Genomic DNA, 54,727 nt, shown 5'->3' on the forward strand with positions numbered 1-54,727 from the left:
TTCATGGTGCTGTATTTCGTTGCCGGCCTGCTGGCCGCGCCGTTCTGGAGCTGGCTGGCGGTCAAACTGGGCAAGGATCGGGCGCTGCAGATCGCCTCAATCGCCTTCGCCGTGCTGTACGGACTCGTGGGCTTCCTGCCGGCCAACAACTTCCTGATCACCGCCATCGGTCTGTTCATCGCCGGCCTGCCCTATGCGGCGGGCTTGTTGCTGACGCGGGCGATGATGGCCGATGTCGCGGACGAGGTCAGGCTGGAGACCGGCGACGACCGTATGGGCCTGCTGTTCTCCTTCCTCAGCCTGACCACCAAGCTGGGCTATGCGATCAGCGTCGGGGTGCTGATTATCCTCGGCTGGGTCGGCTTCGATCAGACGCCGGGCGCCGCCAATACCTCCGTCGCCCTGACGACCCTGACGGCATTGTTCCTCGCTGTGCCGACGGTGCTGCTGTTCGCCTCAGCCTGGGCGTTGAACAAATATCCGCTGGGCGGCGAACGCCATGCCGAGGTGCGCGCGCGTCTGGCCGAACGGGACGCGGCCGCCGCGGCCGCCGCTTCGGAGCCGGCATGAGGCCCATCGACCGCCTGATCGGCATCATGGCGAAGCTGCGCGACCCGGTCGGCGGCTGTCCGTGGGACGTGGAGCAGACCTTCGCCACCATCGCCCCCTACACTCTGGAGGAGGCCTATGAGGTCGCCGACGCCATCGAGCGCGGCGACATGGACGAGCTCAAGTCCGAGCTGGGCGACCTGCTGTTCCAGACCGTCTTCCACGCCCGCATGGCCGAGGAACAGGGACTGTTCGCCTTTGACGACGTGGCGAACGCGATCGCCGACAAGCTGGAGCGGCGGCATCCGCATGTGTTCGGGGACGAGGCGGCGAAGCCGGACGGCGCGGCCCAGAAGGCGCGCTGGGAGGACATCAAGGCCGGAGAGCGCAAGGCGAAGGCCCAGCATGGCGCGCTGGACGACGTTCCGGTCGGCCTTCCGGCGCTGGCGCGCGCGGCGAAATTGACGAAGCGGGCGGCCCGCGTGGGCTTCGACTGGCCCTCGACCGACGAGGTCTTCGACAAGCTGGACGAGGAGGTCGCCGAACTGCGCGTGGAGATCGCCGCCGGCGACCTCGACAAGGCCCGCGACGAGGTCGGCGACCTGCTGTTCGTGGTCGCCAACCTGGCGCGCAAACTGGGGGTGGAGCCGGAGGACGCGTTGCGCGGGGCGAACGCGAAATTCGTGCGGCGGTTCGGGTTCATCGAGGCGGAGCTGGCGAAGGACGGGCGGAGGCCGGAGCAGTCCGATCTGGCCGAGATGGACGGGCTGTGGGACGCAGCGAAGGCGGCGGAGCGCGCCTGACGTCCGCTACTGCGCCACCCGGTCCTTGTTCATCCGCAAGCGGACCACCAGGCCCTGCAGTGTCCAGTCCCGCTCGATCGCGCCGTCCAGCTGGCGGGCCATGGCGCGGGCCACCATCTGGCTGCCGTAGCCGGCCGGCCCCTCCGGGGGCTTTACGGGCGGTCCGCCCTGTTCCGTCCAGGCGATGACCAGTTCGGTGTCATGCGCCGAGCAGGAGACGTCCAAGGTGCCCGCTTCGGCCGACAACGCGCCGTATTTGAGCGAATTGGTCGCCAGCTCATGCACTACGAGGGCCAGGGTGGTGGCCGCCTGTTCACCCACCCCCATGCGCGGCACCGACACCCGGATGCGGCCGCTGAAGGCGCCGAGGTCGTCATAGGGGGCGAGCAGGACGGACAGGAGGTCGCCCAGCAGCGCCGCCTTGCCTTCCTCGCCGGGCAAGGGACGAACCAGATCGTGAGCCCGACCGAGGGCGGTCAGGCGCTGGGTCAGCTCCCGGGCCATGTCGCCGGTCGAATCCACCGACCGGGAGGTGATGGCCGTCAGGCCCGAGGCGATGGCCAGCAGGTTCTTGACCCTGTGGCTCATCTCGCCGGCCAGCAGTTCGTGGCCCTCCTCGGCTTGTTTGCGGCCGGTCACATCGATGAAGATGCCGAACATCCTGCGGCTGACCATGCCCAGGTCGTCGCCCTGTCCCCGCGCGGAGACCCAGCGGACGTCCCCCTCCACGAGGATGCGGAAATCGATCTCATAGGGGCCGACCACCGCCCGGGTGGCGGCAAACGCGGCGCGAACCCGGTCCCGGTCGGCCGGGTGGATGTGGGACGAGAGGTCCTCGAAGGTGACGCTCGGACGGACCGGCATGCCCCAGAGTCCGAACGCCGCCTCGTCCATGGCGAAGGTGTCGTCGTCGACGTTCCATGACCATAGGGCGACCCCCGCGGCCTCGAGTCCCCGTCGCAGATTGGCGGCGTCCCACACGGGCGGCCCGTCCTTCGTCTTCGACATTCAACGGTCCAGGTTCAACCGCGTCCCGCGAAGCCGCGCGACCATCCGTGAACATGCGATCCTAGCACAGGGCGTGGGCGCCGCATGCGCCGTCTAGCCCGCCGTCTGAAACTGCCGCTCAAACCGCCCCAGCGCCGCCGGATGCAACCGCACCACCACATGTGTCCGACCCTCGTCATCCGTCTCGCGGCCGGTGACGCGGCCGTTCTCGTACAGCCAGGCCAGCGCCTCACCCTGTGAGGGGTCCAGAACCAGCTCCGTCTCCGGATCGTCGTCGATCAGGCCGGCGATGGTCTCGCGCAGGGGTTCGATCCCCTCCCCGGTCCAGGCCGAGACCGCCACCGCCTTGCCGTCGCGGGACAGGCGTTCGGCCTGGCCCAGCACGGCGTCGCGCGCCTCGTCGTCCAGCAGGTCGATCTTGTTCCAGACCTCCAGCACCCGACGGGTCTTGCCCTCGGGCGTCGGGATCTGTTTCAGCACCGCCTCGACGTCCTTCGACTGGGCCTCGCTGTCGGGGCTGGCGATGTCGCGGACGTGCAGGATCAGGTCGGCCTCGCCCACCTCCTCCAGCGTGGCGCGGAAGCTCTCGACCAGTTCGTGCGGCAGGTCGGAAATGAAGCCGACGGTGTCGGCCACGATGGCCGGCCGGCCCTGCGGCAGGCGGATGGTGCGCTGGGTGGTGTCGAGGGTGGCGAACAGCAGGTCTTTCGCCACCACGTCCGAGCCGGTCAGCCGGTTGAACAGGGTCGACTTGCCGGCGTTGGTGTAGCCGACGAGGGCGATGGTCGGGAACGGCGCCTTCTGGCGCTGTTTGCGGTGCAGGCCGCGGGTGCGACGCACCTCGTCCAGCTCGACCTTCAGCTTGACGATGCGGTCGGCGATCAGGCGGCGGTCGAGCTCGATCTGGGTTTCGCCGGGGCCGCCGGTCGAGCCGGTGCCGCCGCGCTGGCGCTCCAGGTGGGTCCAGGTCCGGACCAGCCGCGAGCGCTCGTAGTCCAGCCTGGCCAGCTCGACCTGCAGCCGCCCCTCCTTTGTGCGGGCCCGGCGGCCGAAGATCTCGAGGATCAGGCCCGTGCGGTCGATGACCTTGCAGTCCCAGGCCTTCTCCAGATTGCGCTGCTGCACCGGCGACAGGGCGTCGTCGACGACCACCGCCTCGGCCTCGGCCGCGCGGACCAGGGCGGCCAGCTCCTCGACCTTGCCCGAGCCGAACAGGGTGGCGGGCGTGACCTTGCGGATGCGCACGATCTCCTCGCCGCGCACGTCGAGGTCCAGCGCGCGGGCCAGGCCGACGGCTTCCTCCAGACGTTCGACGGACTGGCGCGAGCTTTCGCTCGCGCCGGAGTCCGAACGCTCAGGGTGGATGACGACCGCCCGGATCAGGGGGACGGCGTGGTCGATCAGATGGGAAGCCAAAGGTGTCGGCGTGCTTTCTCTAGGTCGTCATCCTCGGGCTTGACCCGAGGATCAGATGGTCTGGTGCTGACCGACAGATAGGCGCCCGCCGGCCTGAGGGCCATCCCGGACGCACCGTTCGCATCAACGCCTGATCCCCGGGTCAAGCCCGAGGATGACGGCCAGGGGGGCCGTCAGTCCTCGTCCGCCTCCGGCTCATACAGCTGCACGGGCGCGGACGGCATGATGGTCGAGATGGCGTGCTTGTAGACCAGCTGCGACTGGCCGTCGCGGCGCAGCAGCACACAGAAGTTGTCGAACCAGGTCACGATGCCCTGCAGCTTGACCCCGTTGACCAGGAAGATGGTCAGCGGCGTCTTGGTCTTGCGGACGCTGTTGAGGAAGGTGTCCTGAAGGTTCTTGGACTTGTCTTGCGACATGGCAGGTTCAGCCTGTTCTTGCTTGTTCTCCGGCCGAGGGAGCGGCGCGGGGCGGGATCGAATGTCCGGCCCCTCACCTTAGACGCGGCCCGCGCGGGGCCGCAACGCCTAGATGGCGTCCCGCCTCGCCTGATCGAGGTACAGGGTGCGCAGCCGCCTGGTGATCGGACCAGGCTTCCCGTCCCCGATCTTCACCCCGTCGATCGACACCGCCGGCATTACGAAGGCCCCGGCGGCGGTGAAGAAGGCCTCTTTCGCGCGCTTGGCCTCGTCGACGCTGAAGGGGCGTTCGTCCAGTTCGACGCCCTCTTCCTCGATCAGGACCATCAGGGCCGTGCGGGTGATGCCCTTGAGGATGTTGGCCTGGGTGTCCCGCGTGCGCAGCTTGCCGTTCTCGTCGACGATCCAGGCGTTGGTGGACGAGCCTTCGGTGACCAGACCCATCTCGTCGACCATCCAGGCCTCATAGGCGCCGCGTTCGCGCGCCTGCTGCTTGGCCAGGACATTGGCCAGCAGGCCGACCGTCTTGATGTCGCACCGGCCCCAGCGGATGTCGGGCACGGTGACGACGGCGACGCCCTTTTTCGCGGTGGCTTCGCTCCGGTCGGCGCTGATCGACCGGGCCGTGACGACGACGCTGGGCGGGGTGCCCCCGGCGGGAAACGGATGATCGCGCCGCGCCGTGCCGCGCGTGACCTGCAGATAGACGATGCCGTTGCGCACGCGGTTGCGGCGGATGGTTTCCCTGAGCACCTGCGTCAGCGATTCGCGGGTCATCGGGATATCGATGCGCAGCTCGTTCAGGCTGCGGTGCAGGCGCGTCATATGGCCGTCGAAATCGGCCATGCGGCCGTCGAACACCGACCAGACCTCATAAACGCCGTCGGCGAACTGGAAGCCGCGATCCTCGACATGGATCACGGCCTGGCCGTGCGGCTGGTACTGGCCGTTGACGTAGGCGACGCGGCTCATTCCTCGATGACCTCTTCGATGTCTTCCTCGCCGCCCCGCGACGGCGACACGCCCAGCGACTTCAGTTTTCTGTGCAGGGCCGACCGCTCCATGCCGATGAAGGCGGCGGTGCGCGAGATGTTTCCGCCGAAGCGCATGATCTGGGCGGCCAGATACTCGCGCTCGAACACCTCGCGCGCCTCGCGCAGCGGCAGGGCGATGATCCGCTCACCGCCCAGGGTGCCGGTCGAGTTGGCGTTGGTCGCCTCCTGCGGCAGCATGTCGGCGCTGATCGGCTCGTCGGGATCGCCGGTGGCGAGGATCAGCAGCCGCTCGACGTTGTTGCGCAGCTGGCGGACATTGCCCGGCCAGGGGTGGACCTGCAGCACGGCGATGGCGTCGTCGCCCAGCCGCCGCCTGGTGAGGCCCTGCGACGCCGACAGGGTGTCGATGAAATAGTCGATCAGTTCCTGGATGTCCTCGCGCCGCTCCGACAGGGCCGGGACCCGGATCGGCACCACGTTCAGACGATGGAACAGGTCCTCGCGGAACCGGCCCTCGGCGATCTCCTGTTTCAGGTCGCGCGAGGTCGAGGTGACCACCCGGATGTCGACCTGCACGTCCTGCTCGCCGCCGACCCGGCGGAAGCGCTGCTCGACCAGGACGCGCAGGACCCGGCTCTGGCTCTCGCGCGGCATGTCGCCGACGTCGTCGAGATACAGGGTGCCGTTGTGGGCCCGTTCGAACACGCCGATCTTGCGGGGACGGCCGTCGTGGCCTTCCTCGCCGAACAGCTCGATGTCCAGCCGTTCGGGCGTCATGCCGGCGGCGGCGATGGCCACGAATTCGCCCTTCGACCGCGCGCTGGCCTCGTGGATCTGGCGGGCGACCAGTTCCTTGCCCGAGCCGGGCGGGCCCGAGATCAGGACCCGGCTGTTGGCCGGCGCCACCTTGGCGATGGTGCTGCGCAGGGCCTGGGCCGCGGCGGACCGGCCGATGAAGCCCGTCGGAGCCGCCACCTGGGCCCTCAGGCGGCGATTCTCGCGCTTCAACGAGGTCGCCTCCAGGGCGCGCTGGACGACCACCACCAGCCGGTCGGACTTGAACGGCTTTTCGATGAAGTCATAGGCGCCGCGCTGCAGGGCCGTGACTGCCGTCTCGATATTGCCGTGGCCCGAGATCATCACCACCGGCAGGTCGGGATCGAGTTCCTTGATGACGTCCAGCAGTTCCAGTCCATCCAGCCCGCCGCCCTGCATCCAGATGTCGAGCAGCGCCAGCGAGGGCTTGCGCGCCCTGATGGCGGCCAGGGCCTCGTCGGAGTTGGAGGCGACCCGCACGGCGTGGCCTTCGTCCTCCAGCAGGCCGGAAACCAGCTCGCGGATGTCGGCCTCGTCGTCGACGACCAGAATATCGGCTCCCGTGGATCGCATGACGCCTCGCTATTCGGCGGCCGGAACCGCGCGGACGCGGGACGCTTTCGCATCCCCTGGCCCGGCGGCTTCGGTCGATTGGGGTTGGGATTTCAGGGGGAAGACCAGACACACGCGGGCGCCGGTCAGGGTCTCGGCGTCGGCCAGCTTGAGCTCGCCGCCGTGCTCCTCGCAGATGCGCTTGACGATGGCCAGGCCCAGGCCCGTGCCCTTCTCGCGCGTGGTGACATAGGGCTCGGTCAGCCGGTCGCGATCCTTGGCCGGCAGGCCTAGGCCGTCGTCCTCGATCACGAAGGTCAGGGTGTCGCCCTCGACCGTCAGCCGCGCCGAAATGCCCGGCCGTTCGCCGTCGCCCTCGCGCGGCGCGATCGCGCGGCGCGCGCTCACGGCCTCGCCGGCGTTCTTGAGGATGTTGGTCAGGGCCTGGCCGATCATCGGGCGGTCAGCGTGCAGGACGACCGCCGGCAGGGGCTCGATGAGTTCGACCCCTATGTCGGCCGCGGCCACCCGCTGGGCGAACACCGCTTCGCGCAGCAATTCGGCCGGATCGACCGCGGTGAAGCGCGGCGCCGGCATGCGGGCGAAGGACGAGAATTCATCGACCATCCGGCCGATGTCGCCCACCTGGCGGATGATGGTCTCGGTGCAGCGGTCGAACACCTCGACGTCATCGCCCACCTGTTTGCGGTAGCGCCGCCGCAACCGCTCGGCCGACAGCTGGATCGGCGTCAGGGGGTTCTTGATCTCGTGGGCGATGCGGCGGGCCACGTCGCGCCATGCGGCGTTGCGCTGGGCCGTGACCAGCCGGGTGATGTCGTCGAAGGTCAGAACCATTTCGCCGCCGACCCCGCCCTCGATGCGCACGCGCAGGCGCCGGGTTTCGCCTTCCAGGCTGACGTCGATCTCTTCCTCGATGTGGGCTTCGGCCCGGCCGGCCAACTCGCTGAGTTCCGGCGAGACCTCGCCCAGCGGACGGCCGATGATGGCAGGGTCGCGGATGGCCAGAAGCTCGACCGCGCTGTCGTTGATGACCGAGACCCGGCGGCGCCGATCGAGCCCGATGACGCCGGCCGACACGCCCGACAGCACCGTCTCGATGAAGCGGCTGCGCCCGGTGGCCTCCTCGCTCGCGGCCCTCAGGGCGGTCTGCTGGGCCTCCAGATCGCCGGTCATGCGGTTGAACGCGGCCGACAGGGTCTTGATCTCGCCGGGGCCGTCCTCGCCGTCGACCCGCGCCGTCAGGTCGCCGGAGGCCACGCGATCGGCCGCCTCGACCAGACGGCCGATCGGCGCCGAGATGGCGCTGGCCGCCCCCATCCCCAGCCAGATGGCGCCCACCAACACCAGAAGGGCCGTCTCGACATAGCTGAGGGCGAAGGCGGCCTGGATGCGCTCGCGGCTCTGCTGGGCCTCGCGATAGGCGACGATCGACTCCTCGCCGTTGCGCATCTGGGCGATGAGGCCCGGCTTCAGGGGCCGCACCAGATACAGATAGGCCTCGCCATAGGCCGGCAGGGCCGTCAACGAGCGCACGGCGTCCGGGTTTTCAGTGACCTGCTGCGGCGGCGGGCCGCCTTCAGCCGCGGCCTCAAGCGCAGCCAGCGGCGGCGCGACATAGGGCGGAGCGCCGGGCGTCTCGCCGCTGGCCAGCACCTCGCCGTCCGGCCCGAGGATGTAGACGGCGGGATAGCCGAACAGTTCGGCGATCTGGGCCAGGGCGTCGGAAAACTGGATGCGGTTTTCGAACAGGGGGCGGGCGCCGCCCAGCTGCTCGGCGATCACGGCCAGATCGGCGTCCATCTCGTCGGACACGTCTTCCAGATAGGCCTGCCCGATGCTGGCGCCGTTCTCCACCGCCGACTGCACATTGCCGCTGAACCACTGGTCCACGCCCCGGTTGACCAGAACGCCGAAGACCAGGGCGATCATCACGGCCGGGACCAGGGCCACCATGGAGAACAGGGTCACGAACCTCAGATGCAGCCGGGCGCCGGCGTCCGTCCGGCGTCGGAACAGCGACAGGGCTCGGCGGCCCACCACGGCGGCCAGTCCGGCGATCAGCAGCAGATTGACCCCGAGAATGGCCAGCACGGCCTGGCTCGCGCTGGCCCGCGCGCCCTCGCCGGCGCTACCCGGAGCCACAGCCACCAGCCAGATCGCCGCGGCCGTGATCACGAAGGCGATGGCGTAGGCGATGAGAAAGGCGTTGCGCCGCCGCTCCTCCGACCAGCCGGCGAACCAGCGCGTCGCGCCGCGACGGTCGGCAGGTACGGGATCGGTATCGGCGGCGGATGTTTCCGTCATGCCACGACAGCTTCGGCCAGCTGTGGCGGAATATCAACACCCGAGTTGCCGGAATGCGTCACTTTGCGCCAGAGCACCGCGAGACCCGCCTCGACCTCGGCCGGCGACTCCAGCCGGCACAACCGCGACTTGGCCGCGCGCCTCTCCAGCGGATCGTCGGGCCAGGGCGCCTGTTCGACATACCAGCCCAGGTGTTTGCGGAACATCTTCAGCCCCAGCGGCAGGCCGTAGAAGGCGACGGAGGCGCGCAGGTGTTCGACCACAATACCCAGTCGTTCCTCGCGATCCGGCTCCTCCATCGCCGCGCCGCCGGCGAGGGCCCGCTCCATGTGGGCCGCCAGCCATGGCCGCCCGTAGACGCCGCGCCCCAGCATCAGGGCGTCCGCGCCCGACTGCCGCAGCGCCTCGCACGCGTCGTCGGCGGTCAGGATGTCGCCGTTGACGATGACGGGCACGCCCACCGCCGCCTTGACCTCGCCGACTGCGGTCCAGTCGGCGACGCCGGTGTAGAACTGCTGCCGCGTCCGCCCGTGCACCGTCACCGCCCGGACGCCGATCTCCTCGGCCCGCTTCGCCAGCAGGGGCGCATTGCGATGGGCGTCGTCCCAGCCCAGCCGCATCTTGACCGTCACCGGCCGGCTGGTCGCCTCGACCGCCGCCTGCATCAGCCGGCAGGCGAGGTCGGGGGTGCGCATCAGGGCCGAACCGCAGGCCGAGCCTGTGACCTCCTTGGCCGGGCAGCCGAAATTCAGGTCGATGATGTCCGCGCCGGCCGCCTCGGCCATGCGCGCGCCCTCGGCCATGGCGGCGGGGTCACGCCCGACCAGCTGGATCACCGTCAGCGGCAGCCCCTCGCCCACCGCCGCACGCCGGACGACATCCGGTCGCGCGCGGGCCAGCTCGGCGGCGGCGACCATCTCGGTCGCCACATAGGCCGCGCCCAGCCGTGAGGCGAGCCGCCGGAACGGCAGGTCGGTGATGCCGGTCATGGGCGCGGTCAGCACCCGGCCGGGCACCCACACGTCGCCGATCTGTATCCCTGCGCTCATCGGTTCCCTAGCGCCGCATGACGGGCCCCTCGTCAAGCGCAACCGCGGCGATTAGAAGGCCGGGGATGACCACGCCCGCATCCGCCTTCGCCGCCATCGTGGTCGCCGCCGGCTCCGGCTCCCGCGCCGGAGGGGCCAAGCAATGGCGGATGCTGGGCGGCAAGCCGGTGGTCCGCTGGTCGGTCGAGGCCCTGCTGGCGGCCGGCGCCGAAGACCTTGTCGTCGTCGTTTCGCCCGCCTCGGAGGCGGAGGCGGAGGCCGCCCTCGCGGGCCTGTCCGGCTGGCGGCTGGCCTCCGGGGGCGCTACCCGCGCCGAGTCGGTCCGCAACGGCCTTGCGGCCCTCGGCGGGCCCGGCGACCGGCCGGTGCTGATCCATGACGCCGCTCGCCCCCTGTTGAGCGCCGCCGTCATCCGCCGGGTGCTTGAGGCCTTGCCTGGCGTCGATGGCGTCATGCCGGCCTTGCCCGTGGCAGACAGCCTGCGCAAGGAGGCGGACGGCGTTGTTTCAGGCGCGGTCGAGCGTGACTTGCTCTGGCATGCCCAGACACCCCAGGCCTTCAGCTACCGGACTATCGTCGATGCCTACGGCGCCTGGCCCGCCGATGTGACGGCGACGGATGAGGCCTCTGTGGTCGTGCGCGCCGGCGGCGGCGTCGTTTTCGTCAAGGGTGATCCGCGCCTGATGAAACTGACCTTCCCGGAGGATTTCGCCATGGCCGAAGCGCTCATTCCCCGCCAGACGCGCGTCGGCCAGGGCTTCGACGCCCACCGCTGGGGCCCGGGGACCTCGGTCTGGCTGTGCGGGGTCGAGATTCCGCACGACCAGACACTGATCGGCCATTCCGACGCCGACGCCGGGCTGCACGCCCTGACCGACGCCATCCTCGGCGCCATGGGCGACGGCGACATCGGCGATCATTTCCCGCCCACCGATCCGCAGTGGAAAGGCGCCTCGTCCGACCGTTTCCTGGTTCACGCCGTGGAGCGGCTGGCCGCGCGCGGCGGCCGGCTGGTCAATGTCGACGTCACCCTGATCTGCGAGCGTCCGAAGGTGAAGCCGCACCGTCAGGCGATGCGCGAACGCCTCGCCGGACTGCTCTCGCTCCCGCTGGACGCGGTCAGCGTCAAGGCGACGACCACCGAGGCCATGGGCTTCACCGGGCGGGGCGAGGGCCTGGCCGCCCAGGCGCTGGCGACGATCGAGCTTACTGGCTCCTGAGCGCCCTCAGCTCTTCCGTATCCTGCATGCTGCGCTGCAGGGAGCCGAACAGATTGACGTAGTCGTCGGTCCACGGCCTCACGGCGGTGCGGGCCGGCGTGTTCCAGCGCTCGTCCATCCGGAAATCGGCCAGACCGGCGTCGGTGGGCGACAGGATCAGCGCCTCGGTCGAGGCCTCGGCCATCTCCGGCGTCTCGTCCCGCTCGTAGTATAGCTGGTGCAGGCTCGGCCGTCCCAGCGCCTGGGCCGCGGCGATGGCCGGCAGGGTGATGTCAAGGTTGCGGTTCGACAGGTGCAGCAGCACCACCCCGTCCGGCTTCAGCAGTTTCAGATAGCCGCCGATGGCCTCGGCGGTCAGCAGGTGGGTCGGCACCGCGTCGGACGAGAAGGCGTCGATGATCAGCAGGTCGTAGGACCCCGGCGTCTCCTTCGCCAGCGTCAGGCGGGCGTCGCCCAGGACCGTATTGATCGGGCCGGAGGCGCAGTGCGAGATGTAGGAGAACCAGCGCGGGTCGCGCGACAGCGCGTTCACCATCGGGTCGATCTCGAAGAAGGTCATGGCGTCTTCGGTGCGTTTGTAGGTCGCCATGGCGCCCGAGCCCTGGCCGACCACGCCGATCTTCGCCGGACCGCGCTGGCCGATCATTGTCGCCGCCTGGCCGATCGGGGTGGACGCCGCATAGTAGAGGGTCGGAACGCAGTCGAAGCGGCCGTCGCGCGCCTGGGCGCCGTGCAGGGTGGTGCCGTGCATCAGCACATGGACGTCGCCGCCCAGCCGGGGATCGGGCGAGTTGGCCACCCGCATCACGCCGAAGAAGCTGCGCTCCGAATAGCTCCAGTCGTAGCCTCGGGCGATCCACTGGGCCGGAAGGGTGATCATCAGCAGGACGGCGGTGAAGACCAGCGCCCGGTCCCGGATCAGGAAGGCGCAGATGGCGGCGGGCATCAGCATGACCATGGCCAGCTGGTCCATGCCCAGCGGGAAGTTGGCGTAAAACCAGCCGCGCGCGCCGTCGTTGGCGTTGAGCCAGAGCGACAGCAGCACCGGAGAGGCGGCGACCGCGCCCGCGGCGGCCAGGGTTCCGATCCGGGTTCCGGTCAGCCGCCCCCGGCCCCACGGACGGGCGAGGCCGACCAGCACCAGCACCAGCGGATACTCCCACACCATGTTGAAGATGACCGGGGCCAGCAGGGCGGTGAAGGCGCCGCCGACGACGCCGCCCAGCGACATCAGCAGGTAGAATTCCGTCAGCCGGTCCGGCGGCGGACGTCGCGACGCCAGCAGCTGATGGCACATCAGGGCGGCGAAGAAGAAGGCGATCAGGTGCAGACCGAAGGCCAGCGACCAGTTGGCCGAGCGGAAGGCGACGATCAGGACGACGATGGCCCCCGTCGCGCCCTGGATGACCAGGGTGACGTTGAGCGGAATCCACGGCCGGGCCTGGAAGGCGATGACGAAGGTCAGCAGATACAGCGCCAGGGGGATCACCCACAGGAACGGCGCCGAGGCCACGTCGGTCGACAGGTGGGCGGTGACCCCCAGCATCAGGCTGGACGGCGCCGCCGCCAGCAGCACCAGAATTCCCTTCTCGCGCCAGGCGATGGGCGCGCTGGCCTCCAGCCGCGCCGGCTCGGTCGTGCGGTCGAGGCGGCGGCGCCAGACCACCAGGGCCAGGGCGACGACCATCAGCGTGAAGAGGACGTAGCCGCCGCTCCAGCCCCACCGCTGTCCCGACAGGGTCGCCAGCGGCTCGATCAGGACGGGATAGGACAGCAGGGCCAGGAAGCTGCCCAGATTGGAGGCGGCGTACAGCACATAGGGATTCCGGCCGTCGGCGTGGCCGGCGCGGACCCGCGCGTACCAGGCCTGCAGCAGGGGCGCCGTCGCCGACAGGACGGCGAAGGGCGCGCCCACCGACAGGGTCAGGGTGGCCAGCAGCCACAGGATCGGCGCCGCCGGGTCGGGATCGCCCAGCCAGCCGTTGACGCCCAGCGGCAGGAACAGGGCGGCGACGAGCAACAGGCCCAGATGGATGGCCACCTGGAGCCTGATCGACCCGACCTTCTGCACCAGATGGGCGTAGCCGTAGCCGGCCAGCAGGGCGGTCTGGAAGAAGACCATGGCGGTGTTCCACACCGCCGGCGACCCGCCCAGCATCGGCAGGACCAGCTTGGTCACCATCGGCTGGACCACGAACACGAGCGACGCCGAGGTGAAGATGGCGACCGCGAACAGGAAGGGGGTCAGGCGATCGGCCGGCCGGTCGGGCGCGCCGGAGCCGGCGCCGGAGCCGATGCCGGAGTCCCCTGTGGTGTCGCTCATGCCCGCCCCGTATGCTGGCGCCGTCTCCGGGCGCATACGCCCACCCTGGACCGACTCGCCGCCCTTTCGGAAGGCCTCGAACGCATGTTCCCCGACGACATCCACGCCCTGGCCCGGCAGGTGATCGAAACGGCCGCCGCGCGGGGCCTGACCCTCGCCACGGCGGAGAGCTGCACCGGCGGTCTGGTGGCCGGCGCCCTGACCGCGATCGCCGGGTCCTCGGCGGTCTTCGAGCGCGGCTTCGTCACCTACAGCAACGCCGCCAAGACCGAACTGCTGGGCGTGCCGGCCGGAATGATCGAGACCCACGGCGCGGTGTCCGAACCCGTCGCACGGGCCATGGCGGACGGCGCCGTCGCCCGGTCGCGGGCCCTGGTCTCCGTGGCCGTCACGGGCGTCGCGGGACCCGGGGGCGGTTCGCCGGACAAGCCCGTCGGCCTGGTGCATTTCGGCGCGGTCGGCCCGGCGGGCGCGATCCACGCCGAACACCGCTTCGGCGACGCCGGACGCGAGGCGATCCGGCTGGAAGGCGTCCGCGTGGCGCTGGGGCTGCTGCTCGACCGGATCGGGGCATGATCGTCGACGCCCGCGGTCATCGCTGCCCGACGCCCAGCCTGAAGCTTCAGAAGGCGATGCGCGACGCCGCGCCGGGCGCGCGGCTGACCCTGCTGGCCACGGATCCGATGGCGCGGATCGACGTGCCGCATCTGATGGCGGGACTCGGCGGAGAGGTGATCTCGATCGACGAGGCCGGCGGCGTCCTGACTATCGTGATCGCGACGCCCGGCGCGCCGACAGGCTGACCACGGTGTCCGGCAGGGGTTCGTCGGGTTCGATCTCGGGCGCGCCCATCGACCGGGCGGCGATCTCCATCTCGGTGGCGAAGGCCCCGCCGTAGAAGATGGCGTTGACGTTCCACGACAGCCAGATCAGCAGCACCACCACCGCGCCGACCGAACCGTAGGTCGCGCCCAGCGGGGCGATCTGCTCGACATAGATGGCGCACAGCCACGACGAGACGGTCGACATCACCGTGGCCACCACCCCGCCCACGAGCGACGGCGCCCAGGCCACCGGCGCGCGGTGGGACATGGCGTAGCGGTAGAGCATGGTCAGGCCGATCGCGAGCCCGAGGGCGGGCCACAGACCGTCCAGCGGCAGACCCCCGCCGCCCGTCTCCGCCCCGCCCGGACCGGCGTGTTCCAGCAGGCGCGACGTCACCACCGCCCCGGACACCACGGTGAACAGCAGGAAGGCGAACAGGGCGACGAAGAAGGCCAGCAGATTGAATTTGAAGAAGCCGTGCGACTCGTCCTCGTCATGGATCAGGTTCAGCCCGGCCAGCAGGGCCTTGAAGCCCCGGTGCGCCGCATAGCCGCCGATGACCACGGCGAAGAAGCTCTGGGCCGAAACGGTGCGGGCGGAGGCGTTGGCCAGTCGCTCGATCTCGGCGGTGAAGATGGCCCGCGCGGCGTAGGGCATGACGTCGGCCAGGGCCGCGGCCTGCTCGCTGACCTGGCTGATCGACAGCACGGCCTTGTAGAAGCCGATCAGGATGGCGATGGCCGGGAAAACCGCCAGCAGGGCGAAGAACGAGACCCCGCCGGTGTAGAGCATCACGTCGCGGCCCCAGCTGCGCGTGAAGGCCTTGACCGCAAGGCGGCCCCACAGCCGGGGGGTCGCCCAGCGCGCGGCCGCGTCGATGTCCGATTTCGCGTTCAATCCGGTCCCCACAACCGCCCAGATCGGCCCTTCTACCCTAATTCGGAGCGCGGGAAACCCGGACTGGGGATAGGGATGTCCAGGCCGTTGCTAACGGCCGTGCGCCCGCTATGGTCCGCCGCCATGAAACCGCTTCCGGGGCTGGAGGCGGCGGAGACATCGCCCTTGAGTTCCGACCCGCGCATTCTGGTCGTCGCCCCCGACGACAGCCTGGTCGGCCCCCTGTGCCAGGGGCTGGACGCCCTCGGCTGGCGCACCGTCACGGCGCGTTCGCTGGCCGGCGCCATCCAGGTGCTGATCGACTGGCCGCTCGAGACGGTGATCCTCGACGCCCGCCTGCCCGATGGGCCCGGCGGAATCGCCGCCCTGCGCCAGACGGTGTCGCCCCGGCGCCTCCCGATTCTGGCCATCGGGACCGAGGCCGCGGCCTGGGAGCCGGGCCTGGCGGATATCGTCATGTCGATCCCGCCGCACGCGGCCCAGGCCGCGCTGCGGCTGGAGAACATGATCCGCTCCGCCATCGCCGAGGAGGAGGTGTCGCTGCGCGAGGCGACCTTCGCGGCCCGGGGCGAACCCCTGCCCCCGGCGGATCCCGACGCCTCGCCGCTGCGGGTGCTGGCCGCCGGCAAGCCCGACCGCCACTTCCTGGCCCTGTCCAACGCCCTGACCGCCCGCGGCTGCGAGGTGGTGGCGGCGCCCACGCCCTACACCGCCTTCGACTATCTGCACGAACGCCCGTTCGACGCCGCGGTGCTGTGGGGCGCCGAGGACCACGCTCCGGCCCTGTCCATCGCCTCGGGCATGAAGCGGAACACCCGCCTGTATCACATCCCCGCGGTGCTCTATCTGCGCGGCGCGGGCGAGATCAACCTGGCCGAACTGTACAATCGCGGCTTCGCCGACGTCGCCGCCGCCGACACGCCCGAGGACGAAACCGCCGAACGCATCGTCGCGCTCGCCGGGGCCCATCGCCGGCACGTCGCCATTCGCAAGGCGCTGGAGAGCGCGCGCGGATCGGGCCTGACCGATCCGGCCACCGGCCTGTTCACTCCCGAACTGTTCGCCAGCCACCTGGCCCGGGTGGCCGAGGGCGCCCGCCTGCGCCGCCGCCCCCTGTCGGTGGCCGTGCTGCGGGTGTCCGAGAGCGAGGCCGTGGCCGAGGCCCGCAAGGGCGGCTGGCTGGACCGCGCCCTGCCCCAGATCGGGGCCATGGTCTCGCGCCTGATCCGCACCGAGGACACCGCCGCCCGCCTGTCGCCGGACGTCTTCGCCCTGGCCCTGCCCGCGACCCATGGCCCGGCCGGCCGCATCGCCGCCGACCGCATCGCCGCCGTCATCGGCTGCACCGCCTTCGACGCGGGTCCGGACCGCTCGCCCTTCGTGGTGGAGTTCGAGGTCGGCGTGGCCGAGGTCGGGCCCGGCGAGTCGCCTGCCGCCGTGCTGGAACGCGCCTCCGGAGACATTCGCGGCCCGGCCTGATCGCCATTTGACAACTTGATTTGTCTAATGCAGGTTCGCGCCATGACAGCGCGTCCCTCGGCCCTGCTTGACGACCTGGACACGGCCCGGCTGGCGCTGGCGCCGATCCGTCGGCGCATCCTCGCCGCCCTGACCGAGCCGGCTTCCGCGGCGGGCCTGTCGGAGACGCTCGGCCTCCCCCGCCAGAACATCGGCCACCACCTGCGCGCGCTCGAGGCCGCCGGCCTGATCCAGCTGGCCGGGGAACGGCGGCGGCGCGGCTTCACCGAACGCCTGTTCGTCGCCGCCCGGAGCTATGTCTTCGATCCGGCGATGATGCAGGCTCCGCCCGACCCCGACGCGGTCGAGGCCCAGGATCGCCACGCCGCCGACCACCTGATCTCGACCGCCTCGACCATCGTCCGCGATGTCGCCCGCATGCGCCAGGCCGCCGCCGCCGAGGGCGCGCGCCTGCTGACCCTGACGGTCGAGGCTGACGTGACCTTCGCCGCGCCCGCCGATTTCGACGCCTTCACCGAAGAGGTCAGCGCCGCCGTCGCCGCCCTGGCCCGCAAATACTCGGCCCCATCCGGCCGCCGCTACCGCCTCACCGCCGCCGCCCATCCTGCAACGCCCAAACCCGCTCCAGCCAGGAACTGACCGCCATGACCGACGCCGCCCAGCCCATGGAGGACCACGTCCTCGTCGAGGTCACCGTGCCCGCCCCCGCCGACGCGGTCTGGGCCGCCCTGCGCGATCCGGCGCAGATCAAAAACTGGTTCGGCTGGGACGCGGACAGCCTGAAGGACGAGATCGACTTCATCTTCGTCACCCACGCCCAGGCCGACGAGGAACGCCGCACCGTCACCTTCGTCGGCGTCAACGACCGCTACGAGGTCGAGGCGCGCGGCGAAACCAGCCTCGTCCGGGTGGTCCGCTCGGCTCCCGCCGGCGAGTGGACCGACGTTTTCGACGGCATGATCGAGGGCTGGATCTCCTTCACGCAGCAGCTGGCCTTCGCCTTCGCCCGCCACCCCGGCCAGATGCGCCGGACGATCTTCTTCTCCGGCCCGCCGCGGGAGGATCGCCTGGCCCGGTCGCTGCTCGGCCTCGACGCCGCCCCGGCTGCGGGAGAGCCGTGGTCGATGCCGCTGGGCCCCGACGTGGACGCCGCCGGCCAGGTCTGGTTCACGGCGCGCCATCAGTTGGGCGTCACCGTCGACGCCTGGGGCGATGGCCTGCTGGTCGTGCTGGACCAGCCCGGCAACGAGAAAAATCCCCGCGGCTCGACGATGCTGACCCTGACGACCTACGCCCTGTCCGACACCGCCTTCGCCGATCTGGAAAGCCGATGGAAAGCCTGGTGGGACCAGCGTTTCGAAAACGTCGCGCCGGGCTGCTGAGCCTCAGAGCCGGCGGTACATCAGGTGCAGGCCGACGAGGCCTTCGGTCGGATGATCGAAGGCCTCCGGCGCGGTGCCGAGGATTTCGAAGCCCAGCGACCGCCACAGCTTCACCGCCGCGCGGTTCGCCTCGACCACTGCGTTGAACTGCATCGCATGGAAGCCGGCCTCCGCCGCGCCGCGGATCACCGCCGCGCCCAACGCCCGGCCCACGCCCCGTCCGCGGGCCTCGGGCGCGACCATGAAGCTGGCGTTGGCGATATGGGAGCCCGGTCCCAGCTGGTTGGGACCGAATTTCGCCGTGCCCAGCACCCCGCCGGTCCCGTCGACCGCGACCAGCACCACCCATGATGGCGGATTCCAGAGGGCCTTGCCGAACGCCTCAGTCAGGTCGCGCGGGTAGGTGTAGGTCTCACCGGCCTCCGCCGTCGCCTTCACGATCGGCCAGATCGCCGGCCAGTCGGCCGCGGTCGCCTCGCGGATCGTCAGGGTCACGCCGCCCCCGCGACCCGCGCCAGATCGGCGGTGATGCGTTCGGCCACCTTGAGCCGCTCGGCCGCCGTGTCCCAGTCGCCCTTGACCACGATTTTCTGGTCGGGCCGGATCTTCCAGAAGGCGTGGTTCTTCTGGATCAGGCCGACCAGCCCCATCGGATTGGGGAATTCGTTGTTGCGCAGCGTCAGCACCGCCCCCTTGGGCCCGATGTCGATGCGTTCGATGCAGGCGGTCTTGCAGTTGGCCTTGATGCCGACGATGCGCAGCAGCTGCTTCGCCTCGTCCGGCAGCGGCCCGAACCGGTCGATCAGCTCGGCCGCCAGGGCCTCGCGCGTTTCCGAGTTCTCGGCATCCGACAGGCGGCGATACAGGCTCAGGCGAACATTCAAGTCCGGGACGTAATCCTCTGGAATCAATACGGCCGCGCCGACATTGATGGCCGGAGACCAGCCGCGGTCGACGGCGCCCCCGCCCTCGCCCGCCTGGCGCAGCTCGGCCACGGCGTCCTCCAGCATCTGCTGGTACAGTTCGACCCCGACCTCGCGGATATGGCCTGACTGCTCGTCGCCCAGCAGATTGCCGCCGCCGCGCTGATCCAGATCGTGGCTGGCCAGCTGGAAGCCGGCCCCGAGGTTGTCCAGAGACTGCAGCACCTGCAGCCGCCGCTCCGACGACAGGCTCATCGGCCTGTCCGGCGGGGTGGTCAGATAGGCGAAGGCGCGCGCCTTGGCCCGGCCGATGCGGCCGCGGATCTGGTGCAGCTGGGCCAGGCCGAACATGTCGGCCTTGTGCACGATCAGGGTGTTGGCCGTCGGCACGTCCAGCCCGCTCTCGACGATGGTCGTCGACAGCAGCAGGTCGTAGCTTCCGTCGTAGAAGGCGCTCATCACGTCTTCCAGCTGGGTCGGCGACATCTGGCCATGACCGACCACGAATTTGATCTCGGGGACCTTTTCGCGAAGGAACTGTTCGATGTCCGGGAGGTCGCTCAGGCGCGGCACCACGTAATAGGCCTGGCCGCCGCGGTATTTCTCGCGCAGCAGGGCCTCGCGCACCAGCACCGGGTCCCACGGCGTGACATAGGTCCGCACCGCCAGACGATCGACGGGCGGGGTGGCGATGATCGACATCTCGCGGATGCCCGACAGGGCCATCTGCAGCGTCCGCGGGATCGGCGTGGCGGTCAGGGTCAGCAGATGCACATCGGCCCGCAGGGACTTCAGCTTCTCCTTGTGCTTGACCCCGAAATGCTGCTCTTCATCAACGATAACAAGGCCTAAATCCTTGAACCCGACCTGTTCGCTGAGCACCGCATGGGTGCCGACGACGATCTCGAAGCTGCCGTCCTTCAGCCCGGCGCGCGTCTCGGCCGCGTCCTTGGCGGTCACCATCCGCGACAGGTGCCGCACCTTGACCGGCCAGCCGGCGAACCTTTCCGAGAAGGTCTTGAAATGCTGCCGCGCCAGCAGGGTGGTGGGGCAGACCACCGCCACCTGCTGGCCAGTCATGGCCACGACGAAGGCGGCCCGCAGCGCCACCTCGGTCTTGCCGAAGCCGACGTCGCCGCAGATCAGCCGGTCCATCGGCGTGCCCTTGCCGAGGTCCTCCAGCACGTCGCCGATGGCGTTCAGCTGGTCGTCCGTCTCCTCATAGGGGAAGCGGGCGCAGAACTCGTCGAACAGGCCGTGCGGCGGGACGATCGGATCCGAACTGCGCAGCGACCGCTTGGCCGCCAGGGCGATCAGCCCCTCGGCCATGTCGCGCAGGCGGGCTTTCGCTTTCGCCTTGCGCGCCTGCCAGCCCGCCCCGCCCAGCCGGTCCAGCTGCGCCCCGTCGGAATCCGAGCCATATCGGGTCAGCAGGTCGATGTTCTCGACCGGCAGGTACAGCTTGCTGTCGCCGGCGTAGAGCAGCTCCAGGCAGTCGTGCGGCGCCTGCTGGATCTCCAGCGTCTTCAGCCCCTCGTAGCGGCCGATCCCGTGATCCAGATGGACGACCAGATCGCCGGTCGTCAACGCCGAGGCCTCGGCGAGGAAGTTCGACGCCCGCCGCTTCTTCTTGGGCCGCGCCAGCCGGTCGCCCAGCATGTCGGTCTCGGAGATGACGGCGATGTCGTCCGTCTCGAAACCGTGCTCGACCGGCAGGACGCCGCGCAGATACAGGTCCTTCGGCGCCTTGAGCACATCGGCCCAGTTGCGCACGGCGACCACATGCTCCAGCCCGTGATCGGCCAGCATGGCCGCCAGACGCTCGGACGAGCCCTCGGTCCAGGACGCGAACAGCACCTGTTTCCCGGCCGCTTTCACCGCCTCGGCGTGACGCGCCACGGCCTCGAACAGATTGACGCTGTCCTGGGCCCGTTCGGCCGCGAAGCTGCGCCCAAGCCGGCCGCCGGCGTCCTCGCCGGGCCCATGGAAGGGCGACAGCCGCCGCACCCACCGGCCCGCCAGGGCGCCGTTCCAGTCGCTTTCGTTCAGATACAGCCTCTCGGGCGGCAGGGCCCGGTACGCCGCCCCGCCCTTGCCCATGGAGGCGTCGCGCCGGGCCTCCCAGGCGTCGCGGGTCAGATTCCAGCGTTCGGCCCGCGCGGCCTCGACCTGGTTGTCGAGGAACAGGCGGGCGCCGTCGGGCAGATAGTCGAACAGCGTCTCCAGCCGCTCGTAGAACAGCGGCAGCCAGTGCTCCATGCCCTGCCGCCGCGCGCCCTCGCTGACGGCCGAATACAGCGGGTCGTCCCCCGCCGCGCCGAACAGGGCCAGATAGCCGGTGCGGAACCGCGAGATGCTGTCGGCGTCCAGCAGGGCCTCGGACACCGGCGCCAGCGACACCTCGCGCCGCTGTCCGGTCGAGCGCTGGGTCGCCGGGTCGAAGGTGCGGATCGACTCCAGCTCGGACCCGAACATGTCCAGCCGCACCGGCTCCTCGAAACCCGGCGGATAGACGTCGATGACGCCGCCGCGCACGGCGAATTCGCCGCGCTCCGAGACGGTCGAGGCGCGCATGTAGCCGTTGGCGGCGAAATACCGCTCCAGCGCCGCCGTATCGAGGTCGAGCCCCACGGTGGTTTCGAACCCCGCCCCGCAGGTGATCTCGCGCGGCGGGGTGCGCTGCATGGCCGCCCCGACGGTGGTGACGACCAGCATGGGCCGGCTGTCGTCCGGCGCGCGCTGCGCCAGCCGGGTCAGGGCCGCCATCCGCTCGGCCGACACTGACGAGGTCGGGCTCAGCCGGTCATAGGGCAGGCAATCCCACGCCGGAAACTCCACGATATCAATATCATTCGCGAAAAATCGGAAAGCCTGGACGAACTCGCCCATGCGCGCGTAGTCGCGGGCGACGAAGACGCCGACGCCACGGTCCGCCTTCAGCTGTTCAGCGACGGTGAGCGCGTCCAGCCCCTCGGGGGCGCCGCCCAGCTCCCGGTCGTCGCGTCTGGGGGTCATGGCGTCCATCAGCCGGCGCCCTCGGCCACGGCCGCTGCGACGTGATCGCGCATGAAGTCGCGGATCTTCGCCATCACCGGCGTGTCGTGTTCGGCCGGCGTCGGCTCGCTGCCGATGATCCAGGCGTACAGTTGGTGGTCGTCGTCCTGCGCCAGCAGGGCCTCCAGGGAATCCAGCTCCGGTTCCTCCAGCGTCGGCCCGACCCGGTCGACGAACGGGCCCAGAACCAGGTCGGCTTCGCGGAAGCCCCGCCGCCACGCCCGGAAGGCGATGCGCCCGAGCCGCTCCCGGGCCGATCCTTGATTCAGACGTGCGTCAATATCGGCCACAAGCTTCCTTGCCCGGTGAAATTGCTGAGACGCGCCCTCAAGCAGCGAGCCGCCGCGCGGCGAGCGATAGGGCACTTCAATGAGGATGCCCAGATAGCGTTCCAGACGCGCTTTCGCCAGCTATGCTGTCGCGCCATGCGGCCGCAGATTCTCTTTCCCCTGTTCGCGGAGGTCTCCAGCCTGAAGGGCGTGGGGCCCCGGATCCTGCCGCTCGTCCAGAAACTGGCCGGACCGCTGGTCCGCGATGTGCTGTTCCTGTCGCCCTCCGGCCTGATCGTGCGCCGGCCGATGACGGCGGCCAATGCGGTGGAGCATCAGGTCGGGATATTCGAGATCGTCGTCGATCGCCTGATCGTGCCCGGCAAGCCCGGCGTTCCGATCAAGGTGCGCGCTTCGGACGACACCGGCTTCGTGCATCTGATCTGGTTCGGCGGCTCGGCCCAGCACATCGAACGCCTGCTGCCCCGGGGCGAAAAGCGGCTCGTCTCCGGCAAGGTCGAGCGGTTCAACGCCGAGGTTCAGATCGCCCACCCGGACATCTTCAGACTGGAGGAGGCCGGAGACATCGCCGCCGTCGAGCCGGTCTATCCGGCGACCCAGGGTCTGTCGTCGCGCGTGGTGCGCAAGCTGGCGCAGGCGGCGCTCTCGCATGCCCCCGACCTGCCCGAGTGGCAGGACCCCGCATGGCTGGCCAGGAACCGCTGGCCCGGCTGGCGGGCCGCCCTCGAGGCCCTGCACGCGCCGACCTCGGAGTTCGACCTCGCGCCCGACGCACCCGCCCGTCAGCGGCTGGCCTATGACGAACTGCTGGCCCACCAGCTGGCCCTCGCCCGCCGCCGCCGGGCCCGGCAGATCACGCCGGCGCCGCGCATCCGGCCCGGCGAGGCTTCCGCCCGCCTGCTGGCCGCCCTGCCCTTCGACCTGACCGACGCCCAGGTCCAGGCCGTCGCCGAGATCCGGCGCGACCTCGCCTCGGGCGAGCAGATGGGCCGGCTGCTGCAGGGCGACGTCGGCTCGGGCAAGACCGCGGTCGCGGCCCTGGCCCTGGCGGACGCCGCCGCATCGGGCTTCCAGGCCGCCCTTATGGCCCCGACGGAAATCCTTGCCCGCCAGCATTGGCAGAGGCTGGCGCCGATGCTGGAGGCGGCCGGCGTTCCGACAGTGCTGCTGACCGGGCGCGACACGCCCGGCGAACGGCGGACGCGGCTGGCCGCCCTGGCCTCGGGCGAGGCCCGGGTCGCCATCGGCACCCACGCCCTGTTCCAGGACGCCGTCCGCTTCGACCGGCTGGCGCTCGCGGTCATCGACGAGCAGCATCGCTTCGGCGTCAGCGAGCGCCAGCGGCTGCAGGCCAAGGGCGACCCCCGCACGGGCGGCGTCCACCTGCTGACCATGTCGGCCACCCCCATCCCCCGCACCCTCGAGCTGACCCAGTACGGCGAACTGGAGGTGTCCCGGCTGATGGAGAAACCGCCCGGTCGCACGCCGGTCACCACGGCCGTCCTGCCGCTGGCCCGCATCGGCGAGGTCGCGAAACGGCTCAAGGCGGCGATCGACAGCGGGGCGCAGGCCTACTGGATCTGTCCGCTGGTGGCCGAGAGCGAGGCGTCGGACCTCGCCGCCGCCGAGGCCCGGGCCGCCGACCTGCGCCGCATCCTCAAGGTCGAGGTCGGTCTCGCCCATGGCCAGATGCCGGGCGCCGAACGCGAGGCGGTGATGGCCGATTTCGCCGACGGCCGCCTGCCCCTGCTGGTCGCCACCACCGTGGTGGAGGTCGGGGTCGACGTGCCCAACGCCACCATCATGGTCATCGAACACGCCGACCGCTTCGGCCTGGCCCAGCTGCACCAGCTTCGCGGCCGGGTCGGCCGGGGCGCCAAGGCCAGCGCCTGCATCCTGCTGTACGGCGGCGGCGACGACGGCCAGGGGGCGTCTCTGGGCGAGACGGCCCGCCTGCGGCTCGAGACCCTGCGCCGCACCGAGGACGGTTTCGAGATCGCCGAGGAGGATTTCCGCCTGCGCGGCGGCGGCGATCCCCTGGGGCTGAAACAAAGCGGCTTCCCCGCCTATCGCTTCGCTGACCCGATCCGGCACCGGTCCCTGTTGCTGGCCGCCGCCGACGACGCCCGTCTGGTGCTGGGCCGCGATCCCGACCTCGCCTCGCCGCGCGGGGAGGCGGTGCAGGTTCTGGAAGCGCTGTTCGACTGGCGCAACGACCGGCCCGGGATCGACTAGGTCGACCGGCGCGCCGCCCACACCGCCAGCCGCGCCTGAACATCAGCTTCAATATCGCCGTAGAACAGATTGTAAGGACGGGATTTTCTTCGATCCGCCCAACTGCCTGTCTCGCGGAAGGACTCGGTCTTCGGCTCCGTGTGGCGCAACAGGCCGCCGCGGCATTGGGTGGCGATCTCGCGGGCCATCAGGGCCGGCCGGGCGCCCCATTCCAGGCCGGTGGCGTTGGTCGCCCCCTGATGCAGCCGCGCCTCGACCGGCGCCGTGTCGGTCGAGCCGGTGACCGGATTGACGCACAGGGCGGCGCGGTCGCCCAGATCGACCAGCCGTCCCCGGTCGTCCCAGACCAGCGCCCGCCGCAGCCGTCGCCGGCCCGCCCCGTCGTTGCCCTCGCTGACCGGCGACCATGCGACGACGCAACCGACCTGATCGCGCCGCGCGCAGGGCGGAACCCCGGCCGGCAGCCCGTTGGCCGGAACCACGACGTCGGCCAGATAGACCGCGACCAGCCGGCGGCGCAGGGCCTCGTCGCCCGCGATCCGCTCCCGCACCAGCCGCCCGGTCAGTTCGCCGCCCTGTTCGACCCCCGCCAGCACGATCGGCCCGGCCGGATGTCGGGCGATCCAGGCGTCGAAGGCGGCGGCGACGTCTCGCCAGGCGAAGGCCCGCGCCTCGCGCGCGTCTTCGCGCAGCGTCAGCCGGGTGTAGAGGCTGCCCTGCCGGTAGCGGGGCGCGCTGATCGCCCCCGCCCGCGCGAACGGGCCGGCGTAGTTGGGCAGCACCACCCGCTTCAGCCAGGCGTCGGCCTCGGCGTCCCCGATCGGGCCGTTCCACTCGCGCCCGCCGTTGTAGGTGGTCGAATGCACGAAGAAGACCGCCGCCGGTCCGGAGTCCGCCGTGCGGACGTCGCGCAGGGCCCAGGCGGCGGGATCGCCGTAGTCCGGCGCCGGCGGCGGCTGGTAGGTCTGGAACGGCACCTGGGGATCCAGCCCCGCCCGCAGGATGTCCCCGCGCCACACCGCCACCGCCGTGGCCAGCACCAGCACGACGGCCAGCCCGGTCCAGCCGACCCACTGGCGCAGGGTCATCCCGCCGGCCTTCATCGATACGGATCCGCCGTGGCCAGGAAGTCCTGCACATAGCGCCGCACGCCCTCTTCCAGCGGCGTCGACTGTCCCGCGAATCCGGCGGCGCGCACCCGCTCCATCCGGGCCTCGGTGAAATACTGGTATTTGTCGCGGATGCTCCCGGGGGTGTCGACGTATTCGACCCGGGGCGCCTTGCCCGCCGCCGCGAAGGTGGCGTGGGCCAGATCGAGGAAGGAGCGCGCCTGGCCCGAGCCGGCGTTGAACACGCCCGAGACGTCGGGCGCCTCCAGCAGCCATTCGACCATGTCGACCACGTCGTCGACGAAGACGAAGTCGCGCATCTGGCCGCCGTCGGCATAGGCCGGGTTGTGCGAGCGGAACAGGGTGACCGGCTCGTCCGCCTGGACCTTCGGCCAGATCTGGGCCACGACCGACTTCATCCCGCCCTTGTGATACTCGTTGGGCCCGTAGACGTTGAAGAATTTCAGCCCGGCCCATTGGCCCGGCGCATTGTGCGACCCGGCCTGGCGCACGGCGTACTGGTCGAACAGATATTTGGAATATCCATAGGCGTTCAGCGGTCGGAGCGCAGACAGGGAGCGAAGATCGTCATGGTCCTCGAAGCCCAGGCCGCCGTCGCCGTAGGTCGCCGCCGACGAGGCGTAGATCAGCCGCGCGTCGCGCAGGGCGCACCAGTCCCACAGGTCGCGCGACAGGCAGAAATTGGTCTTCAGGATCAGGTCCGCGTCGGGCTCGGTGGTGGAGGAGATCGCCCCCATGTGGATCACGGCCTCGATCCGCTCCGCGTGCCGCTCCAGCTGCAGGAACAGCTCGTCCGGGGACCAGAAGTCGGCGATGGCGTGTTTGGACAGGTTCCGCCACTTACCGAGGTCCGCCGTCTCGAGACGGTCGCAGACCACGATGTCGCGCCGGCCCTCGTCGCACAGGCGCGCGACGATGTTCGAGCCGATGAAGCCGGCCCCGCCCGTCACCACGATCATGCGCCGGATCATGTTCCGCCTTTCAGTTTCTCGACCGTCTTCGTGGTCGAATAGCCGTCCTCGAACGTCGCCAGCCTGACCTCGCCGCCCCAGCTCTCGACCAGATCGCCGCCGACCACGCCCTCGCGCGTGTAGTCCGCGCCCTTGATCAGCACGTCCGGCCGCAGCCGTTCAATCAGGGCCAGCGGCGTGGGATCGTCGAAGGCCGTCACCCGGTCCACGGACTGAAGCCCGCCGATGACCACGGCCCGGCTGTCCAGATCGTTGATCGGCCGCCCCTCGCCCTTCAACCGCCGCACCGAGGCGTCGGTGTTGAGCGCCACCACCAGCCGGTCGCACCACGACCGCGCCTGGGCCAGATAGGCCACGTGGCCGCGGTGCAGGATGTCGAAACAGCCGTTGGTGAAGCCGACCTTCAGCCCCTGCCGCTTCCAGCCCTCGACCACATGCGCCAGCTCTTCCAGCGGCATGACCTTGGCGTGGGCCCCGGCGGCGTGCTGGCTCATCTCGGCGTCGATCAGCTCGGCTGGCGTCACCACCGCCGTGCCGGCCTTGCCGACCACCACCCCCGAGGCGAGGATGGCGAATTCCACCGCCGTCTCCAGCGAGGCGCCCGCGCCCAGGGCCAGGCCCAGCGCCGCCAGGCCGGTGTCGCCGGCGCCCGAGACGTCGAACACCTCGCGCGCCCGGCCGGGGAAATGCTTCGCCGCCCCTCCGCGCCGCATCAGACTCATGCCCTTGCCGGCGCGGGTGACCACCACCGCCTGCGCCGTGGTGATGTGCATCAGGGCCTTCAGCGCGGCCTCGACCTCGGCGTCGGTCTCGACCGGCAGGCCGGTGGCGCCGGCCAGTTCGCTGGCGTTGGGCTTGATCAGATCGACCGCGCCGTAGCGGGCGAAGTCGCGCCCCTTGGGGTCCACCACCACCGGAGCCCCGCTCTTCTCGGCCGCCGCCAGCGCCTGGGCGATCACCAGATCGCTGACCACACCCTTGGCGTAGTCCGACAGAAGATAAACGGAAGAACCTGTAAATGCGTCGCTTTCATCGCCCATCAGCGCCGCCGCCTCCTCGTCCAGCCGCAGCAGCTGCTGGCCGGCGGCGACGAAGCGGGTCTTGACGATGGTGGCCACGCCGGCCCGGCGTTCGACAGCGTCCTCGATGCCCGGCTCGGCGGCGATCAGGGCCGCCAGCTCGTCGCCGGCGGCGTCCCGGCCCGCCACGGCGCCCAGCCGGGCGATCCCGCCCAGCGCCGCCACATTGCGCGCCACATTGCCGACCCCGCCCGGCATGGCCGTGGTCCGCCGCGTGCGCAGAACCGGGATCGGCGCCTCGGGCGATATCCGGCTGACCTCGCCATAGACGTAGCGGTCCAGCATCAGGTCGCCGACGCAGGCGACCCTGACCCCGCGCACGCGCTCCAGCAGCGCCTGCAATTGTCCGAGATCGAGCGTCCGTTCAGCCATCTCCTTGGCCTATCGGATTCAGTGCGCCCCAGAAAGGGGAATGGCCGCCATCCGCGCCTTGGTCAGGTCGTCATAGGCGATCAGATCGGCGGCCAGGGCCTCGAACTGGTCCAGCGGCACCATGTTCGGCCCGTCCGACGGGGCGTTGTCCGGGTCCTGGTGTGTCTCCATGAAGACCGCGTCCACGCCCACGGCCACCGCCGCGCGGGCCAGCACCGGCACGAACTCGCGCTGCCCGCCCGAGGAAGTCCCCTGCCCGCCCGGCTGCTGCACGGAATGGGTGGCGTCGAACACCACCGGACAGCCGATCTCGCGCAGGATCGGCAGCGCCCGCATATCCGACACCAGCGTATTGTAGCCGAAGCTGGCCCCGCGCTCGCAGGCCATGACGTTCGGATTGCCGGCCCCGACCACCTTGGCGATGACGTTCTTCATGTCCCAGGGCGCCAGGAACTGGCCCTTCTTGATGTTGATGACCTTGCCGGTCGCCGCGGCGGCCAGCAGCAGGTCGGTCTGGCGGCACAGGAAGGCCGGAATCTGCAGCACGTCCACGGCCTGTGCGGCGATGCGGCAATGCTCCTCTGTGTGGACGTCGGTCAGCACCGGCAGGCCCGTGACCTCGCGGATCTCGGCGAAGATCGGCAGCGAGCCCTCCAGGCCGAAACCGCGCGCGGCGGTGGCGCTGGTCCGGTTGGCCTTGTCGAAACTGGTCTTGTAGATGACGCCGACGTTCAGCCGTTCCCCGATCTCCTTCAGCGCATGGGCCATTTCCAGCGCGTGCTGGCGGCTTTCCAGCTGGCACGGCCCGGCGATGAAGACGATCCGCTGGCCGCCGCCGATGGAGACGGGCCGCTTCAGGCCTTCCTTGATGTCGATGACGGCGTTGGGCTTGGACAAGGCGAATTTCCCGGATTTGCGGCTGGCGGCGCGCGGTTGATGCCGCACGCTTGCGGCGATCAGGTGGCGTCGGAGGACGAGGTTCGCAAGCTATCAGGAGCCCGGCCGCATGACCACCGAGGGCGACCACCCTCAATAACGGCGGGACGCTTGCGAAGAGGCCGACGGGCGCCGATGTCTCCCTCGACCCGGGGAGCATGAGACGATGCGGACGGACGGTCAGGCCGCCAATGTCGGGAAGGGGATTGACGCCCGTCCGTCCTCCATCGGACAGTCTCGCTTATGACGTCGGTCACCGCCGAGCGCCTCGAGATCACCGCCCGCACGCCGCGCGGGTTCGCGATGTTGCTTCGCCTGCTGGGATCGAACTGGACCTTCGGCCGGCTGACGGTGCTGTTGCCGAACGGCGAACGGCATCTGCTGGAGGGGCCGGAGCCCGGTCTGTCGGCCACCCTGGACATCCGCGACTACCGCTTCGCGCGCCGCGTGCTGGCCTCCGGCGATATCGGCTTCGCCGAGGGCTATATGGCCGGCGAGTGGGAGACGCCCCAGCTGGCGACCCTGCTCGAGACCCTGGCCCGCAATCACCAGCACATCCGGCGCCTGGTCGAGGGCAATCCCGTGATGAAGGCGATCCACTGGCTGTCGCACCGGATGAACCGCAACAGCCGGTCCGGGTCGAGGAAGAACATCCACGCCCATTACGACCTGGGCAACGCCTTCTACGCCGCCTGGCTGGACCCGACGATGACCTATTCGTCGGCCCGCTTCACCCGCGCCGGCATGGCGCTGGAAGCGGCCCAGCGCGAGAAATACGCCTCGCTGGCCCGGGTCATGGACCTCGGCCCCGACCAGTCGGTGCTCGAGATCGGCTGCGGCTGGGGCGGTTTCGCCGAATTCGCCGCCGGGGAGATCGGGGCCAGGGTCACCGGCATCACCATCTCGAAGGAGCAGTACGACTTCGCCCGCCAGAGGATGTTCAACGCCGGCCTGACCGAGCGCGCCGACATCCGGCTGATCGACTATCGCGACGTGCAGGGCCGCTTCGACCGCGTCGCCTCGATCGAGATGTTCGAGGCGGTGGGCATGGAGTACTGGCCCGCCTATTTCGGCAAGATTCACGACGTGCTCGAACCCGGCGGCCGGGCCGGGCTGCAGATCATCACCATCGATGACGCCCTGTTCGGCGGCTACAACAAGCGGACCGACTTCATCCAGAAATACATCTTCCCGGGCGGCATGCTGCCCTCGGAGGAAAGCCTGCAGCCGGTCATCGAAGGGGCCGGCCTGCGCTGGCAGGACGTCGAGCGGTTCGGTCAGGACTACGCCGACACCCTGAAGCTGTGGGACGAACGCTTCCAGGCGGCTTGGGGCGATATCCGCCGCATGGCCGGCTTCGACGAGCGGTTCCGCCGTCTGTGGCGCTTCTACCTGGCCTATTGCGAGGCGGGCTTCCGCGCGGCCCGCACCAATGTGATCCAGCTGGCCCTGACCCGCCCCTGACCTGGGCGTCGTCCGCCGTGCTAGACAACGGCATGAGCGACGACGGCCCCCTGATTTCGACCACCGACCTGTCCGCGACCCTCTGCGATCCCGACCTGAGACTGGTGGACGCCAGCTGGCACATGGACGGCCGGGACGCGCGCGCGGAGTTCGAGGCGGAACGGCTGCCCGGCGCGGTCTTCTTCGACGTCGACGGGGTCTCGGACCCGGCCTCGCCCCTGCCGCACATGCTCCCGACGCCAGAGGCCTTCGCCGTCTCCATGGGCGGTCTGGGCTTGTCCGTGACCGACCGGATCGTCGTCTATGACAGCCTGGGCCTGTTCTCGGCCGCCCGCGCCTGGTGGATGCTCAGGACCATGGGGGCCGCCGACGTGCGAGTGCTGGACGGCGGCCTGCCGAAATGGCGCGGCGAGCACCGGGCGCTCGAGCACGGCCCCATTCCGCGGGGACGCCCCGTCCCGTTCGCCGCCCGCCTCGATCCGGCCGCCGTCGCCGATCTCGACGCCGTGCGAACGGCTCTCGCCGGAGAGACCCAGGTCCTCGACGCCCGCAGCGGCGCGCGATTTCGCGGGGAGGTTCCCGAGCCGCGACCCGGGCTTCGTTCCGGCCATATGCCGGGCGCCCTGAACCTGCCCTTTCCCGCGCTCCTGAACCCGGACGGGACCATGAAACGCGGCCCCGAACTGGAAGCGGCCTTCCGCGCCGCCGGCGTGGACCTCGACCGCGCCGTCGTGACCACCTGCGGCTCCGGCGTCACCGCCGCCATCCTCAGCCTCGGCCTCGCCGTTCTCGGCAGGCCGTCGCGCCTCTACGACGGCAGCTGGGCCGAATGGGGCGGACGGGCGGACACGGAAGTGGCGTCCGCCCCGCCCGTCTGAGCCTCAGTTCGCCGGCGCGACGTCCGGCAGGGGCAGATCGTCCGGCACGATGTCGTCGCTCTCGCCACGCGACACCACCGTCGCCGCCACCAGGTCGCCGGTGACGTTCAGGGTGGTGCGGCACATGTCCAGGAAGCGGTCGACGCCGAGGATCAGGCCGATGCCCTCGGCCGGCACCCCGACCATGGTCAGGATCAGGGCGATGACCGGCAGCGAACCCGCGGGCACGCCGGCCGTGCCGATGCCGCCCAGGATGCAGACCAGCATAACCACCAGCTGCTGCTGCAGGTTCAGGTCGACGTTGAAGAACTGGGCCAGGAACAGGACCGTGACCCCCTCGAACAGGGCGGTGCCGTTCTGGTTGGCCGTGGCCCCGACGGTCAGCACGAAGCGTGAGATGCGTTTCGGCAGCTTCAGCTTCTCTTCCGCCGCCTTGATGGCGATCGGCAGGGTGGCGTTGGACGAGGCGGTCGAGAAGGCCACCACGAACGGCTCGCGGACGCCGTTGGCGAATTTCAGCGGATTCATGCCGCCGAAGATCCAGACCAGCAGCGGATAGACGATGAACATGTGGATCGCCATCGCCCCCACGGCCACGCCCGCATAGGCGCCCAGCCGGATCAGCAGGTCCCAGCCGAACACCGCCGAAAGGTTGAACATCAGGGCCGCGATCGCGAACGGAGCCAGTTTGATGACCAGGTTGATGAGCTTCATCATCACCTCGAACAGCCCCTGCAGGGTTTCCTGCAGCCGGTCCGTCGCCGGCGACTTCGCCATCACCATGCCGATGCCGAAGATCAGGGCGAACACCATCACCGGCAGGATCTGGTTCTCGGCCGCCGCCGTGAAGACGTTGGACGGGATCATGTCGAGGAAGAATTGCCCCGCCTCTATGCTCTTGGGCGCATTGCCGACGATGGCCGAGGCCCCCTCGGCGCCCTGGGCCAGCAACTGCTGCGCCAGCAGGGGATCGACCCCGTCTCCGGGGCGGAACCAGTTGACCATGCCCAGGCCGATGCCCACCGCGATGGCCGAGACCACGATGGTGAAGGCCAGGGTCTTGAACCCGACCCGGCCCAGCGACTTCAGGTCGCCCATCTCGGCGACGCCGACGGCGAGGGCCGCGAACAGCAGCGGCAGCACCAGCATGAACAGCAGGCGCAGGAAAATCTGGCCGACCGCCTGGACGATGTCCATCACCCAGGGGAGGACCTCCAGACCGTTCAGGTTGACGTACAGCCCTCCGCCGAGGCCGACCACGAAGCCGACCAGCATCCAGAGATAGAGCGGAATCCCGCCGCGTTTCGTCGTTTCCATGCGTCCCCCCGGCCCCTCGGCCGATGTCGTTATCGGATCGGCAGGGCGTAGATCAGCCCGCCCGGCGTTGCGTTCCATTGTGCGTTAAGCCCGCGGGCCAGGTCGAGAGGCGAATCCGTTCCGACGTTCCGCGAAAAGATTTCACCATAGTTTCCCTCGGCTTGGATCGCCGACTTCGCCCAATCCTTGCGCAATCCCAGCAGCGGCCCGATCTCCCCCTCGACGCCCAGCAGCCGGCGAATCTGCGGATTGGGAGATTCCCCGGCCAGCCGGTCCGCGTTGCCGCTCGTGACCCCCAGCTCCTCGGCCAGGATCAGGGCGTGCAGGGTCCAGCGCACGATCGAGGTCCAGGCCTCGTCGCCGCGTCTGACCGCCGGGCCCAGAGGCTCCTTGGAGATCACGTCGGGCAGCAGGGCGTGCTGTTCGGGATTGGACAGGGTCGTCCGCGCCGCCGCCAGGGCCGAGATGTCCGCGGTCAGGGCGTCGCAGTCCTCCCGCGCATAGGCCGCCCGCGCCGCCTCCTCGTTCGCGCCCGGCACCGGCGTGTATTCCAGGTCCCGCGCCCGGAACCAGTCCGCCACGTTCAGTTCGGAGGTGGTGGCGCGCTGGACGCACACCCGGGCGCCGTTCAGCTCGGCCGCGCTGGCCAGGTCCAGCGATCGCCGCACCAGGAATCCCTGGCCGTCGTAATAGTTGACCCCGGCGAAGCGGATTCCTTCGCGAGCCTCCCGCGTCAGCGTCCACGAGGTCGAACGCCACAGCACGTCGACCCGCCCGCTGCGCAAGGCCTCGAACCGCTGGCTGCCGGTCAGGGGCACGAACCTGACCGCCCGGGCGTCGCCCAGCACCGCCGCGGCCAGGGCGCGGCAGAAGTCGGCGTCGAAACCGCGCCACTCGCCGCGATTGTCGGTATAGGCGAAGCCGACCAGCCCCTCGTGCACGCCGCAGTTCAGCCGGCCGCGCCGCTTGATCGCGGCCAGGGTCGGGCTGGCGAATTCCGGCGCGGCCGTCTGGGTCCCGGGCTCGGCCTCGGCGCCCTTTCCGGCGTCGGCCTCGGGCTCGCCGCGCCCGCAGGCGGCCAGGATCAGCCCGATCAGGAGCGCCAGCCCCGCGTCCGCCGCTCTCCGCCCCGCCCGTCGTGTCCGCATCCGCGCCTCGCCGAAATTCGTCAGACCTTGCGCCCCGCCTGCTTTAGAGGCCTTTGGAGACTGAACCGCAACCCTTCGTCCCGGCCCCCATGTCCGATCGAACCGACCGCACCCGCCTGATCGCATCCGCCACCCGCCGGGGTTCGGGACGCCGCCCGGTCAGCCCGCCCGTCGAACGCGCCTCCACCCTGCTCAACGACGCGCCCGGGGCCCTGAGGGACGAGAGCCTCGGCCCGGTCTACGGCATCGAGGACCTGTCCGCCGCCCGCGAGCTGCGCGCCCTGCTGGCCGACCTCGAGGGCGCCGCCGACGTCTGGCTGGTGCCGTCCGGCCTCGCCGCCGTCACCGTGCCCCTGACTGCGCTGCTGCGGTCCGGCGACGAGGTGCTGACCACCGACGCCCTCTACGGCCCCAGCCGCCGCTTTCTGAAGCGGCACATGGGCGCCCGCGGCGTGACGACCGTCTTCCACCCCGCCGAGGCGACGACCGGGGCCGTCCTCGCCGCCCTCACCGACCGCACCCGCGTCCTGCTCATCGAATCGCCCTCGTCCCTGACCTTCGAGATGCTGGACGTCCCGGCCCTCGCCGCCGCCTGCCGGGCGCGGGGCGTGCTGACGGTCATGGACAACACCTGGGCCGCCGGCCTGGCCTTCCGCCCCCTGGCCCACGGCGTCGACGTCAGCGTCCAGGCGGTGACCAAATACGTCGCCGGCCACTCCGACCTGCTGATGGGCTCGATCGCCGTCGCCGACCCGGCGGTCGGCCGGTCCATCGCCGAAACGCTCGAGGACCTCGGCTGGCGGGTTTCGCCCGACGACGCCTGGCTGGCCCTGCGCGGCGTCCGCACCCTGCCGCTGCGCTACGCCGAACAGGCCCGCTCGGCCCTCATCGTCGCCGACTGGCTCAAGGCCCGGCCCGAGGTCGCCGGGGTCCTCTATCCCGCCCTGCCCGGCTCGGTCGGCCACGACCTCTGGCGCCGCGACTACGCCGGCGCCGCCTCCATCCTCGGCGTCGTCACCCGGGGCGGAGACGAGGCCGCCGCCCACGCCCTGCTCTCGGCGCTGGAACTGTTCGGCCTCGGCTATTCCTGGGGCGGGTTCGAAAGCCTGATCACCCACGAGACCGGCCAGCTGGCGGGTCGCCGCTCGCCGCCGAAGCTGGCCGGCGAACTTCTGCGCCTCCATGTCGGTCTCGAGGACGCGGCCGACCTGATCGCCGATCTCGAGACCGGCCTGGCCGCCTGGCGCGCCGCCGTCAGCTGACCTTCGCCCGCGCCGCCTTCAGCCGGGCCTTCAGCGCGTCCCGCGCCCTCGTCTGACTCCGCCCAAGCGCCCCGGCCTCCCGCTCCAGCGCGTCGCGCCGCGCGTCCAGGGCCGCCGTCTCGTCCGCCTGGGCCTCGTCCAGCGCCGCCAGCTCGGCCTCCAGCGCCTCGACCCGCGCCACGTCCTTCGCACTCGGGCTCCGCTTCGCCTTCGCCCTGGGCGCCGCCGTCTTCTCCACCTTGCCGATATCCACGGACAGCCCGCGCTCGATCAGTTCCCCCGGCGCTTTCAGCGCCGCCTCCCTGTCCGGCCCCTCCGCCGCCTCCACGGCCGACCCGTCCTTGAACAGGTCGCGCTTCACGCCCCAGGCCGCCAGCGCCCGGGCCCGCGACGGCGCCGCCACCGTCCACGAGTGGAAGCCGTCGGAATACGAAAAGACCTTCAGGGCGCGCGCCATGCCGTCCGAACGGCCGGCCCCGCGTCCGGTTCAGTCCAGTTCGATCCAGACCGGCGCATGGTCGCTGGCCCGCTCCCGTCCGCGCACCTCCCGGTCCACGCCCGCGTCGGTCAGCCGCTCCGCCGCCGCCGGGCTCAGCAGCAGATGGTCGATCCTCAGCCCCGCGTCCCGCTCCCACGCCTGACGGAAATACTGCCAGAAGGTCCACGGCGGGGGATCCCGCGGGAATCGCTCGCGCAGGGCGTCGGTCCAGCCCTGCTCCAGCAGTCGTGCATACGCCGCCCGGCTCTCCGGCTGCAGCAGGGCGTCCTTCTTCCACGAGCGGCTGTTGTAGATGTCGGCCTCGGTCGGCACGACATTGTAGTCGCCGGCCAGCACCACCGGCGCCCCGCTCGCCATCAGCCCGGCCGCATGGGCGGTCAGCCGCTCGAACCACGCCAGTTTGTAGTCGAACTTCGGCCCCGGCTGCGGATTGCCGTTGGGCAGGTAGAGCGAGGCGATCAGCACCCCGTCCACCGCCGCCTCGATGTAGCGGCCCTGCCCGTCGGACGGCTCGCCCGGCAGGGCCCGGCGCGTCGCCACGGGCTCCCCGCCCCGAGACAGTATGGCCACCCCGTTCCAGCGATGCTCGCCCTTCCAGACCGCGTGATAGCCCGCCGCCCGGATCGCGGCGGCCGGAAACTGCGCGTCGCTCGCCTTCAGTTCCTGCAGGCAGACCACGTCCGGCCGCGCCGCCTCCAGCCAGTCCAGCAGATTGGCCAGCCGGGTGTTGACCCCGTTGATGTTGAAGGTGGCGATCCGCATCGCCGGGCTGAACGAAGCGCGGCCGCGCCGGTTGCCCGTGGCGCGCCCAGCAGGACTCGAACCTGCAACCGTCCGCTTAGAAGGCGGGTGCTCTATCCGGTTGAGCTATGGGCGCCCTGGGGCTGTAGCGAGCGTTAGCCGCCCTGACCCCGCGGCTCAAGCAGCGAGCCCGTTATCCCGGAGAAGGCCGGGACGCGCGGCGAGCGGTAGCCGCACCCCCGCTCAGTGCGTCCAGGGCTGTTTGCGGCCGGTGGCGAAATTGTCGGCATAGGCCTTGAGGATCACCGGCGCCTCCTGCGGCTGGTGCAGGCGGAACGGAATGCCGTGGCGCTCGGCGTAGGCCACCGCCTCTTCCGCCGAATCGAAGCTCAGCCGCACCTGGCCGTTCATGTCGCTGGAGCTGGTCCAGCCCATCAGCGGATCGATCGTCCGCGCCGAGGCCGGCTCGAACTCCAGCCGCCAGCCTCTCGAGGAGGCCTTGCCGGACTGCATGGCGGTCTTGGCGGGGCGGTAGATGCGGGCGAGCATGACGAACCTCGGGCGACGTCGGGCCAGGTGGCCCGCGTGCGGGTCAAATAGCGTCCGGTCGACGCGGGGTCCAGCGGCGTTCAGCCGCCCGGCCATCGGCCTGCACGTCGCCGCCGCGTGCTCGCCATCGTGGATTGAAGGACGGGGCCCTGACGCGCATGCTGCCCCGACTTGGGGAACCGTCCATGAGCCGCCTCGAACGCCACCCGGAACGCCATCTCGTCGCCCGCATCGGCTGGCTGAGGGCCGCGGTGCTGGGCGCCAACGACGGCCTCGTCTCCACCGCCAGCCTGGTGGTGGGCGTGGCCGCGGCGGAGGCCCCCCGCGGCGGAGTCCTGCTCGCCGGGATCGCCGGACTGGTGGCCGGGGCCATGTCGATGGCGGCCGGCGAGTACGTCTCGGTCAGTTCCCAGTCCGACACCGAAAAGGCCGACATCGCCCGCGAGACCGCCGAACTGGCCGCAGATCCGGAAGCCGAGGTCAACGAGCTGGCGGCGATCTACGCCGCCCGCGGCGTCGAACCCGCCCTGTCGCGGCAGGTGGCGCGGCAACTCATGGCCCGGGACGCCTTGGGCGCCCACGCCCGCGACGAACTGGGCATTTCGGACTTCACCACCGCCCGGCCGGTCCAGGCCGCCCTGACCTCGGCCCTGACCTTCGCCCTCGGCGCGACCCCGCCGTTGATCGTGGTTCTGCTGGCGCCTCTGACCGGGTTGATGGTCTGGGTCAGCCTCATCACCCTGGCTGGCCTGATGGGGCTCGGCGCATTGGGCGCCGCGGCGGGCGGCGCCGATGTGCCGCGATCGGTGATTCGCGTGGCCTTCTGGGGCGCGATCGCCATGGCCGCCACCGCGGGCATCGGCCGCCTGTTCGGAACGGTGGTCTAGAAAATTATCTGGTCGGGGCGAGAGGATTCGAACCTCCGACCCTCTGCTCCCAAAGCAGATGCGCTACCAGGCTGCGCTACACCCCGAACCAGAGGCGGCCTCTTGCCACGCGCCGCCCCCCGCCGCAACGCGCGGCAGGGCTATTCGGCGAAGAAGGGGTGGCTGACCTTGTCGCCGGCCCGGGCCCCGATCTCGTCGGCGCGGCCGGCCCGCAGCTCCAGCACGCCGCTGGCCGGTCCGTTCGAGGGGATGATGGCGTCGGACAGGGGCGTGGCGTTCTTCGCGATCGAGACGATCCGGCCGCGCGGGTCGATATAGATGATGTCCAGCGAGCTGGGGGTGTTGCGCATCCAGAAGCCGCGCTCGGCCACGTCCGGGAACTGGAACAGCATGCCGCGGTCGTCGGCCAGGGGCTCGCGCTCCATCAGGCCGCGCTGCCGCTCGGCGTCGTCGTCGGCGATCTCGACCATGAAGCGGTGCTCGCCGCTGGCGGTGGTGATGGTCAGCGGCTCGAGCGGATCGCCCTTGGCGTCGGTCGGCGCGCCGGCGCAGGCGGCCAGCAGCATCAGGCCGGACAGGGCGCCCAGAAGTCCACGACGGTTGATCATTGCCGATCCATCCTCATTGGGACGGATGGTTCATCCGCCCGGTCTGATTTCCGCGACCACCAGGCCCTTGGGCCCCTCGGCGAATCGCACCGAAACCGTCTCGCCGGGCAGCAGGTCGTCCAGCCCGCACCGCCGCAACGTCTCGACATGGACGAAGATATCGCCCGGTTCGCCGTCGCGCACCACGAATCCGTAGCCCTTGGTCCGATTGAACCATTTGACGACCGCCGCCTCCATCGGTCCCGACGGGGACGAGGCCTCGCCGTCGAGGCGGGCGCTCTGTTTCAGGCCGTCATAGCCGGTACGGCGGGGCGCCGAAGCCTGTTCCGGATCGCCGTCGCCCAGTTCGTGAACCTCGATCACCTGCCAGCCCTTGGGCCGGCGGGCGCAGTCGCAGCGGATCGGGGCGCCCTCGGCCGCCGCGTCCCGCCCGCTGTCACGCAGGCTGGAGATGTGCAGCAGCACGTCCTTCATGTCGGTCAGGCTCGGATCGTCGGGCACGATGAAGCCGTATCCCTTGCCGGGATCGAACCACTTCACCCGGCCGGCGATACGCACCGTCTCGACCGTCTCAACGCCCTCGTAGTCGGACACAGCCTTCCCCCCGCCCGCGATCGGTACGGGCGGCGCTTGTTTAACACGGTTCTGTGAACCCCGGAAAAGCGAAAAACACCGGTTTCACAGTCCGGATGAAAGAATTTGCCCGGGCGATGCCGTCGCGCCGCCACGCGGCAGGCCGACGCCCGGCGCGTGACCGGCCGCCCGCGCGGGATTCCGGAGCGTCTGGCGATGTCGGGGAGGAGGCTCCGCGTGGCAGTCCCTAGGGGAGTCGAACCCCTCTTTTCAGGTTGAAAACCTGACGTCCTAACCGATAGACGAAGGGACCGCTGCGCGGAGAGCGGGCGATATAGCCGCCGATTCCGGGCCGTGCAACCCTTCTCCGCCCCATTCGTCTCGCGAATGCGGAGGCGGCCTGGCGAGCGGTCACGCCATCCGCGGATCGGCCACGTCCTCGATCTCGAATTGCACGCCCCGGCGGCCGTTCCAGTCGTCCGCCTTGAGTCGCCCGGCCACGCAGAGCCCGCCCTGTCCGGACAGCAGGGACTGGCCGCCGGGCAGGTCGGCGCAGCGCCAGGCGATGGCCTTCACCGAGGCCCCGTCGGCCCCGACCAGGCGGCAGCGCACATGGCCGCCGTTCATGGCCACGGCGTCGCGCGCCTGCACGTGCTCCAGGGCGAACAGCGGCTCCGGGTTGGCCGGACCGAACGGCGCCAGCTGCTCGAACTGTTCGAACAGACCCCGCGTCGCCGCGCCCGGATCGATCAGGGCGTCGATCTCGACCAGATCCAGCGCATCCGCCGCCGCCTGCTCGCCCGCCATCCGCTCGTTGAGGAAGTCGCGCAGCCGCCCGATGTCGTCGGTCCGCACGGTCAGACCGGCCGCCATGGCGTGTCCGCCCCCGGCCATCAGCACGCCGCCCTCCCAGGCCGCCTGCACCGCCTTGCCCAGATTCATGCCCGGCTGGGACCGGCCCGAGCCCTTGCCGACGCCGTTCACCGCATCGACGCCGATGACCACCACCGGCTTGCGCCAGCGCTCGCGCAGCCGCCCGGCCACGATCCCGACCACGCCAGGATGCCAGTCGTCGCCCTCGACCACCACCACCGCCGAGCCGTCCGCGTGGGCGCCGGTCGCCTCGACCATCCGCGTGGCCTGATCGGTGACCTGCTTCTCCACCTCGCGCCGGGCGATGTTCAGCGCGTCCAGCTCCTGCGCCAGCGTCATCGCCTCTTCGGGGTCGTCGGTCGACAGCAGCCGCGCGCCGAGGTCCGACTTGCCGATCCGCCCCCCGGCGTTGATGCGCGGCCCGAGAATGAAGCCCGCATGGTTCGACTTGGCCGGCCCCGGTTCGACCCCCGCCGCCGCCAGCAGCGCCCTCAGGCCCGGATTGCCCCACTCCGACATCCGCCTGAGGCCCAGGCTGGTCAGCGCCCGGTTGAAGCCCGTCAGGCCGGTGACGTCGCAGATCGCCCCCATGGCCGCCAGATCCAGCCACTGGCGGATGTCCGGCTCCTTCACGTCCGCGAACATCCCGCGCCGCCGCGCCTCGCGGTTCAGCGCCGCCAGCAGCACGAACACCACCCCCGCCGCCGCCAGATTGCCCTGTCCCGAGTTGCAGCCGGGCCGGTTCGGATTGACCACGGCGGCGCAGACCGGCGGATGCTCGCGCATCATGTGATGGTCGATGACCACGACCTTCAGCCCGATCGCCGCCGCGTGCGCCACCGCCTCATTGGCTGCCGCGCCGCAGTCCACGGTGATGACCAGATCGGCGCCCGAGGCCTTGAGGGTGTCGAACGCCCGCGCGCTGGGGCCGTACCCCTCGGTCATCCTGTCCGGCACATAGATCGGCAGGTCCGCGCCCATGGCCCGGAACCAGCGCACCAGCAGGGCCGCGCTCGAGGCGCCGTCCACGTCATAGTCGGCGAAGACATGGATCGAGGCCTTCGCCTGCAGGGCGTCGAGGATCGCCCCGGCCGCCGCGTCCATGTCCATGAAGCTGGAGGGATCGGGGAACAGCGCCTTCAGCGTCGGCTGCAGGAAGTCCGCCCCCTGGTCCGCCCGCACGCCGCGCGCCGCCAGCGCCCGCGCCAGCGGTTCTTCCAGACCGAGAGTCTGCATATGGCTGCGGATCAGCCCCGCCTCGGCGGGCCTCTGCCGCCAGACGCGACCGGACAGGGAGCGGGACACGCCCAGGAAGGCCGGTCCAAAGTCGGAGACCGCGCCCCCGTCGGCCATCAGAGCGGCCGGATCGTGCGGATGCGCTGGACGGTCCGGGTCGAGGAATCCATCACCAACGTATGGGTGGAAACGAAGCCGTCGGCGACCTTGACCCCGTCCAGCATGGCGCCCTTGGTCACCCCGGTGGCGGCGAAGATGGCGTCCTTGGACACCAGTTCGTGCAGGTCGTATTTGCGGTCCAGATCGGTCACGCCCGTCCTGGCGGCGCGCGCCCGCTCGTCGTCGTTGCGGAAGATCAGCCGGCCCTGGAAATGGCCGCCGACGCATTTCAGGGCGCTGGCCGCCAGCACGCCTTCCGGCGCCCCGCCCGACCCCAGGTACAGGTCGATGCCCGTCTCTGGCTCGGCGGTGTGGATCACGCCCGCCACGTCGCCGTCGGTGATCAGCACCACCTTGGCCCCGACCTCGCGCAGGGCGGCGATCAGCTCGGCGTGGCGCGGCCGGTCCATGACGCAGACGGTGATCTCCGAAGGGTTCACCCCCTTGGCCGAGGCCAGGGAGCGGACATTGTCCTGGGGCTTCATGTCCAGATCGACCGTGCCGGGCGCGAAGCCCGGGCCGATGGCGATCTTGTCCATATAGGTGTCAGGGGCGTGCAGCATGCCGCCGCCCGGCGACATCGACAGCACGCACAGGGCGTTGGCCATGGCCTTGGCCGTCAGGGTCGTGCCTTCCAGCGGGTCCAGGGCGATGTCGATGGCCGGCCCCTTCCCGGTGCCGACCTTCTCGCCGATGTACAGCATCGGCGCCTCGTCGCGCTCGCCCTCGCCGATGACGATCTTGCCGTCGATATCCAGCGCGTTCAGCGCCGTGCGCATGGCGTCGACCGCCAGCTGGTCCGCGGCCTTCTCGTCGCCGCGGCCGATCCCGGCATAGGAGGCGATGGCGGCCAGTTCGGTCACCCGCGCGGCGTCGGCGGCCAGAGTCGAAGCATAGGGGGCCGATCCGGCCATGGCGTTCTCCTGAGACGATGATCCCCGGATTCTGACGTCCGGGCGACTGTTCTATTGGGCCGGACGGCGATCCACCGGCGGCGGGGCGCGGCCGCGCTCGCGCGCGCGCCGCACGAAGTCGTCGATCTCGGCCTGGGTCCGGGCGGTCGCCGGCGCGACCGGGACCGCGCCCACCCTGGCCTGCACCTCGGCGACGAAGGCCTCGGGATCGCCGGTGGTTTGCCAGTCGATGCGCGAGACCTCGCCCGCCAGGGCGCCGCCGGTGACCCGCAGCGTATTGACCTTGGCCGCGATCGCCATCGGTTCGGGCGGCGCGTCGGCGGACCTCGGAAAATCGGCCCAGCGGGGATATTCGCGGTTGGCGTCGACCAGCGCCTGGACCCGGGCGGCTGCCGGCGAACCGGGGTCGGTGTCCGGGTCGAACGACCCGGCGCAGGCCGCCAGGCCGCCGCTCGCGGCGACGGCGGACATCACGGCTGCAATTTTCCGGATCGGCGCGTTCATATCAGGGGCGGTCATATGCCATGATCGCGACAGGCGGAAGGGCGCGCGACCCTTGCGACCGATCCTGACGATCCCCGGAGCCTTCCCCATGGCCAAGCGCCCGACTCCTCCGCCCGCCGACGCCGCTCCGCGCCCGCCGCGCAAGTCCGGCCGTCCCACCTCGGCCAAGCCGCCCCGTCCCCGCGCCGCCAGGGCCCGGCCGGCGGAACAGCCCGCGCCGCACCCGGAGCCGGCCCCCGAGCCCGTGGCCCCGCGCGCCGACGCCTTCGCCTTCCCCGGCGCCGACCAGCGGCAGATGCTCGAAACCCTGTCCCTGAACCTGGCCAAGGCCGCCATGACGGCCCAGTCGGCCATCGCCGAGGCCGCCCTGTCCCAGGCCGACCGCCCCGCCGCCCTGTCGCCCGATCCCTTCAACGTCGGCCCGGCGATGAACTCCGTCATGACCAGCCTGGCCTCGCGGCCGGACAAGCTGTTCGCCGCCCAGGCCGACCTGTTCAACCGCTACATGGACCTGTGGGCCTCCACCACCCGCCGCGCCGCCGGCGACGAGACGCCCGCCGCCCACGACGCGAAACTGGCGAAGGACAAGCGCTTCAGGGACCCGGCCTGGTCCGAGAACCCGATGTTCGACGTCATGCGCCAGTCCTATCTGGTCACCGCCGACTGGATGAACGGCCTGGTCTCCAGCGTCGAGGACGTCGATCCCCTGGTCAAACGCCGCGCCGAGTTCTTCACCAGGCTGCTGACCGACGCCTTCTCCCCCTCCAACTTCCTCGCCTCCAACCCCGCCGCCCTCAAGGCCCTGGCCGAGTCCAACGGCGAATCGCTGGTCAAGGGCATGCAGAATTTCGCCGCCGACATGGAGCGCGGCGCCGGCAAGCTGAAGATCAGCCAGGCCGACTACGGCAAATTCGTCGTCGGCGAGAACGTCGCCACCGCCCCCGGCCAGGTGGTCTGGCGCGACGAGCTGTTCGAACTGATCCAGTTCGACCCCGCCACCGACAAGCAGCGCGCCATCCCGCTGCTGATCTTCCCGCCGTGGATCAACAAATTCTACATCCTGGACCTGCAGCCGGAAAACTCGATGATCCGCTGGCTCTCGGCCCAGGGCTTCACCGTCTTCGTCTGCTCCTGGGTCAATCCCGACAAGGACAAGGCCGGCTTCGGCTTCGACGACTATCTCGAAAAAGGCATCTACCGCTGCATCGAAAAGGCGCTCGAGCAGTCGAAGTCCGAGCACATCAACACCGTCGGCTACTGCATAGGCGGCACATTGATGGGCGCGGCCCTGGCCCATATGGCGGCCAGGGGCGACACGCGCGTCACCGCCAACACCTTCTTCGCCGCCCAGCATGATTTCGCCGAGGCCGGCGACCTGCTGCTGTTCACCGACGAGCACTGGCTCAATGAGGTCGAGCAGCAGATGGACGCCGCCGGCGGCGTCCTGCCCGGCGCGGCCATGGCCGAGACTTTCAACGCCCTGCGCGCCAACGACCTGATCTGGTCGTTCTTCGTCAGCAACTATCTGATGGGCAAGTCGCCGCCCGCCTTCGACCTGCTGTTCTGGAACGCCGATCAGACCCGCATGCCGAAAAAGCTGCACATGGACTACCTCCGCTCCATGTACGGCCAGAACAAGCTGGCCCGGGGCGAGTTCGTCATCGGCGGCGTCCGCGTCGACCTGTCGAAGGTGACCATCCCCCTCTATTTCCAGGCCAGCCGCGAGGACCATATCGCGCCGATGAATTCGGTCTACCGCTCGGCCCGCGCCTTCTCCAACGCCGACGTGACCCTGACCCTGGCCGGCTCGGGCCATATCGCCGGGGTGGTCAATCCGCCCTCGGCCCACAAATACCAGCACTGGACCAACCCCGCCCTGCCCGCCACCCTGGCCGAATGGCAGGCCAGGGCCGAGGAGCATCCCGGCAGCTGGTGGGAGCACTGGGCCGCCTGGCTGCATGAACGGTCCGGCGACTGGGTCCCGGCCCGCGATCCTGAAAAGGGCCCGCTTTCGCCGATAGAAGCCGCGCCGGGCTCCTATGTGAAAGTGAAGTCTTGAAGCGTCTCGAACCGAACCTGCTGCTGGCCGTCACCACCGGCTTCGCCCTGGTCCTCGTCACCCTGACCGTCAGCGTCTACGGCGCGGGCGCGCCGCTGCGCAACCTGTTGCTGGCCGCGATCTGCTCCGGCGGCTTCGTGCTGCTCAATCCGATCCTGATGCGGACGATGAAGAGCCCGGTCCGGCCGCCGCTGATCCATCCCGACAGCCGCGGCGTGACCGCCTGGGCCGGGCTGTTTCCGATGGTGGTGATCCTCTGCGCCGCCATTCCGGTCTTCCGGCCCGGTCCCGACTACGGCCTGCTGGTCATCGTCGCCGCCGTCTGGTTCGGCGTCACGGTCGAGTCCGCGCTCAAGGCGCGCCGTCAGGCAGGTTGAAACCTCAGGGCCACACCGTTGTTGCAATAGCGTTTTCCGGTCGGCCGCGGCCCGTCGTCGAAGATATGCCCCTGATGCCCCAGGCAGCGGGCGCAGTGGTATTCGGTGCGCGGATAGCCGATGGCGAAGTCGGTCTTCGTCCCGATATTGGCGGCGATGACGTCGTAAAAACTCGGCCAGCCCGTGCCACTGTCGAACTTCCATGACGAGCGGAACAGCGGCAGGTCGCAGCCCCGGCAAAGGAATGTCCCGGCGCGGTGTTCGTCGTTCAGCGGACTGCTGCCCGGCCGCTCGGTCGCCTCATGCCGCAGCGTCTGGTAGCTGGCCGCCGGCAGCCGCGTGCGCCACTGGGCGTCGGTCAGACGCCGGAACGGCGAGTTCGCATACTGCCGCTCCGAGGCGTCGGCGGGTCCCGGCGAGCAGGCGGTCACGGCGACCGCGCCGGCGGTGGTCAGGAGGGTACGGCGGGACAGGGCGTGGGTCATGACGGTTGATACGTCGGGAAGATCGCGGAGGTTTCAAGTGCGCGTCCTTCTCCCCTTGCGGGAGAAGGTGGCCGAGCGCAGCGAGGTCGGATGAGGGGTCTCACCGGCCTGCGCGACCCCTCATCCGTCAGCCTTCGGCTGCCACCTTCTCCCGCAAGGGGCGAAGGATCACGTCAAACCGGTCTCTTCCCTGAGCCCCAGCATCAGGTTCAGGTTCTGCACCGCCGCCCCCGACGCCCCCTTGCCGAGGTTGTCCAGCAGCGCGACCAGCCGGACCTGATCCCCGCCCCGGTCGCCGAACACATGCAGGCGCATTTTGTTGGTCCCGTTCAGCCCCTCCGGATCGATCCCGGTCATCGCCTCGCTCTCCTCCAGCTCGGCCACCTCGATGAAGCGCGATCCCGCATAGGCCTCGGCCAGCGCGCCGTGCACCACCTCGACCGACGGCGACGACGGCAGGGCCGCCAGCTGCAGCGGAACCTCGACCAGCATCCCCTGCCGGTACGCCCCCACCGCCGGCGCGAACAGCACCGGCCGCTCCAGCCCGGTGTGCAGCGTCATCTCCGGCACGTGCTTGTGCTTCAGCGACAGGCCATAGGCGCGATACGCCCCGGCCCCGCCCGCCTCGAACTCGGCGATCATCGCCTTGCCGCCGCCCGAATAGCCCGACACCGCGTTGACCGTCACCGGCCAGCCCGCCGGCACGATCCCCGCCGACACCAGCGGCCGGACCAGGCCGATGAAGCCCGTCGGATAGCAGCCCGGGTTCGACACCCGCGTCGCGCCCGCGATCCTCTCGCGCTGCCCGGGCGCCATTTCGGCGAAGCCATAGGTCCAGGCCGGATCGACCCGATAGGCCGTCGAGGCGTCGATGACCCGCACCGCCGGATTGTCGATCATGGCCACGGCTTCCTTCGCCGCCTCGTCGGGCAGGCACAGGATCACCGCGTCGGCGGCGTTCAGCGCCTCGCGCCGCGCCTCCACGTCGCGCCGCCGGTCGCCCAGCAGGATCAGTTCCAGATCGCCGCGCGCCTCCAGCCGCTCGCGGATCTCCAGCCCCGTGGTTCCGGCCTCGCCGTCGATGAAGATGGTGTGGGTCATGATTTGGATTCCAAGGGACGGCGCCAAGCTCCGAGTTCACGTCCGAACAGGTGGGGCTCCCAGCCCGGGTACGTCTGAACGACCGCATCGCATTCGAGCGGCTCGTCGAGCAGGAAGATCACGATCCGGTCGCCGATCGCGACAGCTCCAACACCAGCCACTGCATCCTCGGTGAGATGATGGGCGCCGGACGGGTCTCTATCGGCGCCCGTGACACCTATCCGTTTAACATTCTCGCCGTCGATGAAGATGGCGTGGGTCATTCAGACAGGCCAATCGAGCAGATTGAGGAAGAAATATGCGAGCAGGGCCGCCGGTATCAGAACGAGGATGGCGATCGCCCCAACCGCGGTCCAGAATTTCACCGGCTGTCTGACGCGTCGGATGACTGGAGCCAGCCCTCCGCCCAGGAGTCCGATCTCACCCGCCGCCACGCTCCGCCACAGCCAGACGACCGTGGCCACAGCGACAAGCAGGGAGATTAAGCCCAGCAATCCCACGCCAAATCCGACGGCCATGCGACTCTCCAAAAGAAAAAGGGCGCTCCGGTTTCCCGAAGCGCCCCCATCCATACCGTGGTGAAACGGCCTAGCGCTTCGAGAACTGGAAGGACTTGCGGGCCTTGGCGCGGCCGTACTTCTTGCGCTCGACGACGCGGCTGTCGCGGGTCAGGAAGCCGTGCGGCTTCAGGACCGGGCGCAGCGCCGGCTCATAGTGGGTCAGGGCGTGCGACAGGCCGTGGCGGATGGCGCCGGCCTGTCCCGACAGGCCCGAGCCCTGCACGGTGCAGTCGACGTCGAACTGGGTCAGGCGGTCGGTCACTTCCAGCGGCTGGGCGATCATCATGCGCAGGATTTCGCGGGCGAAATACTGCATCTGATCCTTGCCGTTGATGGTGATCTTGCCCGAGCCGGGCTTGATCCACACGCGGGCGATCGCGTTCTTGCGCTTGCCGGTCGAATAGGCGCGGCCCTGGGCGTCCAGCTTCTGGACATAGACCGGGGCGTCGTTCTCGGCGGAGACGGTGCCGAGGCCGCGCAGGGCGTCGAAGCCGGTCGCGGCGGGGGCGTCGTTCTGCGGGGCGGAGGTTTCAGCAGTCACGTCGGTCATGCTCAGACGCTCCGGGTGTTCTTGGCGGACGCCGACTTGAAGTCGATCGTTTCCGGCTGTTGGGCTTCATGGGTGTGCGCCGCGCCGGCGAACAGGCGCAGGTGCGTCATCTGCAGGCGGGCCAGCGGGCTCTCCTTGGGCAGCATGCGCTCGACGGCCTTCTCCAGCACGCGCTCGGGGAAGCGGCCGTTCAGGACCTTCTCCGGGGTCGTCTGCTTGACGCCGCCCGGGTGGCCGGTGTGGCGGTAGTAGATCTTGTCGGTGTTCTTCTTGCCGGTGAACACCACCTTGTCGACGTTGGTGACGACGACATAGTCGCCGCAATCGACGTGCGGGGTGTAGTCGCCGCGGTGCTTGCCGCGCAGACGGTTGGCGATGAAGGTCGCGAGACGGCCCACCACGACGCCTTCGGCGTCGATGTGGATCCATTTCTTCGTGACCTCGGCCGGCTTCAGCGAAGCCGTGGTGCTCTTCAGCATTTCAAGGGTCCTGGGAGACGATCGGATGCCCCTCCCGATGACGGGGACGAGCGGAAGGCGCGCTGATAGAGGAAGGGGCCGGCCGCGTCAATGCGGGCTGGCGCGTCACACTTATCATAGTAGATTGTTTTAGTTCAAGAATATGGAAACGGTATTAAAATACCGCACTACGACACCTCCCCCGCTATCGTCATTCCCGCGCGGCTTTCCGTTCCTTCTCCCCTTGAGGGAGAAGGTGGCTCGCGAAGCGAGACGGATGAGGGGTGAAACGCCCCTCTGTCCGTGGACCGCGTCTGCCCTCGTCATTCAGCCCGCGGAAGCAGCCCCCTCATCCGGCCCTGCGGGCCACCTTCTCCCTCAGGGGGAGAAGGAATTCGTGCTGCGACAATTTCATTTCCAGACACAGCAATTTTTACAACCCGCCCATTGTTTTTCCACGCCTTTCCGGAATTGCAGCGTCATTTGCGCGCCGCATCTGGGCCCCGGTCTAGACTCCTGCCCATCCCGTCGAAGGGGAGGGCGTCGGATCCACGTTCTCGATGACGGCGGGCTGTGGTCGAGCGATGAAGCCCGGACGATGGAGAGTCCGGGGGTCCTTGCGGACGTCGATGGATGGCGTCCGCCTGCTCGCCGCGCGCCGCTGGATGCGGACCGCCGACGCCTGATGGCGTCGTGTCCGCCCCGCGTCGCAGGCAGCAATGTCTGCGGCGGATGATCCGGCAAGGCTCGAATGTCAGGGCCGCCAGCCGGAGAGCGCGTGGAAAACGACTGCGCGGGGCTGTCTGTCTCGTCGAAACGGTAAAAACATTCAAGCACCGGGCGAGGCCCGGCCGCCCCGCGCCCTCCCCAACCTTTCGGCGGAAACGCCGAAGGACGATGACGCACGCCTCCGCCCGCGCTAAACCGCCGCCAAACCTCCAGGAGCTCCGCCCATGACCGTCGCCGCCCGCCTCGCCGAACTCGGAATCAGCCTCCCGGAGCCGGCGAAGGCCGTGGCCAACTATGTGCCCTTCGTCCGGACCGGGGACCTGGTCCACATCTCGGGCCAGCTGTCGAACGACGCCGGCGGCGGGATCAAGGGCACGGTCGGCGCCGACGTCTCGCCGGAGCAGGGGAAGGACGGCGCCCGCATGTGCGGCGTCAACCTGCTGGCCCAGATCTCCGCCGCCTGCGACGGCGACCTCGAGCGCGTCGTCCGCGTCGTCAAACTGGGCGGCTTCGTCCAGGCCGCCGGCGACTTCGAGGCCATCCCCGCCGTCATCAACGGCTGTTCGGACCTGATGGTCGAGGTCTTCGGCGACAAGGGCCGCCACGCCCGCTCGGCCGTCGGCGTCTACAAACTCCCCCTCGGCTTCGCCGTCGAGGTGGACGCCATCGTCGAGGTGCGGTGACGCAAGTCTGGATTCTTTCCCCGCGAAGCGGGCCCCGATGCCTTGCTCGCGCCAGTCTGAAGGGCTGGAAGGTTCGTCACGAAGGGCACGAAGAAGGCACGAAGGACACAAAGGTATCGGAGCGCCGGCCTCTTCGTGTTCTTTGTGAATCCCTTCGTGTCCTTTGTGATGAACCCGCTTCGCGGGATCGCGCCCCAGACTTCGCCGGGATGAGCCGGATTTGACCTTTCAGATCCACGTCCACACCACCGTCGCCGACATCGGCCGCGCCGCCTGGGACGCTTGCGCCTCCCCCACCGGCGACCCCTTCCTCGCCTTCGACTTCCTCCACGCCTGCGAGGCCTCCGGCAGCGCCGTCCCGCAGCAAGGCTGGGCCGGCCGCCACCTGTCGCTGCGCGACGGGACCGGCGGCGTCCTCGGCGTCATGCCCCTCTGGCTCAAGGGCCACAGCCAGGGCGAATACGTCTTCGACCACGGCTGGGCCGAGGCGTATGAGCGCGCCGGCGGCCGCTACTATCCCAAGCTGCTGGCCGCCGTGCCCTTCACCCCGGTCGCCGGCCCGCGCTTCCTCGCCCACCCCGACGCCGACGCCGCCGCGGTTCGACAGGCCCTGCTGCAGGGCGCGATCGCCCTGACCGAACGGCTCGGCGTCTCCTCCCTTCACGTCAACTTCCCCACCCGGTCCGAATGGGACGCCCTCGGCGCGGCCGGCCTGCTGCAGCGCCAGGACATGCAGTACGTCTGGCGCAACGGCGGCTACCGGACCTTCGACGACTTCCTCGCCGCCCTGTCGTCGAGCCGCCGCAAGACCATCCGCCGCGAACGCCGCGAGGCGCAGACCGGCCTCGACATCCGCGTCCTCACCGGCGCGGACATAACCGCGGCGCACTGGGACGCCTTCTTCGCCTTCTACATGGACACGGGCGGGCGCAAATGGGGCCGCCCCTATCTGACCCGCGACTTCTTCACCCGCCTCGGCGCGACCATGGCCGACCGCATCGCCCTGGTCATGGCCTTCCGTGACGGGACCGCCATCGCCGGCGCCCTGAACCTGATCGGCCGGGACGCCCTGTACGGCCGCCAGTGGGGCGCGCTGGAGGAAGTCCCCTTCCTCCATTTCGAGCTCTGCTACTACCAGGCCATCGAGTTCGCGATTTCGCGCGGCCTGTCCCGTGTCGAGGCCGGCGCCCAGGGCGAGCACAAGATCGCCCGCGGCTACCTGCCCTCCCCCGTATATTCGGCCCACTTCATCGCCGACCCGGCCCTGCGCGAACCCGTGGCCCGCTACCTCGACGGCGAGCGCCCGGCGGTCGAGGCCGAGATCGAGGTGATGACCGCCGAACTGTCGCCCTTCAGGAAGGGCGTCTGATGCCTCAGTCGATGCGGCGCTTCGGGTCCTCGCCGATGAACCAGCCGGCGATCCAGCTGACGATGCCGGTGACGATGGCCGCGCCGATCCCGGCCCACAGGCCGTCGACCACGAACCCGTTCAGCAGGACCGCGACCAGGCCGATCGTCGCCGCATTCACCACCAGCAGGAACAGGCCGAAGGTGATGATGGTCAGCGGGAAGGTGACGAAGGTCAGGATCGGCCGCACGATGGCGTTGGCGACGCCCAGCAGGATCGCCGCCAGCAGCAGCGTCGGCGTATCATCGAACCCCACCCCGGGCACCACCTGGGCCGCCAGCCACAGGGCCAGGCAGGTGACGAGAAACTGGACGATGAACCGCAGCATGGCCGACTCCCTTTTGACCTTGACCATAACACCCGAAGGCCGCCGGGGCTCCCCTCGCCTCGCGCCCGTTGCTAGCCTCGCCTGAAAGACGCCGGAGCCTCCCATGACCCTGAACGCGCCCTACGACCCGGATAACATCTTCGCCCGCATCCTGCGCGGCGAGATCCCCTCGGTGAAGGTCTGGGAGGACGACCACGTCCTCGCCTTCATGGACGTCTTCCCCCAGTCCGAGGGCCACGTCCTGGTGGTGTCGAAGACCTCGACCGCGCGCACCCTGCTCGAGATCGAGCCCGACGTCCTGGCCCGCCTGATCGCCGCGACGCAGCGCACGGCGCGGGCGGTGTGCGGGGCGCTCGACCCCGAGGGCTTCCAGATCATGCAGTTCAACGGCGAGGCCGGCGGCCAGACCGTCTTCCACCTGCATTTCCACATCGTCCCGCGCTGGTCGGACCGCCCCATGAAGGGCCACGGCCACGCCCCCATGGCCGACGCGGAGGCTCTGAAGGTCCTCGCCGGACGGATCGCGGCGGAGCTCGACTGAACGCCGTTCATTGATCAGCGGGCGAACAGGCGTAGCCTTGATCCGGGCGCGAACCATCCGCGGAGCCTTGGGAGGGGCGGGACATGACGGCGAAACTGAACTGGCCGGGCATCATCGTGGCGACCGTGGTCGCCTTCTTCACCGGCTTCCTCTGGTACGGCCTGATCTTCGCCGAAAAATGGATGGCCCTGACCGGCGTCACCGACGACGGCAGCGGCAATTCGATGTGGATGCTGGTCGGACTGGTCCAGACCTTCGTCACCATGACCGGCCTCGGCTGGTTCATCGCCCGCGACGGCGCGCCGGGCTGGATGAACGGCCTGAAGATCGGCCTCGTCGCCGGCGTCTGCTTCGCCCTGATGACCTCGGCCTACGGCTTCATCTACCAGACCTCGCCCATGGGCCTGCTGCCCATCGACTGGAGCCACCTGCTGGTCGTCTACGCCCTCGGCGGCGCCATCATCGGCGGCTTGCGGCTGAAACCGAAGGCCTAGTCGGCCCGGAACTGCAGCTCGGCCAGGTGGGCGTACAGGCCGCCCTGGGCCATCAGCGACTGGTGCGTGCCTTCCTGCACCACCTTGCCGTCCTCCATCACCACGATGCGGTCGGCGCGCAGGACGGTGGCCAGGCGGTGGGCGATGACGATGGTCGTGCGATCCTGCATCGCCTGATCCAGCGCCATCTGCACCAGCCGCTCGTTCTCGGCGTCCAGCGCCGAGGTCGCCTCGTCCAGCAGCAGGATCGGCGCGTCCCGGACCAGGGCCCGGGCGATGGCCATCCGCTGCCGCTGGCCGCCCGACAGGCTCTTGCCGCGTTCGCCCAGCGGCGTGTCGAATCCCTCCGGCAGGGCCTCGACGAAGCCCAGCGCCTGCGCCTCGTCGGCGGCGGCGCGCACCGCCGCGTCGTCCGCGGCCTCGCGTCCGAAGCGGATATTCTCGCTCGCCGACCCCGAGAACAGCGGCGCCTCCTGCGACACCCAGGCGAACCGGCTCCGTACGGCCACAGGATCGGCCTCGCGCACGTCGACCCCGTCGACCGACACCACGCCCGACTGCGGATCGTAGAAACGCAGCAGCAGCCGGAAGACGGTGCTCTTGCCGGCCCCCGACGGCCCCACCAGAGCCACCGTCTCGCCCGGCCGCACGGTCAGCGAAAAGCCCTTCAGCGCCGGCAGGTCCGGTCGGCCCGGATAGGCGAACTGGACCGCCGACATCGACACCTCGCCCGTCGGCGGATCCGGCAGGATCCTCGGCGTTTCCGGCGCCCGGATGGCGGCCTCGCTGCGCATCAGTTCGTCGATCCGCTCCATGGCTCCGGCCGCCTTCTGCACGTCGCCCCAGCTCTCGCCCAGCGCCCCCACTGCACCGGCGGCGAACACCGACAGCAGGACGAACTGGAGCAGGGCGCCCGGCGTCATCCGCCCGCCGATCACGTCCTGGGCGCCCAGCCACAGCACCAGGGTCACCCCACCGAACATCACGATGATGATCATGGCGGTCATCAGGGCCCGGGCCCTCATGCGCACCAGGGAGACCCCGAAGGCGTCCTCGACGGCCTTGCCGAACCGGTCGATGGCGCTGGCCTCGCGGCCGAACGCCTGGACGGTCTCGATCGCGTCCACGCTCTCGCCGGCGAAGCCGACGGCGCTGGCGAACCGGTCCTGCGAGGCCACGGTCAGCTTGCGGACCCGCCGCCCGAACAGGAAGATCGGCCCCAGCAAAAGCGGCACCACCAGCAGGACCATCCCGGTCAGTTTGGGACTGACGACGAACAGCAGCACCGTGCCGCCGATCAGGGTCAGGAAGTTGCGCAGGGCGAACGACACCGAGGTCGTCAGCAGCGTCTCGACCAGGGCGATGTCGGTCGTCAGCCGCGACAGCACCTCCCCCGTGCGCATCGCGGCGTAGAAGGCCGGGTCCAGCGTCAGGATGCGCTCGAACAGCCCCTTACGCAGGTCCGCGATGACCCGCTCTCCGGTCTTGGTGACGAAATAATACCGGACGGCCGTGGCCAGCCCGAGAAACAGGGCGTTGGCTCCCAGCAGCAGGAACCACAGGTTCAGCCTGGCGCCGCCGTTGTCGAAGCCGTTGTCGATGGCCCCGCGGGCCGACGCGGTCAGGGCCAGGGAGGCGGCCGTGGACAGGATCAGCCAGAGCCCCGCCATCGTCAGATGGCCCTTGTGACGCATCGCATAGGGCAGCAACCGGCCCAGCGGGCGGATGTCGCGACGCTTCTCGCGCCGCTGCCCTGCCTCGCCCAGCTGTTCGATCAGGACGGCGCCGGCGCCGGGACGGCCCCGGATGTCAGCGGCGTCGGCGGTGGCGGTTGCATCGGTCATGGCGCGCGCCTCTTGCCCCGGAACGACCCCCGGTGTAAACGCCGCCGCTCATTCCCGCCCTTCGCTGGCGGGTTTTCTCATTTTCGCGCTCCGACGGTCGGCATCGTCATCGCGCAGAGACCGGACCAGGACCATGAAGGCGGATACGCACCCCGACTACCACTTCATCACCGTGACGATGACCGATGGTACGACCTATCAGACGCGCTCGACCTACCAGAAGGAAGGCGCGACCCTGAACCTGGACATCGATCCGCTGACTCACCCGGCCTGGACCGGCGGCAACCAGCACATGCTGGACCGCGGCGGCCGCGTTTCGCGCTTCAACAACAAGTTCGCCGGCTTCATCAAGAAGTAGGGTCCGGGCTTTCGAGCCACACCCTGCGGCAAGACGACGGCAAAGGCGCCGGTCCCCGGACCGGCGCCTTTCTGTTTGCCCGGAACGCCGAT

At 70.0% G+C, this 54,727-nt stretch carries 54 protein-coding genes and 3 tRNA genes (1 of these 57 cut by a window edge); 20 read left to right on the forward strand and 37 right to left on the reverse strand.

What is annotated here, in order from left to right:
* A protein-coding gene (locus tag Q8Q71_RS00590; protein WP_305757706.1) for an MFS transporter crosses the window boundary here: on the forward strand, nt 1-570 show its end. 819 nt of this gene lie to the left of the window's left edge; the window shows 570 of its 1,389 coding nt (coding positions 820-1,389); its start codon lies beyond the left edge, outside the window; the stop codon is at nt 568-570.
* Nucleotides 567-1,352, forward strand: coding sequence for a nucleoside triphosphate pyrophosphohydrolase (gene mazG, locus Q8Q71_RS00595; RefSeq protein WP_305757707.1), 786 nt, complete (start codon nt 567-569; stop codon nt 1,350-1,352). The genes Q8Q71_RS00590 and mazG overlap by 4 nt, the downstream gene beginning before the upstream one ends.
* A 6-nt stretch (nt 1,353-1,358) precedes the next feature.
* Here mazG and Q8Q71_RS00600 read toward each other — a convergent pair whose 3' ends face one another.
* The 7 genes from Q8Q71_RS00600 to dusB all read right to left on the reverse strand — a co-directional run bounded on the left by Q8Q71_RS00600 (nt 1,359) and on the right by dusB (nt 9,932).
* The gene (locus Q8Q71_RS00600) at nt 1,359-2,360 is read right to left on the reverse strand and encodes a sensor histidine kinase (protein ID WP_305757708.1); all 1,002 of its coding nucleotides are present in this window, start codon (nt 2,358-2,360) and stop codon (nt 1,359-1,361) included.
* Between the two features lie 93 nt (nt 2,361-2,453).
* Nucleotides 2,454-3,776 (reverse strand): GTPase HflX, encoded by a 1,323-nt coding sequence (gene hflX / locus Q8Q71_RS00605; protein ID WP_305757709.1) that lies wholly within the window; start codon nt 3,774-3,776, stop codon nt 2,454-2,456.
* 173 nt (nt 3,777-3,949) lie between these two features.
* Nucleotides 3,950-4,195 (reverse strand): RNA chaperone Hfq, encoded by a 246-nt coding sequence (gene hfq, locus Q8Q71_RS00610; protein WP_055830158.1) that lies wholly within the window; start codon nt 4,193-4,195, stop codon nt 3,950-3,952.
* A 108-nt stretch (nt 4,196-4,303) separates the two neighbouring features.
* Nucleotides 4,304-5,167: a D-amino-acid transaminase gene (locus tag Q8Q71_RS00615; protein WP_305757710.1), complete on the reverse strand. Its 864-nt coding sequence runs from the start codon at nt 5,165-5,167 to the stop codon at nt 4,304-4,306.
* On the reverse strand, nt 5,164-6,579 hold the full coding sequence (locus Q8Q71_RS00620; protein ID WP_305757711.1) for a sigma-54 dependent transcriptional regulator: 1,416 nt from the start codon (nt 6,577-6,579) through the stop codon (nt 5,164-5,166). The genes Q8Q71_RS00615 and Q8Q71_RS00620 overlap by 4 nt, the downstream gene beginning before the upstream one ends.
* Before the next feature lie 9 nt (nt 6,580-6,588).
* Nucleotides 6,589-8,883, reverse strand: a complete 2,295-nt coding sequence (locus tag Q8Q71_RS00625) for a PAS domain-containing sensor histidine kinase (RefSeq protein WP_305757712.1) — start codon at nt 8,881-8,883, stop codon at nt 6,589-6,591.
* Entirely contained in the window at nt 8,880-9,932 is a 1,053-nt protein-coding gene (gene dusB / locus Q8Q71_RS00630; RefSeq protein ID WP_305757713.1) for a tRNA dihydrouridine synthase DusB, read from the reverse strand. Before dusB ends, Q8Q71_RS00625 begins: the two co-directional genes overlap by 4 nt.
* A 65-nt stretch (nt 9,933-9,997) precedes the next feature.
* Between dusB and Q8Q71_RS00635 the strand changes: the two genes are divergently transcribed.
* Entirely contained in the window at nt 9,998-11,152 is a 1,155-nt protein-coding gene (locus tag Q8Q71_RS00635) for a bifunctional 2-C-methyl-D-erythritol 4-phosphate cytidylyltransferase/2-C-methyl-D-erythritol 2,4-cyclodiphosphate synthase (protein WP_305757714.1), read from the forward strand.
* Here the strand turns inward: Q8Q71_RS00635 and Q8Q71_RS00640 are convergent.
* On the reverse strand, nt 11,139-13,475 hold the full coding sequence (locus Q8Q71_RS00640) for a fused MFS/spermidine synthase (RefSeq protein ID WP_305757715.1): 2,337 nt from the start codon (nt 13,473-13,475) through the stop codon (nt 11,139-11,141). The two genes, Q8Q71_RS00635 and Q8Q71_RS00640, sit on opposite strands and share 14 nt — an antisense overlap.
* An 84-nt stretch (nt 13,476-13,559) precedes the next feature.
* Between Q8Q71_RS00640 and Q8Q71_RS00645 the strand changes: the two genes are divergently transcribed.
* Together Q8Q71_RS00645 and Q8Q71_RS00650 are read left to right on the forward strand one after the other, a co-directional pair.
* Nucleotides 13,560-14,051 carry a CinA family protein gene (locus Q8Q71_RS00645; RefSeq protein WP_305757716.1) on the forward strand — a complete coding sequence of 164 codons (492 nt, stop codon included), beginning with the start codon at nt 13,560-13,562 and terminating at the stop codon, nt 14,049-14,051.
* A complete protein-coding gene (locus tag Q8Q71_RS00650) occupies nt 14,048-14,278 on the forward strand; it encodes a sulfurtransferase TusA family protein (RefSeq protein WP_305757717.1) in 231 nt (76 codons plus the stop codon). Before Q8Q71_RS00645 ends, Q8Q71_RS00650 begins: the two co-directional genes overlap by 4 nt.
* Here the strand turns inward: Q8Q71_RS00650 and Q8Q71_RS00655 are convergent.
* Nucleotides 14,241-15,092 (reverse strand): YihY/virulence factor BrkB family protein, encoded by an 852-nt coding sequence (locus tag Q8Q71_RS00655; protein WP_371315916.1) that lies wholly within the window; start codon nt 15,090-15,092, stop codon nt 14,241-14,243. The two genes, Q8Q71_RS00650 and Q8Q71_RS00655, sit on opposite strands and share 38 nt — an antisense overlap.
* A 270-nt stretch (nt 15,093-15,362) precedes the next feature.
* Between Q8Q71_RS00655 and Q8Q71_RS00660 the strand changes: the two genes are divergently transcribed.
* Genes Q8Q71_RS00660 through Q8Q71_RS00670 form a run of 3 tightly spaced genes read left to right on the forward strand, consistent with a single transcriptional unit; the run spans nt 15,363 to nt 18,058 of the window.
* Nucleotides 15,363-16,676 carry a diguanylate cyclase domain-containing protein gene (locus Q8Q71_RS00660; RefSeq protein ID WP_305757762.1) on the forward strand — a complete coding sequence of 438 codons (1,314 nt, stop codon included), beginning with the start codon at nt 15,363-15,365 and terminating at the stop codon, nt 16,674-16,676.
* Nucleotides 16,677-16,718: 42 nt separating this feature from the next.
* Nucleotides 16,719-17,315, forward strand: coding sequence for a winged helix-turn-helix domain-containing protein (locus Q8Q71_RS00665; RefSeq protein WP_305757719.1), 597 nt, complete (start codon nt 16,719-16,721; stop codon nt 17,313-17,315).
* Nucleotides 17,316-17,320: 5 nt separating this feature from the next.
* Entirely contained in the window at nt 17,321-18,058 is a 738-nt protein-coding gene (locus Q8Q71_RS00670) for an SRPBCC domain-containing protein (protein WP_305757720.1), read from the forward strand.
* Between the two features lie 3 nt (nt 18,059-18,061).
* Here the strand turns inward: Q8Q71_RS00670 and Q8Q71_RS00675 are convergent, their stop codons facing one another.
* From Q8Q71_RS00675 to Q8Q71_RS00685, 3 genes are read right to left on the reverse strand one after another with little or no spacing between them, the layout of a single operon-like run.
* Complete coding sequence (locus Q8Q71_RS00675) at nt 18,062-18,553, reverse strand: GNAT family N-acetyltransferase (RefSeq protein WP_305757721.1); 492 nt, start codon at nt 18,551-18,553, stop codon at nt 18,062-18,064.
* The gene (mfd, locus tag Q8Q71_RS00680) at nt 18,550-21,996 is read right to left on the reverse strand and encodes a transcription-repair coupling factor (protein WP_371315912.1); all 3,447 of its coding nucleotides are present in this window, start codon (nt 21,994-21,996) and stop codon (nt 18,550-18,552) included. Before mfd ends, Q8Q71_RS00675 begins: the two co-directional genes overlap by 4 nt.
* Nucleotides 21,997-22,004: 8 nt before the next feature.
* A complete protein-coding gene (locus Q8Q71_RS00685; protein ID WP_305757723.1) occupies nt 22,005-22,325 on the reverse strand; it encodes a succinate dehydrogenase assembly factor 2 in 321 nt (106 codons plus the stop codon).
* A gap of 135 nt (nt 22,326-22,460) precedes the next feature.
* Between Q8Q71_RS00685 and recG the strand changes: the two genes are divergently transcribed.
* Nucleotides 22,461-24,560, forward strand: coding sequence for an ATP-dependent DNA helicase RecG (recG, locus tag Q8Q71_RS00690; RefSeq protein WP_305757724.1), 2,100 nt, complete (start codon nt 22,461-22,463; stop codon nt 24,558-24,560).
* On the opposite strand, the gene Q8Q71_RS00695 is transcribed toward recG, so the two are convergent.
* Genes Q8Q71_RS00695 through kdsA form a run of 4 tightly spaced genes read right to left on the reverse strand, consistent with a single transcriptional unit; the run spans nt 24,557 to nt 29,009 of the window.
* Nucleotides 24,557-25,663, reverse strand: coding sequence for a DUF3089 domain-containing protein (locus Q8Q71_RS00695; protein WP_305757725.1), 1,107 nt, complete (start codon nt 25,661-25,663; stop codon nt 24,557-24,559). The genes recG and Q8Q71_RS00695 overlap by 4 nt on opposite strands.
* Nucleotides 25,660-26,661, reverse strand: coding sequence for an ADP-glyceromanno-heptose 6-epimerase (rfaD, locus tag Q8Q71_RS00700; protein ID WP_305757726.1), 1,002 nt, complete (start codon nt 26,659-26,661; stop codon nt 25,660-25,662). Before rfaD ends, Q8Q71_RS00695 begins: the two co-directional genes overlap by 4 nt.
* Nucleotides 26,658-28,112: a D-glycero-beta-D-manno-heptose 1-phosphate adenylyltransferase gene (gene rfaE2, locus Q8Q71_RS00705; RefSeq protein WP_305757727.1), complete on the reverse strand. Its 1,455-nt coding sequence runs from the start codon at nt 28,110-28,112 to the stop codon at nt 26,658-26,660. Before rfaE2 ends, rfaD begins: the two co-directional genes overlap by 4 nt.
* An 18-nt stretch (nt 28,113-28,130) precedes the next feature.
* Nucleotides 28,131-29,009: a 3-deoxy-8-phosphooctulonate synthase gene (gene kdsA / locus Q8Q71_RS00710; RefSeq protein ID WP_305757728.1), complete on the reverse strand. Its 879-nt coding sequence runs from the start codon at nt 29,007-29,009 to the stop codon at nt 28,131-28,133.
* Between the two features lie 282 nt (nt 29,010-29,291).
* Between kdsA and Q8Q71_RS00715 the strand changes: the two genes are divergently transcribed.
* Nucleotides 29,292-30,512, forward strand: a complete 1,221-nt coding sequence (locus Q8Q71_RS00715) for a class I SAM-dependent methyltransferase (protein WP_371315913.1) — start codon at nt 29,292-29,294, stop codon at nt 30,510-30,512.
* A 32-nt stretch (nt 30,513-30,544) separates the two neighbouring features.
* A complete protein-coding gene (gene sseA, locus Q8Q71_RS00720) occupies nt 30,545-31,390 on the forward strand; it encodes a 3-mercaptopyruvate sulfurtransferase (RefSeq protein WP_305757729.1) in 846 nt (281 codons plus the stop codon).
* Between the two features lie 3 nt (nt 31,391-31,393).
* Here the strand turns inward: sseA and Q8Q71_RS00725 are convergent, their stop codons facing one another.
* Both Q8Q71_RS00725 and Q8Q71_RS00730 read right to left on the reverse strand, forming a co-directional pair.
* Nucleotides 31,394-32,707 carry a dicarboxylate/amino acid:cation symporter gene (locus Q8Q71_RS00725; protein ID WP_305757730.1) on the reverse strand — a complete coding sequence of 438 codons (1,314 nt, stop codon included), beginning with the start codon at nt 32,705-32,707 and terminating at the stop codon, nt 31,394-31,396.
* Between the two features lie 29 nt (nt 32,708-32,736).
* Entirely contained in the window at nt 32,737-33,855 is a 1,119-nt protein-coding gene (locus tag Q8Q71_RS00730; protein WP_305757731.1) for an amino acid ABC transporter substrate-binding protein, read from the reverse strand.
* A gap of 89 nt (nt 33,856-33,944) precedes the next feature.
* On the opposite strand from Q8Q71_RS00730, the gene metC reads away from it, so the two are divergent.
* The gene (metC, locus tag Q8Q71_RS00735; protein ID WP_305757732.1) at nt 33,945-35,117 is read left to right on the forward strand and encodes a cystathionine beta-lyase; all 1,173 of its coding nucleotides are present in this window, start codon (nt 33,945-33,947) and stop codon (nt 35,115-35,117) included.
* Here the strand turns inward: metC and Q8Q71_RS00740 are convergent.
* The 4 genes from Q8Q71_RS00740 to Q8Q71_RS00755 all read right to left on the reverse strand — a co-directional run bounded on the left by Q8Q71_RS00740 (nt 35,110) and on the right by Q8Q71_RS00755 (nt 36,906).
* Entirely contained in the window at nt 35,110-35,574 is a 465-nt protein-coding gene (locus Q8Q71_RS00740; protein WP_305757733.1) for a hypothetical protein, read from the reverse strand. The genes metC and Q8Q71_RS00740 overlap by 8 nt on opposite strands.
* Nucleotides 35,575-35,604: 30 nt before the next feature.
* Nucleotides 35,605-36,378 (reverse strand): exodeoxyribonuclease III, encoded by a 774-nt coding sequence (locus Q8Q71_RS00745; RefSeq protein WP_305757734.1) that lies wholly within the window; start codon nt 36,376-36,378, stop codon nt 35,605-35,607.
* 38 nt (nt 36,379-36,416) lie between these two features.
* Nucleotides 36,417-36,493: transfer RNA gene (locus Q8Q71_RS00750), tRNA-Arg, on the reverse strand.
* 107 nt (nt 36,494-36,600) lie between these two features.
* Nucleotides 36,601-36,906 (reverse strand): ETC complex I subunit, encoded by a 306-nt coding sequence (locus tag Q8Q71_RS00755; protein WP_305757735.1) that lies wholly within the window; start codon nt 36,904-36,906, stop codon nt 36,601-36,603.
* A gap of 185 nt (nt 36,907-37,091) precedes the next feature.
* Here Q8Q71_RS00755 and Q8Q71_RS00760 point away from each other — a divergent pair, with 185 nt between their 5' ends.
* The gene (locus Q8Q71_RS00760) at nt 37,092-37,793 is read left to right on the forward strand and encodes a VIT family protein (protein ID WP_305757736.1); all 702 of its coding nucleotides are present in this window, start codon (nt 37,092-37,094) and stop codon (nt 37,791-37,793) included.
* A gap of 9 nt (nt 37,794-37,802) precedes the next feature.
* Here the strand turns inward: Q8Q71_RS00760 and Q8Q71_RS00765 are convergent.
* The 7 genes from Q8Q71_RS00765 to Q8Q71_RS00795 all read right to left on the reverse strand — a co-directional run bounded on the left by Q8Q71_RS00765 (nt 37,803) and on the right by Q8Q71_RS00795 (nt 42,627).
* Nucleotides 37,803-37,879: transfer RNA gene (locus Q8Q71_RS00765), tRNA-Pro, on the reverse strand.
* 54 nt (nt 37,880-37,933) lie between these two features.
* Entirely contained in the window at nt 37,934-38,401 is a 468-nt protein-coding gene (locus tag Q8Q71_RS00770; RefSeq protein ID WP_305757737.1) for a DUF192 domain-containing protein, read from the reverse strand.
* Between the two features lie 30 nt (nt 38,402-38,431).
* Complete coding sequence (locus Q8Q71_RS00775) at nt 38,432-38,995, reverse strand: cold-shock protein (protein WP_305757738.1); 564 nt, start codon at nt 38,993-38,995, stop codon at nt 38,432-38,434.
* Between the two features lie 217 nt (nt 38,996-39,212).
* Nucleotides 39,213-39,287, reverse strand: a tRNA-Glu gene (locus Q8Q71_RS00780).
* A 98-nt stretch (nt 39,288-39,385) separates the two neighbouring features.
* Nucleotides 39,386-41,200: a single-stranded-DNA-specific exonuclease RecJ gene (gene recJ, locus Q8Q71_RS00785; RefSeq protein WP_305757739.1), complete on the reverse strand. Its 1,815-nt coding sequence runs from the start codon at nt 41,198-41,200 to the stop codon at nt 39,386-39,388.
* Complete coding sequence (gene glpX / locus Q8Q71_RS00790) at nt 41,200-42,156, reverse strand: class II fructose-bisphosphatase (protein ID WP_305757740.1); 957 nt, start codon at nt 42,154-42,156, stop codon at nt 41,200-41,202. The genes recJ and glpX overlap by 1 nt, the downstream gene beginning before the upstream one ends.
* Nucleotides 42,157-42,207: 51 nt before the next feature.
* The gene (locus Q8Q71_RS00795; protein ID WP_305757741.1) at nt 42,208-42,627 is read right to left on the reverse strand and encodes a hypothetical protein; all 420 of its coding nucleotides are present in this window, start codon (nt 42,625-42,627) and stop codon (nt 42,208-42,210) included.
* A 121-nt stretch (nt 42,628-42,748) separates the two neighbouring features.
* Here Q8Q71_RS00795 and phaC point away from each other — a divergent pair, with 121 nt between their 5' ends.
* Nucleotides 42,749-44,719, forward strand: a complete 1,971-nt coding sequence (phaC, locus tag Q8Q71_RS00800) for a class I poly(R)-hydroxyalkanoic acid synthase (protein ID WP_305757742.1) — start codon at nt 42,749-42,751, stop codon at nt 44,717-44,719.
* A complete protein-coding gene (locus tag Q8Q71_RS00805) occupies nt 44,716-45,096 on the forward strand; it encodes a hypothetical protein (protein ID WP_305757743.1) in 381 nt (126 codons plus the stop codon). The genes phaC and Q8Q71_RS00805 overlap by 4 nt, the downstream gene beginning before the upstream one ends.
* Here the strand turns inward: Q8Q71_RS00805 and msrB are convergent.
* The 6 genes from msrB to rplM form a co-directional block, all read right to left on the reverse strand.
* A complete protein-coding gene (msrB, locus tag Q8Q71_RS00810; protein WP_305757744.1) occupies nt 45,084-45,581 on the reverse strand; it encodes a peptide-methionine (R)-S-oxide reductase MsrB in 498 nt (165 codons plus the stop codon). The genes Q8Q71_RS00805 and msrB overlap by 13 nt on opposite strands.
* 168 nt (nt 45,582-45,749) lie before the next feature.
* A complete protein-coding gene (gene argC / locus Q8Q71_RS00815) occupies nt 45,750-46,682 on the reverse strand; it encodes an N-acetyl-gamma-glutamyl-phosphate reductase (protein ID WP_305757745.1) in 933 nt (310 codons plus the stop codon).
* Nucleotides 46,679-46,945: a hypothetical protein gene (locus Q8Q71_RS00820; protein WP_305757746.1), complete on the reverse strand. Its 267-nt coding sequence runs from the start codon at nt 46,943-46,945 to the stop codon at nt 46,679-46,681. Before Q8Q71_RS00820 ends, argC begins: the two co-directional genes overlap by 4 nt.
* Nucleotides 46,946-47,200 (reverse strand): hypothetical protein, encoded by a 255-nt coding sequence (locus tag Q8Q71_RS00825; RefSeq protein ID WP_305757747.1) that lies wholly within the window; start codon nt 47,198-47,200, stop codon nt 46,946-46,948.
* Between the two features lie 70 nt (nt 47,201-47,270).
* Complete coding sequence (gene rpsI, locus Q8Q71_RS00830) at nt 47,271-47,792, reverse strand: 30S ribosomal protein S9 (RefSeq protein WP_305757748.1); 522 nt, start codon at nt 47,790-47,792, stop codon at nt 47,271-47,273.
* 2 nt (nt 47,793-47,794) lie between these two features.
* Entirely contained in the window at nt 47,795-48,271 is a 477-nt protein-coding gene (gene rplM / locus Q8Q71_RS00835) for a 50S ribosomal protein L13 (protein WP_292028878.1), read from the reverse strand.
* A gap of 932 nt (nt 48,272-49,203) precedes the next feature.
* Between rplM and Q8Q71_RS00840 the strand changes: the two genes are divergently transcribed.
* Nucleotides 49,204-49,662: a RidA family protein gene (locus Q8Q71_RS00840; protein ID WP_305757749.1), complete on the forward strand. Its 459-nt coding sequence runs from the start codon at nt 49,204-49,206 to the stop codon at nt 49,660-49,662.
* Between the two features lie 220 nt (nt 49,663-49,882).
* A complete protein-coding gene (locus Q8Q71_RS00845; RefSeq protein WP_305757750.1) occupies nt 49,883-51,031 on the forward strand; it encodes a GNAT family N-acetyltransferase in 1,149 nt (382 codons plus the stop codon).
* Between the two features lie 4 nt (nt 51,032-51,035).
* Here the strand turns inward: Q8Q71_RS00845 and Q8Q71_RS00850 are convergent, their stop codons facing one another.
* Complete coding sequence (locus Q8Q71_RS00850; protein ID WP_305757751.1) at nt 51,036-51,398, reverse strand: phage holin family protein; 363 nt, start codon at nt 51,396-51,398, stop codon at nt 51,036-51,038.
* Nucleotides 51,399-51,501: 103 nt separating this feature from the next.
* Here Q8Q71_RS00850 and Q8Q71_RS00855 point away from each other — a divergent pair, with 103 nt between their 5' ends.
* Both Q8Q71_RS00855 and Q8Q71_RS00860 read left to right on the forward strand, forming a co-directional pair.
* Complete coding sequence (locus Q8Q71_RS00855; protein WP_305757752.1) at nt 51,502-51,939, forward strand: HIT family protein; 438 nt, start codon at nt 51,502-51,504, stop codon at nt 51,937-51,939.
* 83 nt (nt 51,940-52,022) lie between these two features.
* Nucleotides 52,023-52,433 carry a DUF1761 domain-containing protein gene (locus Q8Q71_RS00860; protein ID WP_305757753.1) on the forward strand — a complete coding sequence of 137 codons (411 nt, stop codon included), beginning with the start codon at nt 52,023-52,025 and terminating at the stop codon, nt 52,431-52,433.
* On the opposite strand, the gene Q8Q71_RS00865 is transcribed toward Q8Q71_RS00860, so the two are convergent.
* Nucleotides 52,430-54,277: an ABC transporter transmembrane domain-containing protein gene (locus Q8Q71_RS00865; protein ID WP_305757754.1), complete on the reverse strand. Its 1,848-nt coding sequence runs from the start codon at nt 54,275-54,277 to the stop codon at nt 52,430-52,432. The two genes, Q8Q71_RS00860 and Q8Q71_RS00865, sit on opposite strands and share 4 nt — an antisense overlap.
* 133 nt (nt 54,278-54,410) lie before the next feature.
* On the opposite strand from Q8Q71_RS00865, the gene rpmE reads away from it, so the two are divergent.
* On the forward strand, nt 54,411-54,635 hold the full coding sequence (gene rpmE / locus Q8Q71_RS00870) for a 50S ribosomal protein L31 (protein ID WP_305757755.1): 225 nt from the start codon (nt 54,411-54,413) through the stop codon (nt 54,633-54,635).
* Nucleotides 54,636-54,727 lie beyond the last annotated feature (92 nt).

It is taken from the genome of Brevundimonas sp., from assembly GCF_030704825.1.
GTDB lineage: Bacteria > Pseudomonadota > Alphaproteobacteria > Caulobacterales > Caulobacteraceae > Brevundimonas.

Excerpts from the sequence above, each read along its gene's own strand:
- mazG (WP_305757707.1), top strand. The coding sequence starts at position 567 with ATGAGGCCCATCGACCGCCTGATCGGCATCATGGCGAAGCTGCGCGAC.
- Q8Q71_RS00600 (WP_305757708.1), bottom strand. The coding sequence starts at position 2,360 with ATGTCGAAGACGAAGGACGGGCCGCCCGTGTGGGACGCCGCCAATCTG.
- hfq (WP_055830158.1), bottom strand. The coding sequence starts at position 4,195 with ATGTCGCAAGACAAGTCCAAGAACCTTCAGGACACCTTCCTCAACAGC.
- Q8Q71_RS00615 (WP_305757710.1), bottom strand. The coding sequence starts at position 5,167 with ATGAGCCGCGTCGCCTACGTCAACGGCCAGTACCAGCCGCACGGCCAG.
- Q8Q71_RS00620 (WP_305757711.1), bottom strand. The coding sequence starts at position 6,579 with ATGCGATCCACGGGAGCCGATATTCTGGTCGTCGACGACGAGGCCGAC.
- Q8Q71_RS00625 (WP_305757712.1), bottom strand. The coding sequence starts at position 8,883 with ATGACGGAAACATCCGCCGCCGATACCGATCCCGTACCTGCCGACCGT.
- dusB (WP_305757713.1), bottom strand. The coding sequence starts at position 9,932 with ATGAGCGCAGGGATACAGATCGGCGACGTGTGGGTGCCCGGCCGGGTG.
- Q8Q71_RS00635 (WP_305757714.1), top strand. The coding sequence starts at position 9,998 with ATGACCACGCCCGCATCCGCCTTCGCCGCCATCGTGGTCGCCGCCGGC.
- Q8Q71_RS00640 (WP_305757715.1), bottom strand. The coding sequence starts at position 13,475 with ATGAGCGACACCACAGGGGACTCCGGCATCGGCTCCGGCGCCGGCTCC.
- Q8Q71_RS00645 (WP_305757716.1), top strand. The coding sequence starts at position 13,560 with ATGTTCCCCGACGACATCCACGCCCTGGCCCGGCAGGTGATCGAAACG.
- Q8Q71_RS00650 (WP_305757717.1), top strand. The coding sequence starts at position 14,048 with ATGATCGTCGACGCCCGCGGTCATCGCTGCCCGACGCCCAGCCTGAAG.
- Q8Q71_RS00655 (WP_371315916.1), bottom strand. The coding sequence starts at position 15,092 with ATGCTCTACACCGGCGGGGTCTCGTTCTTCGCCCTGCTGGCGGTTTTC.
- Q8Q71_RS00665 (WP_305757719.1), top strand. The coding sequence starts at position 16,719 with ATGACAGCGCGTCCCTCGGCCCTGCTTGACGACCTGGACACGGCCCGG.
- Q8Q71_RS00670 (WP_305757720.1), top strand. The coding sequence starts at position 17,321 with ATGACCGACGCCGCCCAGCCCATGGAGGACCACGTCCTCGTCGAGGTC.
- mfd (WP_371315912.1), bottom strand. The coding sequence starts at position 21,996 with ATGACCCCCAGACGCGACGACCGGGAGCTGGGCGGCGCCCCCGAGGGG.
- recG (WP_305757724.1), top strand. The coding sequence starts at position 22,461 with ATGCGGCCGCAGATTCTCTTTCCCCTGTTCGCGGAGGTCTCCAGCCTG.
- Q8Q71_RS00695 (WP_305757725.1), bottom strand. The coding sequence starts at position 25,663 with ATGAAGGCCGGCGGGATGACCCTGCGCCAGTGGGTCGGCTGGACCGGG.
- rfaD (WP_305757726.1), bottom strand. The coding sequence starts at position 26,661 with ATGATCCGGCGCATGATCGTGGTGACGGGCGGGGCCGGCTTCATCGGC.
- rfaE2 (WP_305757727.1), bottom strand. The coding sequence starts at position 28,112 with ATGGCTGAACGGACGCTCGATCTCGGACAATTGCAGGCGCTGCTGGAG.
- Q8Q71_RS00715 (WP_371315913.1), top strand. The coding sequence starts at position 29,292 with ATGACGTCGGTCACCGCCGAGCGCCTCGAGATCACCGCCCGCACGCCG.
- sseA (WP_305757729.1), top strand. The coding sequence starts at position 30,545 with ATGAGCGACGACGGCCCCCTGATTTCGACCACCGACCTGTCCGCGACC.
- Q8Q71_RS00725 (WP_305757730.1), bottom strand. The coding sequence starts at position 32,707 with ATGGAAACGACGAAACGCGGCGGGATTCCGCTCTATCTCTGGATGCTG.
- Q8Q71_RS00730 (WP_305757731.1), bottom strand. The coding sequence starts at position 33,855 with ATGCGGACACGACGGGCGGGGCGGAGAGCGGCGGACGCGGGGCTGGCG.
- metC (WP_305757732.1), top strand. The coding sequence starts at position 33,945 with ATGTCCGATCGAACCGACCGCACCCGCCTGATCGCATCCGCCACCCGC.
- Q8Q71_RS00740 (WP_305757733.1), bottom strand. The coding sequence starts at position 35,574 with ATGGCGCGCGCCCTGAAGGTCTTTTCGTATTCCGACGGCTTCCACTCG.
- Q8Q71_RS00745 (WP_305757734.1), bottom strand. The coding sequence starts at position 36,378 with ATGCGGATCGCCACCTTCAACATCAACGGGGTCAACACCCGGCTGGCC.
- Q8Q71_RS00755 (WP_305757735.1), bottom strand. The coding sequence starts at position 36,906 with ATGCTCGCCCGCATCTACCGCCCCGCCAAGACCGCCATGCAGTCCGGC.
- Q8Q71_RS00760 (WP_305757736.1), top strand. The coding sequence starts at position 37,092 with ATGAGCCGCCTCGAACGCCACCCGGAACGCCATCTCGTCGCCCGCATC.
- Q8Q71_RS00770 (WP_305757737.1), bottom strand. The coding sequence starts at position 38,401 with ATGATCAACCGTCGTGGACTTCTGGGCGCCCTGTCCGGCCTGATGCTG.
- recJ (WP_305757739.1), bottom strand. The coding sequence starts at position 41,200 with ATGGCCGACGGGGGCGCGGTCTCCGACTTTGGACCGGCCTTCCTGGGC.
- glpX (WP_305757740.1), bottom strand. The coding sequence starts at position 42,156 with ATGGCCGGATCGGCCCCCTATGCTTCGACTCTGGCCGCCGACGCCGCG.
- Q8Q71_RS00795 (WP_305757741.1), bottom strand. The coding sequence starts at position 42,627 with ATGTCCGCCGTCGCCGCGAGCGGCGGCCTGGCGGCCTGCGCCGGGTCG.
- phaC (WP_305757742.1), top strand. The coding sequence starts at position 42,749 with ATGGCCAAGCGCCCGACTCCTCCGCCCGCCGACGCCGCTCCGCGCCCG.
- msrB (WP_305757744.1), bottom strand. The coding sequence starts at position 45,581 with ATGACCCACGCCCTGTCCCGCCGTACCCTCCTGACCACCGCCGGCGCG.
- argC (WP_305757745.1), bottom strand. The coding sequence starts at position 46,682 with ATGACCCACACCATCTTCATCGACGGCGAGGCCGGAACCACGGGGCTG.
- Q8Q71_RS00820 (WP_305757746.1), bottom strand. The coding sequence starts at position 46,945 with ATGACCCACGCCATCTTCATCGACGGCGAGAATGTTAAACGGATAGGT.
- Q8Q71_RS00825 (WP_305757747.1), bottom strand. The coding sequence starts at position 47,200 with ATGGCCGTCGGATTTGGCGTGGGATTGCTGGGCTTAATCTCCCTGCTT.
- rpsI (WP_305757748.1), bottom strand. The coding sequence starts at position 47,792 with ATGACCGACGTGACTGCTGAAACCTCCGCCCCGCAGAACGACGCCCCC.
- rplM (WP_292028878.1), bottom strand. The coding sequence starts at position 48,271 with ATGCTGAAGAGCACCACGGCTTCGCTGAAGCCGGCCGAGGTCACGAAG.
- Q8Q71_RS00840 (WP_305757749.1), top strand. The coding sequence starts at position 49,204 with ATGACCGTCGCCGCCCGCCTCGCCGAACTCGGAATCAGCCTCCCGGAG.
- Q8Q71_RS00850 (WP_305757751.1), bottom strand. The coding sequence starts at position 51,398 with ATGCTGCGGTTCATCGTCCAGTTTCTCGTCACCTGCCTGGCCCTGTGG.
- Q8Q71_RS00855 (WP_305757752.1), top strand. The coding sequence starts at position 51,502 with ATGACCCTGAACGCGCCCTACGACCCGGATAACATCTTCGCCCGCATC.
- Q8Q71_RS00860 (WP_305757753.1), top strand. The coding sequence starts at position 52,023 with ATGACGGCGAAACTGAACTGGCCGGGCATCATCGTGGCGACCGTGGTC.
- Q8Q71_RS00865 (WP_305757754.1), bottom strand. The coding sequence starts at position 54,277 with ATGACCGATGCAACCGCCACCGCCGACGCCGCTGACATCCGGGGCCGT.
- rpmE (WP_305757755.1), top strand. The coding sequence starts at position 54,411 with ATGAAGGCGGATACGCACCCCGACTACCACTTCATCACCGTGACGATG.